Raw genomic sequence first — 54,880 nt, forward strand, 5'->3', positions numbered from 1 at the left:
CACGCCCGAGCGCTACGGCTCGGCGGTGGAAGAGGGCATTCCCCTGGACGAGTACGTGGCCGCCCTGCGGCGCTACGCGTGGCTGATCGTGGCCGCCGTGCTCCTTTCCATGGGCTTCGTCTGGTACAAGCTGCAGCGCCAGGTTCCGCAGTACGCCGCCGCGTCGTCGGTGCGCCTGGTGAACGCCCGCGAAGAGATGGCGGGCGACATCGCCCCCGGGCAGGTGCAGGACGCGCAGGGCTGGTACACCGACCCCATCCTGTCGCAGATCCAGCTGCTGCGCAGCCGCGCGGTCGCCGCCGAGGTGGTCGATTCGCTGGGCCTGCGGCTGAGGCCCACGTCGCCCGGGTTCCCCCGGTCGGCCATCCGGTCGATCCACGTTTCCCCCGGCGCGCCCAGCGGCGACACCGTGTCGTTTACCTTTCGGGCCGACAGGGTGGAGGCGCGGATGCGGGGGCGCGCCGTCGCGGCGGCCTACGGGCAGCCGCTGGACCTGGGCGCCGTTGCCGTCACCTTTGGCGGGCGGCCCGTTGGCGTTCCCACGGCCACGTTCCAGGTGATCAATCACCAGGAAGCCGTCCTGGGCGCCCTCGGCGCGATGAACGTGTCGCAGGTCGAGATGACCAACCACATCACGATCCAGTACGTCGCCGACGATCCCGTCCTGGCGCAGCAGGGAGCCAACGCGTTCGCGGCGGCGTTCCGCGACGTCAGCATGCGGTCCGCGCAGACGCTGTCGCGGCGGCGGCGCCAGTTCGTCGAGGAGCAGCTGCGCCAGACCGACGGGCTGCTCCTGGTGGCGCAGCGCCAGCTCAGCGACTTCCGCCGCGGCGTACGCGCCTTTTCGCCCCGTGAAAAGTTCCGGGTCACGGAGGAGGGGCTGGCCGGGTTCCGCCTGCAGCGCCAGGACCTGCTGAGCGAAAAGCAGATCTACGACCAGATGGCGCGCGGGCTGGCCAGCGGGAGCGGCCGCGAGAGCACCGAGCAGGTCGCCGCCCTGGCCGCCTCGCCCGAGGTGTCGGCCAACGCGGGGATCGCCGCGCTGTACACGACCCTGCTGCGCTACCAGGGCGACCGCGACTCGCTGACCACCGGCCGCTGGTCCCGGGCCGCCAGCAACCCCGACGTGCAGCAGCTGGATTCCCTCATCACCACCTACCGCGGCCGGCTGATGCGCGCCGTCGAGGCCCGCAGCGACGCCCTTGCCGCGCGCATCGCCGTGCTGGACCAGGTGATGTCCGAGGACGCGGCCTCCATCACGGAGCTTCCCGAGGCCGAGGCCGACGAGATGAGGCTGTCGCGCGAGGTGGAGACGCTGCAGAAGCTGGTGGACGACCTGCGGCGCGAGCAGCAGGAGGCACGCATCGACGAGGCGGTGCAGGCGGGGCAGGTGGACATCGTGGACCTGGCCATGGACCCGGGTGCGGTCATCGACCCCGGCACCAAGCGCCGGCTGTTGTTCGCCCTGCTGATCGGCCTGATGCTGGGCGCCGGCGGCGCGCTGGTCCTGGACCGGCTGAACACGGCCATCAGCCGCCGCGAGGACGTGGAGACGGCCATGCGCGCGCCGGTGGTGGCGGTGATCCCCCGCCTGGGCGAGCCGCCGCGCGCGGCCAGCCGCCTGGGCAAGGCCAAGCTGCTGGGGCGCGGCGGCGAGCCGGAGCGCACCGAGCAGCTGGTGGCGGTGAACGACGTTCAGTCCGCCGGCTCGCAGGCGTACCGCAAGCTGCGCACGCACCTGATGTTTGCGCAGCACGGCATGCCCATGCGCACGCTGCTGGTCACCAGCCCCGGGGCGTCGGAGGGCAAGACCACGGTCACGGCCAACCTGGCCGCCACCTTCGCGCAGCAGGGGCTGCGCGTGTGCGTCATCGACGCCGACCTGCGCCGCGCCCGTCTTCACGGCGTGTACGGCCTGCCGCGGGCGCCGGGGCTCACCGAGGTGCTGCTGGGCGAGGTGCCGCTCGACGAGGCGCTGCGCCCCTCCAAGGTCGACAAGCTGCACGTGCTGGCCGCGGGACGGCTGGTTCCCCACGTGTCGGAGCTGCTGGGCGGGCCGGGAATGGGGCGGCTGATGCGCGTGCTGAGCGGGGTGTATGACCTGGTGGTGGTCGACACGCCCCCGGTGCTGGCCGCCGCCGACGCGGAGATTCTGGGCGCCCAGTCCGACGCCCTGCTGATGGTGGTGCGCGCCGGGCAGACGGAGCGCCACAGCGCGCAGCACGCCGCCGAGCAGCTGCGCGCGGTGGGCGCGCGCATCGTGGGCATCGTGCTGAACGACCCCGACCAGAAGATCGGGGGCCACGAGAAGTACGCCTACTACTACGACTCCTACACGGACGAGGTAGAGGCGGACCGGGCGTAAGCGCGATTCGCACAGCAAGACGGGCTGTCCACGCGGGCGGCCCGTTTGCTCATCCAGCTTCCTCGTCGCGCCAGTATCCGGGCTTTCGCCGGTGATGCGCAAAGGCCAGCACGAACACGGTGTCGTCCTCCACCCGGTAGATCACGGAGTAGGGAAAGCGGCGCATCACCAGCTTCCGCTCGCCAATCCAGAATGCGGAACCGATCTCCGGCCGTTCACGGATCCGGTGTGCTGCTGCCTCGAACGCATCAGCCAGGTCGTCGCCAAGCCCTGGTTTCTCCCGGTTGTACCAGGCCGCGGCTTCCTCCAGGTCCTGCAGCGCAGACGCGGATACGGAGAGGTTCACCGTCGGAGGCGCGCCCGGAGCCGGGTCATCGCGTCCTCCAGCGGAATCATCTCCTCGCTGCCCTGCAGGTACGCCTCCCACCTGCGGTGCGCTTCACGACCCCAGGCTTCCTCCACTTCCCCGGTCCATTCCCTGGAGTCCCCACCCGCGTCGTCGAGGACCGAATGCACCAGGTCGGCGAGGACGTCCCGGGGAAGGCTCTTCAGTTCCGATCGCAATTGCTCGAGGGGAATGCTCATCGGGCACCTCTCATTGGGGTTCCTTCGAATGTAAAAGCGAACGGGGCGGGATGCACAGGGGGGACGAAAAATCGGTCCGGCCTGTGGCTCAACGGGGGCGCGCCGATGCCGTCCGGGGCGCGACGGATCCAGGGATCGGGCCCGCGCGTTGAACCGGCGTGCCCCAGAGCGTATATTGGTCGGCCTGCATTCTAACGATCATCAACGAAAGCATCAGCGACGGGAGGTGCCCGATGGCCGGGCATAGCAAGTGGAAGCAGATCAAGCACAAGAAGGCGCTCACCGACAACCGTCGCGCCGCCACCTGGACCAAGAAGATCCGTGAGATCACCGTCGCCGCCAAGGAAGGCGGCGGCGATCCCGCGGGCAACCCGCGGCTGCGCCTGGCCATCGACACGGCCAAGTCGGTGAACATGCCCAACGAGAACATCGAGCGCGCCATCAAGAAGGGCACCGGCGAGCTCGAGGGCGTGAACTACGAGGAGATCACCTACGAGGCGTACGGCCCCGCCGGCGTCGCCATCATGATCGAATCGCTCACCGACAACGGCAACCGCACCGTCGCCGACATCCGCCGCTGGCTCTCGCGCAACGGCGGCAACCTGGGCAGCTCCGGCAGCGTGGCCTGGATGTTCGACCGCCGCGGCCAGATCTCCATCGACGCCGCGAAGCACGACGAGGAGACGGTGATGATGGCGGCGCTGGACGCGGGCGCCCTGGACGTGGAAACCGGCGAGGACGGCCACACGGTTTTTACGGAAGTCGCCGACTTCCACGCCGTGCAGGACGCGCTCCGTGCCGCGGGCATCGAGTGGGAAGACGCCGAGCTGGCGATGGTCCCCAAGACCGAGATCCGCGTCGAGGGCGCCGACGCCGAGCAGCTCGTCAAGCTGCTGGAACTGCTGGAAGAGCTGGACGACGTGCAGAAGGTATACACCAACGCCGACCTGGACGCCGACGCCCTGGCAGGGGTGTGAGCCTGGGCCTTCCCCCGTCCGAGTCCGTGGTGCTGGGGGTGGACCCCGGCACCGCGGTCACGGGATACGGCGTCGTCCGCCGGAGCGCGGACGGCGCCCTTTCGCTGCTGGAATGCGGCGTCGTCCGCACCGACACAAAAGATGACCTCGCGGACCGGCTGCGGGTGATCTTCGAGGGGCTGTCGGAAGTCATCGAACGTACGAAGCCCGCGGTCGTCTCGGTCGAGGGCGTGTTCTACGCCAAGAACGTCCGCACGTCCGTCGTGCTGGGCCACGCCCGCGGCGCCGTGCTGCTGGCCGCCGCGCTCAAGGGGCTGCGCGTGGCCGAGTACCCGCCCGCCGAGGTGAAGGCCGCGGTGGTGGGCGCCGGCCGCGCGACCAAGGACCAGGTGGGGCTGATGGTGCAGCGCCACCTGAAGCTGCGCGAGGTTCCCCGTCCCCACGATGCGGCGGACGGCGTGGCGCTCGCGCTCACGCACTGCTTCCGCGGCTTCGGCCCGCAGCTCAAGGCGCCGATTCCCCTTACGTTCGCGAACCTGCAGAAGCTGGGAGGCCGCCGATGATCTCGCGCATCCGCGGCGAGCTGATCGTCCGCGACCTGGAACGCGTGGAGGTGATGACCTCCGGCGGCGTGGCGTACGAGATCGCCATCCCTACGACCGTGTTCGAGCGCCTGCCGCGCCTGGGCGAGCAGGTGACCATCCGCACCTATCACCTGGTGCGCGAAGACGCGGTGATGCTCTTCGGGTTCCTGGACGACACCGAGAAGACCGTCTTCACGCGGCTTCTGGGCGTGAACATGGTGGGGCCGCGGCTGGCCCTCGGCCTTCTCTCGGCGCTGACGGCGGAGCAGGTGGTGCGCGCCGTACGCGAGCGGAACGCGGCGGCGCTGACGGCGGTGTCGGGCGTCGGCAAGAAGACGGGCGAGCGCATCGTCCTGGAATTGACGGGCAAGCTGGACGACATCGCCTTCGCCTCGTCCGCGCTGGGCCAGCGCGCCCCCGCCGCCGAAGAGGCCCTGCGCGCCCTCACCGCGCTGGGCGTCACCACGGCGGACGCGGACCGCGCGGTCCGGTCGGTGGTGCAGGAAAAGGGCAGCCTCTCCGCGCCGGAGCTGATCCGTGAGGCGCTGGCGCGGCTGAAGTAAAGCCGGGCAGCCCCGATCCCCTTGCGCCCCTTGGCGGAAGGGGATCTTCGCGTAGAACACTCTGGTGCGATCCGAAGAAAAGCCGTACATTGTTGACGGACGGCATTCCACGACCCGGAACCATCGCCCGATGTCCCAGCAGCAACCGCGCTCCGAGATCACCACGCCCGCCGCGCTGACCGACGAGGAAGGCAGCGAGCTCAGCCTGCGCCCGCAGCGCCTGGCCGAGTTCATCGGCCAGGACAAGGTCAAGGAGTCGCTGCAGATCGCCATCGACGCGGCGCTCAGCCGCCGCGAGCCGCTGGACCACGTCCTGTTCTACGGCCCGCCCGGGCTGGGCAAGACCACGCTGGCGCTGCTGATGGCCCGCGAGCTGGGCGTCAACATCAAGATCACCGCCGCCCCGGTGCTCGAAAAGCCGGCGGACCTGGTCCGCGAGCTGACGACGCTGCGCGAGGGCGACATCCTGTTCATCGACGAGATCCACCGCCTGCGTCCCATCATCGAGGAGTTCCTGTATCCCGCGATGGAGGACTGGCGGATCGACGTGCGCCTTTCGGACGGGCCGCATGCGCAGATGATCTCCATGCCCATCGAAAAGTTCACGCTGATCGGCGCCACCACGCGCTACGGCCTGCTCACGCCGCCCATGCGCGCCCGCTTCGGCATCGTGCAGCGGCTACACTACTATCCCGTGCAGCACCTGGCCTTCATCGTGGAGCGCACGGCCGAAATCCTGGGCGTGGGGTGCGAAACGCATGGCGCGATGGAGATCGCGCGGCGCTCGCGGGGCACGCCGCGCGTGGCCAACCGGCTGATGCGACGGGTGCGCGACTACGCCCAGGTGCGCGCGGATGGCGTGATCACCCGCGACGTGGCCGATGCGGCGCTGCTGATGCTGGACGTGGACGAGTTCGGCCTTGACGAGATGGACACGCGGGTGCTGCGCAGCATGATCGAGCAGTTCGGCGGCGGGCCCGTGGGGCTGAACACCCTGGCCGTGGCCATCGGGGAGGACGCCGGGACGCTGGAAGAGGTGTACGAGCCCTTCCTCATCCAGAACGGCTTCCTGATGCGCACGCCGCGCGGGCGGGTGGCGACGGCGCTGGCCTACCGCCGCTTCGGCTACGCCCCGCCGGTGGACGGCGCCGGCGCCAACCTCCCCGGGATGTTCGGCGGGGCGGCGGGACCGGTGCAGCCCAACCTGTTCGACGCGTGACGGAGCGCGCGTTCCGCACGTCGGACTTCGATTTTCACCTTCCGCCGGAGCAGGTGGCCCAGGCCCCGGCGGAGCGGCGCGACGCCAGCCGGCTGCTGGTGGTGGACCGCTCGACCGGCGAGCTGCACCACCGCGTCTTTTCCGACCTGGTCCAATACGTGCCCGCGGGAGACACCCTCGTGCTCAACGAGACGCGGGTCTTTCCCGCGCGCCTGCTGGGGCGCAAGGCTACGGGCGCCGCCGCCGAGGTGCTCCTCCTGCACCCGCACGGGGGCGAGGAAATGGTGTGGACGGCGCTCGTGCGCCCCGGCGCCAAGCTCAAGCCCGGGCGAACGGTGGAGGTGGGCGAGGAGCTTTCGGTGGAGATACTGGACTCCACCCCCGGCGGCGAGCGCATCGTGCGGCTGGTGACGCCGCTGCCCCTGGCCGACGCGCTGGACCGCTACGGCGAGGTGCCGCTGCCGCCCTACGTGGAGCGGAGCGCGACGGAGGCGGACCGCGAGCGCTACCAGACGGTCTACGCGCGCGAGCGGGGCTCCGTCGCCGCGCCCACCGCGGGCCTTCACTTCACCCCCGAGCTGATCGCGGCGTTCCAGGCCAGGGGCGTGCGCATCGCCCGCCTGGTCCTGCACGTCGGCGTAGGCACCTTTCGCCCGGTGGAGGCCGAGGACCCCGCCGAGCACCGCATGCACTCCGAGTGGTACAGCGTGTCGGCCGAGGCGGCGGCGGCCGTCAACGAGACGCGCGCGGCCGGCGGCGCCATCTGGGCCGTCGGCACCACCGTCGTGCGTACGCTGGAGTCCGCGGCCGCGGACGACGGACGGGTGCACGCGGGTGAGGGGTGGACCGACATCTTCATCCGCCCGCCGTACCGCTTCAGGGCCGTTGACCACCTGGTCACCAACTTCCACCTCCCGCGGAGCACGCTGCTGATGCTGGTGTCGGCTTTGGGAGGGTACGAGCTGGTGATGGCGGCGTACCGCGAGGCCGTAGAGCGCGGATACCGGTTCTTTTCCTACGGTGACGCGATGGTCCTCCGGTGACGGCTTCCGGATGGTGGTCGAAAGTGTCCTAAATACCCATAAACAAACCACTTGCGCAACGGCGGACCGGCGATCATCATTCGTCCGGTCCGTTTGCATTTCTGCTCACCCGAGGGACGGGGACCATGAATCCGATGCTCAGGTGGTTCGTCTTCACGATCGCGTTCGGCCTGCTGCCGTTCGGGGTTTCGGTCCTCCTGCAGCTGCTGAGCGGGCGGGCAGCGTTGGTTCCGCACTCGCCGGCTCTGCTCTTCTTCGCGGTGATGATCTGCGCGGCTCAAGTAGGCGCCATCTTCAGTTCCTTCCTGGACGCACAAGGCTCGGACAACCGCGAGATCCTGAGCCCGCTCTTCGGGATTTTCCTTCTTGGTGCCGTCTTCTCGGCGGCAATGTACGGCGTGTACATGCATCATGATCTCAACGATCCTGGCCTGCGGTGGAACACGAGTTGTTCACGTCCTGGCGTGAAAGTGGACGGTTGTTCGCAGTGGCTGATTTTTAGCGTGAACCTGTTTACTTTGTCTGTTTGGGTGGCCGCGTTCGCGGGTGTCCTGGGTACCTGGTCTGAGTGGACAAGGAGCAGAGGATGAGCACGGAAACGTACTACCAGCTAGTCCTGATCGTCGGCTGGAGCGTCCTCGGTGTGATGGGCGCGATCGGCCTGTGGACGGTTTTCCTGGTGATGCGGGAAGATCGTGCGCGGGCGCGGGATGCGACCGTACGCCAGGAGCGGCGCATTGGAGCACCCGACCGGCGGGCGCACGCCGAGACGCGCTGACGGGGCGGAATGCAGGTCGCGCCTTGCCGTGGCCCCCCGCATCCGCCAAACTACCGGCCTGCCGACGCATGCGGGTGACGGCGCGGGTTTGACCAGGGGAGGCGCAGTCTGTTCGAGTTCCAGATCCATGCGACCGAGGGCGCCGCGCGCACGGGCACGCTCACGCTGCCCCACGGGCAGGTGCAGACGCCCGTGTTCATGCCCGTCGGCACGCAGGCGACGGTCAAGACGCTGACGCCCGCCGAGGTGTCGGGGCTGGGGGCACATATCATCCTGGGCAACACCTACCACCTGTACCTGCGCCCCGGGCACGAGCTGGTGCGCGAAATGGGAGGGCTTCACCGCTTCCAGGGGTGGGACGGGCCCATCCTCACGGACTCGGGCGGGTTCCAGGTGTTCTCGCTCTCCGACATCAACACGATCGAGGAAGAGGGAGTCACCTTCCAGAGCCACATCGACGGCTCGCGCCACCTGTTCACCCCCGAGCGGGTGATGGAGATCGAGCGCGCGCTGGGGGCCGACATCATCATGGCCTTCGACCAGTGCCCGCCGGGACAGTCGTCGCGCGAGGTGGCGACGGAGGCGTACGAGCGCACCCTGCGCTGGCTGGAGCGCTGCCGCCGCCGCTTCAGCGAGCTGCCGGGGGAGGACCCGGAAGGCCCGGTGCAGACGCTGTTTCCCATCGTGCAGGGCGGGGTGTACCAAGACCTGCGGCGCGAATCGGCGCGGGCGACGCTGTCGGCGGGAGACTGGCACGGCATCGCCATCGGCGGCCTTTCCGTCGGCGAGCCCAAGCCGAAGATGCACGCGATGCTCGAAGCGGTGCAGCCGGAGCTTCCGCCCGCGCTGCCGCGGTACCTGATGGGCGTGGGCTACCCCGACGACCTGCTGGAGGCCATCGCCCGGGGCGTAGACATGTTCGACTGCGTGGCCCCCACCCGAAACGGGCGCAACGGCGCGGTGTGGATCGCGGGCGAGGGGCAGGCGAACATCAAGCAGCACCGCTTTCGCGCCGACCCGGGGCCGCTGGACCCCGAGTGCGACTGCTACACCTGCCGCACCTACACGCGGGCGTACCTGCGCCACCTGTTCGTGGCGGGCGAGGGGCTGAGCATGCGGCTTCTCTCCATCCACAACCTGCGGTTCCTGGTGCGGCTGGCGGAAACGTCGCGCGAACGGATCGCGGCGGGCGACTTCACCTCGTGGAGCCGCGCCTGGCTGGACCGCTTTCACGCGGGCAAGGCGGCCCGCGCCAGTGCCTGAATCGCGGCACATCAACTCACGGCCGACCGGATCGATGGACATCCTACTTCTCGCGCAGGCTTCGGGGCAGGGGCAGGGCAGCTCGCTGTTGGGGTTCATGCCCATGCTCATCATCATCGTCATCTTCTACATCGTCTTCTTCGTTCCGCAGCGGCGGCAGCTGAAGGCGCACCAGGAGATGGTGAACAGCCTGCAGCGCGGCGACCAGGTGGTCACCGCGGGCGGGCTGATCGGCGAGATCACGGGGATCAAGGACGACCAGGTGCAGGTGAAGAGCGGGCAGTCGACGGTAGTGGTCGAGCGCTCCAAGATCGCCCGGCGCACCGGCCCGGCGACGGCGGGCGCGGAAAAGAAGTAGCATGCCCGTCCTCGAGATCGAGACGCTGGGCGCCGAGGTCCTGCGCCGCCGCGCCGAAGAGGTGCCTGCGCCCGGACCGGAGCTGGATCGCCTGGTGCAGGACATGTTCGAGACCATGTACGACGCCCACGGCATCGGACTGGCGGCGCCTCAGGTGGGCTTGGGGATGCGGCTGATCGTGGTGGACGTGGCCGAGGAAGGCGCCCCGAAGATGGCGCTGATCGACCCGCGGATCGTGGAGTCGGGGGGCGGCACGGAGCGGGTGGAGGAGGGGTGCCTTTCCATCCCCGGCGTCACCGGCTCGGTGGACCGGCCGGCGACGTGCGTGGTCGAGGGGCTGGACACGCAGGGCAACCCGGTGCGCATCGACGCCGACGGGATGATGGCGCGCTGCCTTCAGCACGAGATCGACCACCTGGACGGGGTACTGTTCATCGACCGCCTGTCGCCCATCAAGCGCTCCATGCTGGTGAAGAAGTACCGCAAGCTGGCGAAGCCGTGAAGGTCCTGTTCTGGGGCACGCCGGCCTTTGCGCTTCCCGCGCTGCGCGCCCTGTGCGAAGAGGGCCACGACGTGGTGGGGGTGGTCACGCAGCCGGACCGGCCGGCGGGGCGGGGACGGGCCGTGGCCCTGTCGCCGGTGAAGCAGGAGGCGCTGGAGATGGGCGTGCCCATCCTGCAGCCGGAGCGGGCGCGCGGTGACGAGTTCGTCGCGCAGGTCCGCGCGCTGGGGCCCGACATCTCGGTCGTCGTCGCCTTCGGGCAGATCCTGCGGCCCGAGGTGCTGGAACTGCCACCGCTGGGGTCGGTGAACATCCACGCTTCGCTGCTGCCGGAGCTTCGCGGCGCGGCGCCCATCCAGTGGGCCATCGTTCGAGGCCACGAGTCGTCGGGCGTTTCCATCATGCGCATGGAGGCGGGGCTGGATTCCGGCCCCGTGCTGCTGCAGGTGGAAGAGCCCATCGAGTCCGACGAGTCCGCCAGCGAACTCGCCATGCGCCTGGCCGAGGTGGGCGCCGAGGCGCTGGTGGAGGCGCTGGCGCTGATGGAGGCGGGCGGGCTGGATGCCCTGCCGCAGGACCACGCCCGCGCCACGTACGCGCCCAAGGTGGACCGCGAGGTGGCGCGCCTGGACTGGTCGCGCCCCGCGGACGAGGTGGCGCTGTGGATCCGCGGGATGGACGACGTGCCGGGTGCCTGGAGCCCGCTGGGCGACCGCGGGCCGGTGAAGCTGTTCCGCCCCCAGGTGGTGCCCGAAGCGGCCGGCGCGCCGGGCGAGGTGCTGGAGGCGGACGGGCAGGAGGGCGTGCTGATCGCCTGCGGCAGCGGCGCGGTGCGGGTGCGCGAGGTGCAGCCGCCGGGGAAGCGCCGGATGGGAGCGGGCGAATGGGTGCGCGGCCGCGGCGTGGCTGCGGGCGACCGGTTCGGTGGCGAGGCCTGATTCCCTTCCGCCGCTCCACGTCGTCGCCGACGACGAGGTGGTGGCCCGGACGGACTTCGTGGATTGCGCGCGGCTCATCCTGGCGATGGGGGGGCCCGACATCGTGTTCCACCTTCGCGCGCCGCGCGCGTCCGGGCGCCGCCTGCACGACCTCGCCCGCGTGATCCGTGACGCAGTCGGCCGGCGCGCGGTGCTGCTGGTGAACGACCGGATCGACGTCGCGCTCGCGGCGGCGGATGGCGCGCAGGTGGGTGCACGCGGAGTGCGGGTGCGCGACGCGCGGCGACTGCTGGGTCCGGATCGGCTCCTCGGTGCCTCCGTCCACTCGGCCGCCGAGGCGATCGACTCGGTAGCGGAAGGAGCGGACTTCGTCGTCGCGGGGACGATCTGGCCGACCCCGTCGCACCCGGGACGGGAAGGCGCCGGGCTCGGGCTGATCCGGGAGATCGCGTCATCCGACATTGCCGTGGTCGCGATCGGCGGGGTGACGCCGGAGCGGGCAGCGGAGGCACGCGGGGCGGGGGCGTCCGGGATCGCGGTGATCCGCGGCGTGTGGGACGCGGTGGATCCCGCCGAGGCGGTCCGCGAATACCTGGAGTACTGGAAGGGAACCGATGTCTGACACGCTGGTGGCGGGGGGAATCACGGTGCGGGTGAACGGCGACGAGCGCGCCATTCCCGCGGGGCTGACGGTCGATCGCCTGCTGGAGCACCTGTCGCTGAACCCGCGCATGGTCGTGGTGGAGCGCAACTGCGAGATCCTGCGCCGCGAATTGCTGGCGGAGACGATCGTCCACGAGGGCGATTCTCTGGAGCTGGTCCACTTCGTCGGCGGCGGCTGATCGACCGAAGCGCACACGAATTCTCCCCCTCTCCCGCTTGCGGGAGAGGGGGCCGGGGGGAGAGGGCAGCCGAGGCATGCGCCGGCGCCGATCGAAGCGCCCCGACCTTCGCACTCACGCACTGAAGTCCGATGTCCGAAGCACTGCTCGAAACCCCCACCGCGCTGGACACGCCGCTGGTGATCGCCGATCGCCCGCTGCGCTCGCGGCTGATGCTGGGGACGGGAAAGTACCGCACGAACCCGGAGATGGTGGCCGCCATCGAGGCGTCCGGGACCGAGGTGGTAACGGTCGCCGTCCGCCGCGTGGACCTGGACCGGACGAAGGAGGAAGGCGTTCTCCATCACCTGGATCCCAACGACTACCTGCTGCTTCCCAACACGGCCGGGTGCTACACGGCCGAGGACGCCATCCGCTACGCCCGCCTGGCGCGCGCCGCCGGCTTCACCAACTGGGTGAAGCTGGAAGTGATCGGCGATCAGGAGACGCTGCTGCCTGATGCCGAAGCCACCCTGCGCGCCGCACGGGAGCTGGTGGCAGACGGCTTCGTCGTGCTCGCGTACACGAACGACGACCTGATCACGGCGCTGCGGCTGGAAGACGCGGGATGCGCGGCGGTGATGCCGCTGGCCTCGCCCATCGGCAGCGGGCTGGGGCTGGTGAACCCGTACAACATCCGCACGATCAAGGCGCGCCTGTCGGTGCCGGTGATCGTGGACGCGGGCGTGGGCACGGCGTCGGACGCGGCGGTGACGATGGAGCAGGGCGTGGACGGCATCCTGATGAACACCGCCGTCGCCGAGGCGCGCGACCCCGTGCGCATGGGCCGCGCGATGGCGCTGGCGACGGAGGCGGGGCGCCTGGCGTACCTGGCCGGCCGCATGCCGCGGCGCGAGCGCGCGGTGCCGTCGTCGCCCCTGGCCGGCATGCTGGACTGAACGGAATGGCGGCACAGCCGACGGTCACCCGGCAGGCGGCGCTGGAAGCGCTGGCCCGCGTGCGCGAGGGCGAGCTGGGCGACCGCGCGCTCGACGCGGCCACCGAGGGGCTGGACCCGCGCGACCGGGCGTGGACGCAGGAGCTGGTGTACGGCACCTTTCGGCTGCAGGGGCGGCTGGACCACATCGTCGACACCTTCGCGCGCGACGGGGCGGCCAGCCTGGACCCCACGGTGCTCGACGTGCTGCGCCTGGGCGCGTACCAGCTGCTGGAGATGGGGAGCGTTCCCGCGTACGCCGCCGTCTCCGAGTCGGTGGAGCTGGTGAGGATGGCGGGGGTGCCGCGCGCCTCGGGGTTGGTGAACGGCATCCTGCAGAACCTGCGGCGCCGCCCGGAGATCGTGTACGCGTCGTTCGATGAGGATGCGGCCGGTTTCCTCTGCACCTGGGGTTCGCACCCGCGCTGGCTGGTGGAGCGGTGGATCGAGCGCTGGGGCCCCGAGCAGGCGCGGGTTCTGGTGGAGGCGAACAACCGGCGGCCGGAGCTGTACATCCGGCCGCTGGGCGTCTCGACGGACGAGGCGCGGGCGCGGCTGCGGGCGGCGGAGATCGAATCCACCCCGGTCGACTTCGCGCCCGACTCGCTGCACGTTCCCGTCGCCCCCGTCGCGGAGGTGCTGACCGCGGTGCCCGCGGTGGTGCAGGACCCGGCGGCGGCCCTCGTCGTCCGCTACGCCGACGTCGCGGAGGGCGCCACGGTGCTGGACGTCTGCGCGGCGCCGGGGGGCAAGGCGCTGGGGCTGGCCGAGCGCGCGGGGCGGGTCGTCGCGGCGGACCTGTCGCGCCGGCGGATGCGGCGGGTCACCCAGAACTCCGCCCGCCTGGGGTGGGACGACCGCATCGGCGTGGTGGTGGCGGACGCGCGCCGGCCCCCGTTCCGCGCGGCGGACGCGGTGCTGCTGGACGCGCCCTGCACGGGGACGGGAACGCTGCGCCGGCACCCCGACGGGCGCTGGCGGGTGACGCCGGAAGACCTGGAAGCCCTGGTGCGGCTGCAGGACGAGCTGCTGGCCGCGTCGGCGGAGCTGGTGCGCCCCGGGGGGCTGCTGGTGTATTCCACCTGTTCGCTGGAGCGGGAGGAGAACGAGGTGCGAGTGGAGCAGTTCCTTGGTGCGCGCCCCGGGTGGGCGCTGGAGGCGACGAACGCCGTGGACGGGTCCGTGCTGGATGAGGCCGGGCGCCTGTGCGTGCTGCCCCAGCGCCACGGCGTGGACGGCGCGTTCGCGGCGCGGCTGCGGAGGCCCGCGTGAGCCGCAAGCCTCCGCGCTACTACGCGCGCGTCCGGCCGCCGCCGCGCGGCTGGCACCGCGAAATCCCCGGCCGCGTCCGGCGGTACTTCGACGAGCGGCGCCTGCAGAAATACGTGCTGATCACCGGGCTGTCGATGTTCGTGGTCGGCTACCTGGTGATGACGTTCCTGTTCTTTCCCGGCTTCGGGCGCTCGCCCATCGTCACCGTTCCGGACCTCACCGGGCGCACGGCCGGGCAGGCGGAGCGCGCCGTGGAGCGGCTGGGGCTGGAGATGCTGCGCGGCGGGCAATTGCCCAACCCGCGCGTGGGCCGCGGGCGCGTGCTGATGCAGACGCCCCTGCCCGGCGAAGAGGTGGCGCGCGGCACGCAGGTGCGCATCGTGCTCAGCTCGGGGGCGGAGACGCGCGTCGTGCCCTCCATCAAGGGGCTTTCCCGCGCGGACGCGGTCGGCCTGCTGCAGCGCTACGGCTTTCGCGTGGCCGTCCGCAACGTGCTGCACCGCAGCGAGGAGGGCAGCATCATCGGCCTGCGGCCCGAGGCGGGAAAGCCGGCCTCGCTTCCCGGGCCGGTGGAGCTGCTGATCAGCGCGGGGCCGCCCAGGGTGCTGGTGCCCAGCGTGGTGGGGCTGCTGCAAGGCGACGCCCAGGCGCGGCTGCAGGCGACGTCGCTGAGCGCGGGCCGGGTGGCGTACGATCCGGCGTCCGCCGAGCCGGCGGGAACGGTGATCGCCCAGTCGCCCGCGGCGGGCGACAGCCTGCGGATGGGCAGCTCCGTCCGGCTCACGCTGGCGGGCGAGGATCCCCGCCCGCCGCCGCCGCCGGTCGCCGACACGGTGGCCGTGGATTCCGCCGCGGCGGAGCCCCCGGCGGAGGAGCCCATTCCGGAGCCCGAGCCTGACCCGGACGAGCCTCCGCGGCGATAGGCCGGCGGGGACGAGAGACACTGAACAGCGGGACGACGGCGATACGATGGCGAAGCGGCGGCAGTGGGTGTGGTGGGTGGCGACGCTGGGGGTGCTGGCGGCCCTGCTGGCGGCGGGGTGGAGTGCGCGCCACCGCTTCCTGCCGATGGACGTAGGCACCCGCGCCCCCGACTTCCAGGCGGTGGACCTGCAGGGGCGTGCCGTGTCGCTCTCGTCCCTGCGCGGGCAGGTGGTGCTGGTGAACATCTGGGCCACGTGGTGCGGCCCCTGCCGCGACGAGATGCCGTCGATGGAGCGGCTTCACCGCGAGCTGGGCCCCCGCGGCCTGAAGATCGTGGCCGTCAGCGTCGACAAGGCCCCCACGGGTGCGAAGGAGCTGCAGGCGTTCGGCCGGGAGCTGGGGCTTACGTTCACCGTCTGGCACGACGCGTCCGGCCGCATCCAGCAGACCTACCGGACCACGGGCGTGCCCGAGTCGTTCCTGGTGGGGCGCGACGGGGTGATCGTCCGCAAGGTGATCGGCGCGACGGAGTGGGACCACCCGGCGCAGGCCGACCTCGTGCGCCGACTGCTGGCCGAGGGCCCCGCGTGAAGCGGTCGCTGGCCCGCAGCCTCACCTACAACTGGCGGCTGAAGCTTTCCGCCCTGGCGCTGGCCGTGCTCATCTGGGCGGTGGTCAGCGCCGAGCAGGTCACCAGCCAGTGGATTCCCGTCCGCGTGGACCCCGTGGTGCGCGATCCGGAGTTCGTGGTGACCGCCCCGGCCGAACCTGCCGTCGTGAGCGTGCAGGTCACCGGGCCCGGCCGCGAGCTGTGGGAGCTGGCCATCAACCGGCCCACGCTGGTGCTCTCGGTCCGCGACGTGGGCGAGCGGCGCACCTTCGGGCTGGACCCGTCGATGGTGCGGCTTCCGCAGGGGCTGGCGGTGCGGGTGAGCGACGTGCGGCCCTCCGTCGTCACGCTGGGGCTGGAGCGGCTGACCAGCCGCATGGTGCCCGTCCGCGCGCGCATCGGTGGGCGGTCCACGCAGTACTTCGTGATCGGCGAAGACCTGGTGATCGTTCCCGCCGAAGTGCGGGTGACCGGCCCGGCGGACCGCCTCGCGACCCTGGAGGCGCTGACGACGCGCAGCTTCGACGTGGTGCCCGACGACTCCACCTTCAGCCTCGAGGTGGTGCTCGACACGGCGTCGCTCGACGGGCTGAGCTTCGCCCGCACCCGCGTGCGGGTGAGTGGAACGGCGGACCGGCGCGTGGAGCGTACGGTGGGGCCGATCCGCGTCTCCGTGCCGGACGGGCTGCAGGCGCGGCCCGCCGAGGTGGCGGTCCGTCTTTCCGGGCCCGAACGTGCCCTTCGACGGGTGTTTCCGGGCGAACTGCGCGCCGTGGTCCACCGCGATTCGCTTCCGCCGGACCTTCCCCCGATGGGGGCGGATGCGCGGGTGGTCGTCGAGGGGCTGCCCGCGGGCGTGGCGGCCACGGCCGTTCCGAACCGGGTGCGGGTGCTGCCCCCGGGCGTCGCGCGCTCCACGGCCAATCCTGCGCCCGCGGCACAGGTGCCCCGGTGAGCGAGCCGCTGGTGCTGGCGATCGAGACCAGCTGCGACGAAACCTCCGCGGCCGTGCTGCGTGGCGAACGCGAGCTGCTGGGCCACGTGATCTTCACGCAGGACATCCACACGCTGTACGGCGGCGTGGTGCCGGAGCTCGCCTCGCGCGCCCACCTGCGCACCGTGGACGACGTGGTCGCGGGCGCGCTGCGCGAGGCCGGCGTGGGGCTCGAGGACGTGGACGTCGTCGGCGTGACCGCGGGGCCGGGGCTGATCGGCGCGCTGCTGGTGGGCGTCGCCTGGGGGAAGGCGGCGGCGTGGGCCGCGGGCAAGCCGGTCGTGGGCGTGCACCACATGGAGGGGCACCTGTTCGCCACGCACCTGGAGCACCCGGGCGCCGAGCCGCCGTTCGTGGCCCTCCTGGTCTCCGGCGGCCACACCATGCTGCTGTGGGTGCCCGCCTGGGGCGAGTACAAGCTCCTCGGCGCCACCCGCGACGATGCGGCGGGCGAGGCGTTCGACAAGGCGGCGAAGATCCTGGGGCTGCCGTACCCCGGCGGCCCCTCCATCCAGCGCGCCGCGGCGGAGGGTGACCCCACCCGCCACCCGCTGCCCCGTCCGCTCCTCAACCGCGGTGAGCGCCCGGGAGACCGCGAGTACTACGACATGTCGTTCAGCGGGTTGAAGAACGCCCTGCGGCTGCTGGTGCGCGGCCTGGAAGGGGACGGAAGGCTGGCGGACGAGGTGCCGCACGTGGCCGCCTCGTTCCAGGCCGCGGTGGTGGACGTGCTGGTCGCCAAGACCATGCGTGGCGTACGCGAGATGCGCTGCCCGCGCGTGGTGCTGGGCGGGGGCGTCGCCAACAGCCGCGCGCTTCGCGAGGCGCTGGCACATCGGCTGGGGGAGAAGGGCCAGCTGTACGCGCCCTCGCCGCGGCTTTCCACCGACAACGCCGCCATGATCGCCCGCGCCGCGCTCTTCCGCTGGCGGCGCGGCGAGGTGGGAGGGCTGGAGCTGAACGCCCGCGCGGACCTGCCGTTTCCGGGGCTCACCCGGTGACGGAACCCGCGGTGGCACGGGGAGTGAAGGAAAGCACCGGAGGTTACGGAAGTCACCACGTCACGACAGTCACTCCAGGGCCGGCTTGATCTCGCTTCTTCACGTCTCGGACCTTCACTTCGGCCCGCCGCACCACCCCGAGGTGGCGCGGGCGCTGCACGCGTTCGCGCACCGGCTGCAGGCCGACTGCATCGTGGCGTCGGGCGACTTCACCCAGCGCGCCACCGACGAGCAGTTCGCCGAGGCGCGGGCGTTCCTGAATACGCTGCCCGGCGTTCCGCTGATCGTCACCCCGGGGAACCACGACGTGCCGCTGATGCGGATCGCCGAGCGGGTGCTGGACCCGTATCGCTACTACCGCAGGCACATCCTGCCGGAGCTGGATACCGTCACCGACATCCCGGGGGCGCGCATCGTCGCCATCAACTCCACCGCGCCGCTCAAGGCCACGGTCAACGGCCGCATCCACCAGTGGCAGATCGACTTTGCGCGCGAAGCGTTCCAGGGGGTCGCCGACGAGACGTACCGCATCGTGGTGGCCCATCACAACTTCGCGCCGCCGCCCGACTGGGAGGGCGCCGACGCCATGCCCCAGGCCAGGCGCGCGCTCGACGCGTTCACGGCCATGCGCGTGGACCTGATTTTGGGCGGCCACCTGCACCGGGCCTACATCGGCAACTCGCTCGACGTGTACGCCGGGGCGGACCGCGAGCACGGCATCGTCATCGCGCAGAGCGGCACCACCACCTCGCGGCGCGGGCGCGCGCGCGAGCGGGAAAAGAACTCGCTGAACGTGCTGAAGCTGGATGACAAGCACATCCGCATCACGCACTACATGTACTTCGACGACGCGGGCGACTTTCTGCCCACCAGCCGCCACCTGTTCTACCGCCGCGGCCGGCCGCCGCTGGACGACGAGGGCGAGGTGACCAAGGCGCTGTGGATGGACGACCGCAAGGAGGTGCGCGATGCCGCGGTATGAGCGCCGCCGCCTGTCGCGCGGCGAAGAGATGAAGGCGGTGGGGATGGCGGCCGGCGTGGCGGCGGGCATCGGCGCGGCGGCGTGGTACGTTGCGCGGATCTTCCTGGCGCGCGAGCGGGTGGACGGCGCCTCCGCGCCCTCCCCCGCGCCCCTGCCGGAGGCCGGGGGATGAAGAGGAACCGGGCCGTCCGCCTGTTCACCTGGGGCCTGGGCGGGGTGCTGCTGGGCGTGGCGCTCGCGGTGCTGGTGCTGAACATCGTCGCGCGCACCCAGACCGGGCACGAGTTCGTGCTGCAGCGCACCCTGCGCGCGCTGGGCAAGGGGCTGAACGGTGGCCAGCTGAACGTCGCGCGGATCGACGGCAACCTGTTCGAGGGCGCCAAGCTGTACGGCGTTTCGCTCAAGGACCGGCAGGGCCGCGCCTTCATCCTGGCCGACAGCGCCTACCTGGACTACGACGTCAGGACGCTGCTCTCGCCGCGCATCCACATCACCCGGGCCACGCTGTACGAGCCCGAGGTGTACGTGTTCAAGCTGCCCGGCGACTCGCTGTGGAACTACCAGGCGATCTTCGCCGCCGACCCCACCCGCAGCGATACGACGAAGCGCGTGGAGCGCATCACGCTGCTCGACACGCTGCGGATGATCGACGGCGTTGTGCGCGTGCAGAACGTGTGGAAGCCCGATTCCACCCTTTCCGCCCGCGCCCAGCAGGCCGAGATCGCGGCGGCGCTCTCCGACACCTCCGTGGTCCTGGTGAACCGCGTGGGCGGCGGGTACATCCGCACCATGAACTTCCGGCGGATGAACGGGCGCCTTTCCCGCGTGCGCTTCGCGCCGGGAACGGTCTCCGGCTCGCGCATCCACATCGATTCGCTGCGCACGGAAGCGCAGATCTTCCGGCAGCCGGTGCAGCTGCACCACAGCCAGGGGACCCTCGCGCTGCTGAAGGGGCACATCGAGTTCGACGTCCCCATCGTGCGGCTGCGCAACTCGCTGCTCGCCACCTCGGGGGTGGTTCGCACGGACAGCTTTCCGCGCTGGTTCAACCCCGCCTTGGCGCCCATGTACGACGTGGCGTTCCGCACCGACTCGGTGGACTTCGGCGACCTGCGCTGGCTGTACAAGCGCTTCCCCGAAGACGCGTCGGGCAAACTCTCGCTGCGCATCGAGTCGCGGCCCGGCGGCACCATGTTCCTGGCGCGCAACGCCGACGTGCGCGCCCCGGGCACGCACGTCGTCGGCAGCTTCGGGATGCAGGTGGGCGATACGCTGCGCTTCATGGACGTGGACCTGAAGGCGGAGCCCGTCCGCATCTCCATCATCGAGCGTATGCTGCCGGAGGGCCTGCCGGTGCGGGGCCTGCAATTGGGCGGGGCGGAGATCCGCGGCGCTCCCTGAGATCGTCGTCATCCACGAAACGCAGCGGGCCCGGAGGAAAGATCCTCCGGGCCCGCTCTCGTCGGTGCTCGATTTCCGGCTCAGCCGGCCGCCACCAGCTCGCCCTGCGAGGGTGCGGGCGCCAGCCGGCGCACCACGGTAAGGATGCGGTGCAGGTTGCACGGCTTGGGGAGCAGCGCGCTGAAGCCTTCTTCCAGGACGCGCGCCTCGGGCCACTTCAGGACATCCGCGGTAAGGGCGACCACGGGGATGCCGGAGGTTTCCGGAAGCTCCGCCAGCTCCCGGCGCGCGGCGATGCCGTCCATGCGGGGCATGCGCATGTCCATCAGCACCACGTCGGGCCGGGAGTCGCGCGCCATCCGCACACCCTCGGCGCCGTCGCGGGCCTGGAGCACACGGTAGCCGGCGTGCTGAAGCAGCACGCCGCAGACGGTCTGGTGGTCGGGGTCGTCGTCGACGATGAGGACGGTAACGGGCGGCATGGGCCACTTCCGCGGGCGGGCTTCCGGATGGGGGGCGGAAACAGCAATCTAGTCGCCGTTCCCAAATTGTACAATGTATTTGTAGGGTTGGGTCGTTCCACGCCGTTTTTCGCTGCCGCGGATCAGTCGCCGCCCCGGTTCTTGTCGATGATGGCGGCCAGGATCAGCACGAATGCCAGCAGGCGCACGGAGTACAGCAGCAGCTGCTCACCCGTGGGATCGGTGGTGAGCGCGAGCGCGGCCCGCTGCGCCGCCAACAGCCAGAACGCCGCCGCGAAGATTCCGAACAGGCGGTCGCGTGTGTCGCGCCAGAACCGCAGGAAGTACAGGCCGGCGACGAAGTACCCCATCACCAGCGCGCCCGAGATGAGCTGGCTCACCGCGTCTCCCATACCAGGCCGTAAAGTAGGATGGCGATTCCCGCCAGCGCCGGAAGCGTGCGCCAGACCGAAAGGTCGATGTCGGGCACCACCCGCATGTCGACCAGCAGGATGATGTTGTTCAGGGCGAGCCCCGTGAAGCACAGCCCCGACCACAGCAGCAGCCGCACCCGGTTGCGGGCGTAGCCCCGCAGCAGCAGGACGGCGCAGGCAAGGCTGGTGAGCGCGCAGAGCGCGTAGACGAGTGTCGCCATCGGGTCAGCCCTTCCTGAGCTTGAAGGCGTCGGCGAACGAGCGCACCGGGTCCGGAGGCTGGTTGTAGATCAGGTTGATGACCGCCACGCGGTGCTGGCGGTAGGCGGCGGCCAGCGCACTCACCTCGTCGCGTAGCCGGGGGCTGGACGGATGGTAGCGGTACACGGGCGTCGCGGCGCCGTTGGACCGGGCCAGGCCCAGGCCCACGAGCTGCTCCAGGCGCCGCGTGGCACCGGCGGGCACGGTGTAGATGGAACGCGCGACGTCTTCCGGCGACCAGTCCTGTTCCGGCTGCGAATGGATCAGCAGAAGCGTTTCCAGCAGCTCCGCGGACTCGACGTTGTGTGCGATGAACGCCTTTACGACGTCCGGAATCGCCTCGCTCATCCTCTCCGGCGGTAACGGGAAACGCGGTGGAACGCACCGTGGCGGCGGTCGCTGCAGATGGACGTGAGGCCGCTGCTGCCGCAAACCGCTCGATCACGGGAAGAACGGTGCCATTCGTCGGATGCGGCTCGCCTCGGCTGCCGCGGGGCCCTCACCCGGCCGCGCTGACACGCGTGCCACCCTCTCCCACAAACAGCGTGGCAAACAGCGTGGGAGAGGGGGTACACCCCAGAATCGAGCGCATCAGGCCAGCCGAAGCGCAATCGATTCTCCCCTCTCCGCATGCGCAGCATGCGGGGAGGGGCCGGGGGAGGGGCCCACCCGGAGCATGAGCCACCGCCGGTGGAAGTGCATGTCGGCCCAGCCCATCACTCCTGGCACCGGCACTCCGCCGCACACCGGGCTGGCTCGCTTCCATGGCAAGAAAACCGCCCCTCCCCCGGACGCCGGGGGAGGGGCGGTCTTCCATCCACAATGCAGCGGGACGGTTACTTCTCGTCCGTGTACGTCGGGCGCGGAGGCGTGTCGACGTGCGCCTGGTGGTGCGTGCGCTGCACCACGCTGTGCCGGCGGCCGTACAGGAAGTAGATCGCCAGGCCGATGGCCAGCCACAGGAACAGCCGCTCCCACGCGATGCGCGGCAGCCCCGTCATCAGGTACACGCACGACAGGATGCCCAGGATGGGGAACAGCGGCACGAAGGGCGTCTTGAACGGACGCGGGCGGTTCGGCTCCTTCACGCGCAGGTACCACACGCCCGCGCACACGATGCTGAACGCCAGCAGCGTGCCGATCGACACCAGGTGCCCCAGCTCCGAAACGTCGTAGTAGCCCGCCAGGAACGCGCAGACCAGGCCCACCAGCGCGCTGCTGATGTGCGGCGTGCGGAAGCGCGGGTGCAGGCGGCTGAACACCGGCGGAAGCAGGCCGTCGCGCGACATCGTGTAGAAGATGCGCGGCTGGCTCATCAGCATCACCAGCATCACCGACGAAAGACCGGCGATGGCGCCCACCTTGATCCACGGGGCCAGCCAGGTGTAGCCCGTGGCGTCGATGGCCACCGCGATGGGCTCGCCCACGTTCAGGCGCGGGTACTCCACGATGCCGGTCATGATGCCCGACACCAGGATGTACAGGATGGTGCAGATGATCAGCGAGCCCAGGATGCCGATGGGCATGTCGCGCTGCGGGTTCCGCGCTTCCTGCGCCGTCGTGGACACCGCGTCGAAGCCGATGTAGGCGAAGAAGATCACGCCGCCCGCGGCGATGATGCCGTTGAAGCCGAACGCCCCCGGCCCGGTGCTCTGCGGGATGAACGGCGTCCAGTGGTCCATCGACTGTCCCCAGTGGGTGAGGACGTAGTAGCCGCCCGCCAGGATGAACGCCGCCACCACGGCCAGCTTGATGGCCACCGCGAAGTTGTTGAAGCGCGCCGACTCCTTGATGCCCGTCACCAGCAGCACCGTCACGGCGAAGATGCCGAGCGCCGCGATGATGTTGAAGCCGCCGTTCGCCTGCGGAAGGCTGTCGATGCTCACGCCCTGCGCCGCCAGCGACTGGGTGAGCTCCTCGGTCTTGCGCACCCAGGTGTCGGAGCCCGGGGCCTGCACCAGCTCGCCGGCCGGGTTGGTCAGGTAGGGCGGAAGGATGACGCCCAGGTCCTTGAGGAACGAGTTCACGTACCCCGACCAGCCCGCCGCCACCGTCGCCGCGCCGAACAGGTACTCCAGGATCAGGTCCCACCCGATGATCCACGCGATCAGCTCGCCCAGCGTGGCGTAGCCGTAGGTGTACGCGGAGCCCGCGATGGGGATCATGGACGCGAACTCGGCGTAGCAGAGGCCGGCGAAGACGCAGGCGATGCCGGCGAACACGAACGCCAGCACGATCGCGGGCCCCGCGTGCTGCGCGGCCGCCGTGCCCGTGAGCACGAAGATGCCGGTTCCGATGATGGCGCCGATGCCCAGCGACACCAGGTTCAGCGGGCCGAGCTCGCGTTTCAGGCTGTGCTCGCCTTCGGAAAAGGCGTCCGCCTGCAGCTCGTCGATGTTCTTGCGGGCGAAAAGACTCATGACTGCTCCGGTGTGGGCGGACTCCGGTCCGCCGCGGGGGGTGGAGTGTGATGTACCGCGCCGGGCGGGCGCGTGCTTCCAGCGGCCATGGGCCGCGCTCGGCCGTGTGTAGCTCCGCCCCCTGGGCGGGCGGGGGGTTCTCCCGGAGACGGGGGAATCGCGATCCAGCGTTGATGATGCTGAAGCGCATGAATGTAAGCGGCGTGCGGCTCCGGTCAAGCATTCGTTCGAAGCCCCTCCCAAAATCGTCGCGTTCCGGCGCGGCGCGGACGCGCGCCCGGTGTTGCGTCCGCATTGCGCCTCCGCCCCCGCGCGCGTTAGTGTGCCGCTCCGGGGCGGCCCCGCGCCGCCCGCGAACCCCGCGTGCGCGAGTTCCATGTCAGAGCTGCTGGCCGTTCCCGAGTCCCGCGCCTTTCCCCTGCGCCGGCTGCTGCAGCCGCTGCTGGGCGCCCGCAGCGTGGCGCTTCACACGCACGTGCACGCCGACGGCGACGGGGCCGGCTCGCAGGCGGCGCTGGCGGCGTGGCTGGAGGGGCGGGGCATCCGCTGCACCATCGTGAACCCCACGCCCTTTCCCGACTCGCTGCGCTTCGTGCTTCACCGCCAGGACGTAGTGGCCGACCTGGGCACCCCCGAGGCCGAGGCGGCCCTGGACGAAGCCGACCTGTTCCTGGTGCTCGACACCAGCGAGCCGGAGCGCATCGGCAAGCTGGCGCAGCGCATTCCCCGCGACCGTACGCTGGTGGTGGACCATCACCCCGCGGGGAGCGAGGTGGTGGGCGACGTGGCCGTGCAGGACCCCACCGCCGCCGCCACGGGCGAGATGGTGTACGACATCATCACCCTGTCGGGCGACGCCGTGCCCCAGGCGTCGGCGCTGGGGGCGTACGTGGCGCTGGTCAGCGACACGGGCTCCTTCCGCTTCGGCAACACCACGCCGCGGGTGCTCGCGGTGGCCGGCGAGCTGATGACGTTGGGCATCGACCCCGAGGTGGTGTACCGCCGCCTGTTCGCCACCGCGCCGCGCCGCCGGCTGGAGCTGCTGCGCGAGGCGCTGGCCACCCTGGAAAGCGACGACCGCGTGGGGTGGATGGTGGTGCCGCACGAGGTCACCCGGCGGCTGGGCGTGTCCGGCGAGGACTTCGACGGGCTGATCGAGCACGTTCGCTCCATGGAGGGAACGGAGGTGGCGCTGCTCTTCCGCGAAACCGCCCCCGGCGAAACCAAGATCTCGTTCCGCTCCAACGGCGCCGCCGACGTCAACCGCATCGCGCGCGAGTTCGGCGGGGGCGGGCACGTGAAGGCGGCGGGCGCCAACGTCCACGAAGCCGCCACCACCCTGGTTCCCCGCGTGATCGACGCCGTCCGCCGCGCTCTCCGCGGCTGAACGGCCCACCCTTCCGGCGCTCCGCGAACCGCGCGCGAGCGCCGTCTTCACCCCCTCCGCCACACGCCCATGACCGTACCCTGCCGCCAGTGCAGCACCCCCGTAGATCCCGCCGCCGCCGTCTGCCCCGTCTGCGGCGCGGCCAATCCCGGCCAGCGCCACGGCCCGCCTCCGGGCCCCGCCGCCGCCGCCTCGTACGCCGGCGTGCAGCGGACCGGCCCCGAGCAGGTGGTCATCACGGGTGTCGAGATCCCGTTCGGCAGGATGGTGATGCTGATCCTGAAGGTGATGATCGCGTCCATCCCCGCGTACATCCTCCTGATGATCATTTTCCTGGCGATCTTCGCCGTGCTCGGCGGGATGGCGGCCGCGATGATGCCGGAGCTGTTCAGCGGAGGCGCGGGGGGGATGGAGGGGCTGTAATCCGCCCGCATGATGGCGAAGGGGGCGCATCCGGCTGACCGGATGCGCCCCCTTCGCACTCTCCCCGTCCGGCCGCTAGAAGTCGCGGTACGGGCGGCGCTTGGCGTAGTTGTAGGCGGTGATGGCGGCGATCACGTGGGCCACCCATCCCAACAGCCCGCCCGTTCCCAGCCACAGGCCGGGGGTAAAGACGAACCAGAACAGCGCGCGGAACCATGCGCCGTTGTACAGCTGCCCCAGGCCGGGGATGAAGAAGCTCAGCAGAGCCGCAAAACCGGGATCACGCACGGTATCCTCGCTTTCGTATTCAGGTCGCAGGACACGCCTTCGTCCCGCTCGGATGGAGCATACGGCAGAGCACCGGCGGAAGTTTCAGCACCGTCGGCCGGACCAGGATGGCGGTCCTCAGTCCGCCGGCGCTCCTGCACCATTTCGGTGAAGGCCGATGTTCGCTCCTCACCACAACCGTGCAGGCGGGATGGGCGGCGTTCCGCCGCCGTCGCGCTAAGTGTGGACGTGGAAAGGAGTTGGCCCTGTCCACGCGAATCGTACCGGTGCTTGCATGGAAGGACCGCAATCGAAGCTTCCATCACACACTGGAGTTCACCGACATGCGACGCTCGCTCCTTCTCCTGGCCGTGGCCGCGCTGGGCGCCTGTGACGGCGCCGACACCCCGCTGGCGCCGGACGTCCAGCCCTCGACCCTGCTGGCGGGGGCGACAGACGGCTCCATCCCCGGCCACTACGTCGTACAGCTGAGCTGGGGCGCCAACGCCTCCGTGCTGGCCGCGGAGTACGGCCTCAAGCCCCGCTACGTGTACGAGCACCTGCTGAACGGCTTCGCGGGCGCCATTCCCGACGCGAAGGCGAAGGCGCTGTCGCTGGATCCCCGCGTGTTGAAGATCAGCGTGCAGCGGCAGTACCGGGTGGTGTCGACCACGCAGTCCGGCGCCACGTGGGGGCTGGACCGCATCGACCAGCGCGCGCGGCCCGTGGACGGCAACTATACCTACGACTTCAACGGCGCCGGCGTCACCGCCTACATCATCGACACGGGCATCCGCTTCGACCACGTGGAGTTCGAGGGGCGCGCCGTGCCGGGCTTCGACGCCTACGCCGCCGATCCCACGGACCCGCTGCTGATCGGCGACATGAACAACGACTGCCAGGGCCACGGCACGCACGTGGCCGGCACCGTGGGCGGCAAGACGTACGGCGTGGCCAAGCAGGCGAAGCTGGTGGCGGTGCGCGTGCTGAACTGCGCCGGCTACGGCTCCGACGCCGACGTGATCGCCGGGATGGACTGGGTGGCGGCGAACGCCACGCTCCCCGCCGTGGTCAACATGTCGCTGGGCGACGTGATCCCCACCAGGACCCTGGGCACCAGCGCGCCGATCGACGACGCGGTGCGCGGGATGATTTCGTCGGGCATCACCGTGGTCGTGGCCGCCGGCAACGGCTGGGGCAACGGCACCATCGGCGCCGACGCCTGCATGTTCCCCATCGCCAACGTCGCCGAGGCGATCACCGTGGCCGCCAGCGATGCCGGCGACGCGCGCACCGACTGGACCAACTACGGCGCCTGCGTCGACATCTTCGCCCCGGGCGACGGCATCACGTCGGCGTACAACACCAGCTCCACGGCGACCGACGTGCTGGGCGGCACGTCGATGGCGAGCCCGCATGTGGCCGGCGCCGCCGCCCTGGTGCTGCAGCAGGCCCCCGGCGCCACCCCGCAGCAGGTGCGCGACCTGCTGGTGGCCAGCGCCACGCAGAACGTCGTCACGCCGGTCACGCTGAACAGCGGCCACACCATGAACAGCCACCTGCTGTACAGCCGCGTGACGGTGCCGGTGACGACGACCACCGAGCCGGTGAAGACGAAGCCCTGCACGCCCAGGCGCCAGCGGCAGGGAGAGTGCGTGAGTGCGTGAGTGCGTGAGTGCGTGAGTGCGTGAGTGCGTGAGTGCGTGAGTGCGGAACTCAGTGAATAGCGAGTATCCGCGCGAGTCCGCAGGCTTTTGAACGCGCCGAGGGGCGCCCTCCCACCCGGGAAGGCGCCCCTCGTCGTTTCCGCACTCACGCACTAACGCACTAACGCACTAACGCACTTCCCTCACGCTTCGCCCTCGAGATACGTGTACCCCGCCAGCCCCGCGATGTAATCCGCGATGAACGCGTTCGCCTCGGCGCGGGTGAGATTCTTGGCGTTCGCGATCTTGCGGCGGAAGGTGCTGATCAGGTCCTGCGTGTTGAACTGCACGTAGTTCAGCACCTCGGTGATGGTGTCGCCGTGCACCAGGTCGCCGATCTCGTACCCCGTCTCCGACAGCTTGATGTGCACGGCGTTGGTATCGCCGAACAGGTTGTGCAGGTCGCCCAGGATCTCCTGGTACGCGCCGGTCAGAAAGATCCCCAGCACGTACGGATCGCCGTGGCCGAATGCGTGGAGCTCCAGGCTGGGCTTGGGCTTCCGCCATCCCACGAACTGGTCGATCTTGCCGTCGGAATCGCAGGTCACGTCCTGCAGCGTTCCCCGGCGCGTGGGCTCCTCGTTCAGCCGGTGCACGGGCATGATGGGGAACAGCTGGTCGATGGCCCACGAGTCGGGCAGCGACTGGAAGAGCGAAAAGTTGCAGAAGTAGCGGTCGATGAGCATCCCGTGAAGCTCGGGAAGGATGTCCTCGTACTCCTCGGGGTCCTTGGCCGCCAGCTGCGCCACGCGGTTCATGATGGCCAGCCAGTACCGCTCGCCGATGGCCCGCTCGCGCAGGGTGAGCGTGCCCGAGTTGAAGTGGTTCTGCAGCTGCTCCTTGATGAACGAGGCGTCGTGGTACACCTCGCGCATGCTGCGGCCGTCCAGCTCGCGCAGCACCCCCGCCAGCTCCTGCACCAGCAGGTGGTCGTCTTCCGACACCTCGTCCAGATCTTCGGGGCTCTGCGTTTCCAGGTCGATGACGTTGATCAGCAGCAGCGCGTGGTGCGCCGTGAGCGCGCGGCCGCTTTCCGAGATCACGTGGGGCATGGGCACCTCGTTCTCGCGGCACGCCTCGGCCAGGGCGTAGACGATGTCGTTGGCGTACTCCTGCATGGAGTAGTTCACGCTGGCCGAGGTGGCGGAACGTGAGCCGTCGTAGTCCACGCCCAGCCCGCCGCCCACGTCCACGTACTCCACGTTCACCCCGATCTGGCGCAGCTCCACGTAGTACCGCGCCACCTCCGTCATCCCCAGCTTGATGTTGCGGATGTCCTGGATCTGCGACCCCAGGTGGAAGTGGATGAGCTTCAGCGCGTCGAGCTTCCCCGCTTCGCGCAGCTTGTCGAGCACGCGCATCAGCTGCGAGGCGTTCAGCCCGAACTTGCTGCGCTCGCCGGCCGACTCGCTCCACCGCCCCGAGCCCGTCGCCGAGAGCTTGATGCGCACGCCGGCCATGGGCACCACGCCCATGTCGGCCGCCACGCGCAGGAGCACGTCGACCTCGCCCGGCTTTTCGATGACGATCACCACGCGGTGGCCCAGCTTCTGGCCCATCAGCGCCAGCCGCATGAACTCCTCGTCCTTGTAGCCGTTGCAGACGATCAGGTGGTCCGTGCGCTCGGTGAGCGCCAGCACGGCCTGCAGCTCGGGCTTGCTCCCCACCTCCAGCCCTACGCCGTGCCGCTCGCCGAACGCGACGATCTCCTCGACCACGTGGCGCTGCTGGTTGACCTTGATGGGGTAGACGGTGGTGTAGCCGCCCTGGTAGTCGAAGTCGCGGATGGCCGTGGCGAAGCGCTCGCCCAGGTTCTCGATGCGCGTGCGCAGGATGTCACTGAAGCGCAGCAGCAGCGGCAGCCCGACGCCCTGGGCCTCCAGGTCGGTCGCCAGCTCGTACAGGTCCAGGCCGCGGGCCGGGTCCTTGGTGGGGTGCACGGAAACGTGCCCCTTGTCGTTGATGTCGAAGTAGCCGATTCCCCAGCCTTCCACGTTGTACAGCTCGCGGGAATCTTCGATGCTCCACTTCTTGTCGATCTCTGCCTCCGGGCTCGGGCGCCTGGCCATGGTCGGTTCAGGTGAAAGCGGGGACGCAATTTGGACCCGATGGCCCCCGCGCGAAAGTGGTGCCGCTCTCACCGGAGCGCGCAGCCGCCGCCACCCTGTCGCGCCCGCGGGGCGGCGGATACTTTCCGGCGAGCACACGTCACGAAAAACGCCCGGACCCCAGATCCTTCGATGTACCGCGCACCCGACTTTTCGCAGCCCCGCTTCGCCGGCGCCCCCGACGCCACTTTCGCGCCGGCCCCGGCAGACGGGGTGCTTCCGGAAGGCTTCTTTTCGACGACCAACCTGCCGACGTACGTCCGCCTGAACGGCGAGTGGAAGCTGCCCCGCGACCCGCGCATGGACAGCGCGCTGGTGCTGGACCCCGACGGCGTTCCCCGCGTGCTGGAGGCGCGCTACGTCCGCGCCGGGCAGCAGGTGGCCATGGGGCTGGCCGAGGACGGCAGCGAAGGCATCTTCGTGCACGCCAGCGGGCTGATGGGCGCCGAGGGCGACGTGGGCCCCGAGGGCGAGTTCAAGTTCATGTCGTCGGAGGTCAGCCGCGAAAAGCCCACGGACTACGGCGAGATGGCGCGCATCCTGGTGGACGAGCGCGAGCGCGGCGGGCACTTCATCTGGGTCGTCGGCCCGGCGGTGCTTCACTCGCGCGGCCGCGACACGCTGGCGTGGTTCATCCGCGAGGGGTACGTGGGCGCGCTGTTCGGCGGCAACGCGGTGGCGGTGCACGACATCGAGAGCGCCACCATGGGCACCACGCTGGGGATGAACAACCGCGGCATTCCCATGGAGGGGGGCCACGCCTTCCACATGCGCGCCATCAACCGCGTCCGCGCCGCCGGCTCCATCCCGGCCGCCGTGGAGCAGGGGATCATCCGCGAGGGGGTGATGCACGCCGCGGTGACGTCCAGGGTGCCGTACGTGCTGGCCGGCTCCATCCGCGACGACGGCCCGCTGCCGGACACCATCACCGACGCCATCCGCTGCCAGGAGGTGATGAAGGAGCACACGCGCCGCTGCACGGGGGTCATCATGATCGCCACGGCGCTGCACTCCATCGCCACCGGCAACATGCTGCCGTCGTACGTGTGGAAGGAGGAGACGGGCGAGGTGCGGCCGCTCACGACGATCTGCGTGGACTCGTCGGAGTTCGTGGTCAGCAAGCTCAAGGACCGCGGCACGCACCAGGCCTTCGGCGTGATCACCAACGCACAGGACTTCCTTCACGTCCTTCGCTTTTACGTGGAGCAGGAAGCCGCCGCGCGCGCCCAGGCTCCCGCGGGCGTCGCCTGAGCGCGGCCGCGGGCGGCGCCTCGCCCGGCGCCGTCAACCCGCACCTGGCGGCGGCGCTCACGGCCGTCGCCGGGGCGATCCCCCCGGAGCGGATCGACGGCGTGTGGATCTTTCCCGCGCGCCAGCTGGGGCCGCGCGAGAGCGGGCTGGCGGTGCTCTCCGTCTTCGTGGAGGGCGACGAGGCGCGGAGAACGCGGACCATCTACACCATCGGATACGTGCTGGAGCCACCCGCGCCCCGCGCCCGCCCGGTGCGTGCCGACGAGGTGGCGGAGCAGGGCACGGTGCCGGTGGACCGCGTGGGGCGCATCATCGAAGGCGTGCTGCGGCGCCTGGATGAGCCCGAGATCCCGGGCGTCCGTGAGACGGGGGGCGACGCGGAGAAGTGGAAGGAACTGCTGGCGGAGCTGGGCGGCGTTTCCGGGGCCGGAGAATCGGGCCGATGAGGCCGCGGATCCGGATCGCCGGGGAGACGGACATCGGGGAGATGCACCGTATTCGCCTGGCCGTTCGCGAGAACCGCCTGGCAGCTCCGTCGATGGTCCAGCCCGACGACTACCGCCGGCTGCTGGCGGGGAACGGGCGCGGATGGGTGGCCGAGGCGGAAGGGCGGATCGTGGGGTTTGCGGTCGCGGACGCGGCGCGCGGCAACGTCTGGGCGCTGTTCGTCGCCCCGGAGTTCGAGGGCCGCGGCGCCGGGCGGATGCTGCACGACGCGATGATGGGCTGGTTCTTCGCCTCGGGCGCCGACTCCATCTGGCTGAGCACCGATCCGGGCACCCGGGCGGAGGCGTTCTACCGCGCCGCCGGCTGGCGGCCGGCCGGCGAGTACCACGGCGAGGCGCGCTACGAGATGTCCCGCCAGGACTGGCTCGCGGGCGGTAGAGGAGGCGAGAGCGGCTGAACGCGACGCTGATCGGAACGCGTGGTTTCCCGGTGCGTGCACAGTGCGGCTTGACCGCACTTATCAAGAATGATTATCGTTCCAGGCAGATCGCCCGCGCGACGGCCCGCTCCCGAGGACCATTCATGGCCACGATCGAAAAGAACGCCACGGCCCCGCACCTTCACCTGTTCCGCCGGTACCTGCGCCAGCAGGGGCTGCCGGTGACGCAGCAGCGCGAGGTGGTGGCCGACGTTCTGTTCAGCAGCACCGAGCACCTGTCGGTGGAGGAGATCGAGGCCGAGCTCAAGAAGCGCGGCGAGCGCATCGGCAAGGCGACGATCTACCGGACGATGGAAATCCTGGTGCGCGCCGGGCTGGTGGAGGACCACGACTTCGGCGACGGCTTCAAGCGGTACGAGCACCTGTTCGGCCGCCAGCCCGTGCACGAACACCTGGTGTGCACGCACTGCCGCAAGGTGGTGGAGTTCCGCCGCCGCGAGATCCACCGCATCCAGGACGAGGTGGCGCGCGAGCACGGCTTCATGGCCGTCCGCCACCGGCTGGAGATCTACGGCCTGTGCGCCGACTGCCGCGCCGCGGGCGTGCAGCTGAGCAACGACGGGGTGGCGTGCCCGGCGCTGCGGCTGTGAACGGCAGTGCGTGAGTGCGTGAGTGCGTTAGTGCGTTAGTGCGTTAGTGAGCCGCCCCGTGAGATGATCTCGTGGGGCGGTTTTCGTTGCTATCCGCGCTTGTGCCCGGCGTAGACGAACATGGTGATGCTGTAGAAATACCGATTCGTCGCGCCCATCTCGACGAGTGATCGGTAGAACGACTCGTACCGCTCCGGGGCGAGCATCCCCCGCTTGACCAGGCCGCGGAAGTTCTCGACGGAGGAGTGCCCGTACGTCCCCGGCTCGAAGCGGGTGTTCGTGAGCACGAAAGGGTGCACGGCGCCCTCGAACCCTTCTGACTCCTGGAACGTTCGCCACAGGCGCCTGCCCATCCAGGCGTCCGAGTCTGCCATCCACGCCTGCTTCCAATCACCGAACGTGTGGACGATCTCCCGAATGAGATCCTTGTCGTCGCCATCGATCAATTGCGAGTCCCAGTCCCAGTGCGCGAAGACGACCCTGCCTCCCGGCCCAAGGACGCGGTGCACCTCCGTGAGCAGCCGCTGCTTGTCCGCAATGCACTCCAGCAGGTTCACCGAAAGCACGCGATCGAACTCACCGTCTTCGAACGGCAGCCCAGCCGAGACATCGTGGGCAAAGTACAACTGCCGGGAGTCATCCCCGGCTCGCTGCTGGGCCTCGGTGATGTTCGCCGCCGACGCATCGACCCCCACCAGGCGGGCGTCTTCCCCGGTCAGTTGGGCGATCTGCCGCAGGTCTTCGCCCCGCCCGCAGCCAACGTCGAGGATGGATGAGGCGCCCGCGGGATGCAGCAGGCCCTGGATGAAGTCGCGAACCGGAACCGTGTCGGGCGTCATGTCTTGCGCGGGTGGAATGCTCCGGGCGGGGCACGCGCCAGGAAGATGGCGCGGTTGGCCGCGGGAGGGAAGCGCGCGCCGTGCTTGACGCGGCCCGGCGTGTGCCTTCTTTTCGGCGTCCTGATCCAACGACGACCACCGAGACTGACGGATAGATGAGCGACCAGATTCCCGCCGCGCTCCAGGAGCTTCCCTGGGAGCTGCCCCGCAACTTCCTGGGGCTGGAAGGCGACGCCGCCACGTGGCAGAACGCCGGCGTGGTCATTTTGCCCATCCCCTACGAGAGCACCGTCAGCTACCAGGGCGGCACCAAGCTGGGGCCCGACGCCATCATCCAGGCGTCGCGCTTCATCGAGCTGTACGACCAGGAGCTGGACGGCGAGCCCGGACCCGGCGTGGGCGTGTGCACGCTGCCGGCGCTGCACCTGACCAGCGCCGGGCCCGAGGCGGCCGTCCGCCAGCTGCGCGAGTGCTACGACGCCATCCTCGCCGAGGCGGGGGACAGGCTGGTGATCGGGCTGGGCGGCGAGCACAGCATCACCAGCGCCCCGGTGCTGGCGCATGCGGATCGTTTAGGCGAGGGGCGCCGCCTGTCGATCCTGCAGTTCGACGCGCACGGCGACCTGCGGCTGGAGTACGAGGGCTCGGCGTTTTCGCACGCGGCGGTGATGGCGCAGTGCATCGACCGCGCGGACCTGGTGCAGGTGGGCATCCGCGCCATCACCAGCGAGGAGCGCGCGCTGATCCGCGAGCGCGAGGGCAGCATCACCACCATCTTCGCCGACGAGATGTGGGACAACGACGCGTGGCAGGACCGCGCGTTCGATGCGCTGGGCGACGACGTGTTCATCACCTTCGACGTGGACTACTTCGACCCGTCGCTGATGCCCGCCACCGGCACCCCCGAGCCCGGCGGCCCGCCGTGGTATCCCACGCTGAAGCTGCTTCGCCGCGTGTTCGAGGAAAAGAACGTCGTGGGCGTGGACGTGGTGGAGCTGGCGCCCATGGGCGGCAACTCGGCGCCGGACTTCGTGGTCGCCAAGCTCGTGTACAAGATGATCGCGTACTACAGCCTCTCGAAGCGCCGCGGCTGAAGAACGAGAGATGCAGTTTTCTTTGTGGAAGGAGCGACGATGCCGCGCGAAGTGACGGACGGGGACGGGACCACGTGGAGCCTGGTGGAGGCCTACGCGGGGCTGTCGGAGGATGGCAGGAGCGAGGCGGCGCGGATCGGTGACTCGGAGCGGTTCCGCGTGATCGCCACGCCTACGGGCGGCGCGCAGAGCGTGGAGCTGGAGCTGCCCGCCGGCTGGGCCGACGTCCTGTCCGACGACGACCTTGTGAGGGAGATCGGCGCCGCGGCGGAGTGACAGCCGACGCGCGTCCGAGCTGCCACACCGACAAATTCTTCCGCCACTCTGGCAGCCCTGAAAGGTACGGCGGATGCACTGCGCCGGGCTCGTCGCCGCCTGCTTGACAGCGAGCGGCTGCGGGTTATGTTACCCGGGCTGTTAGCACTCCCCGAGTGCGAGTGCTAACAGAAAGCAATCAACCACATCTACGTTCCACGGAGGGTCACTGATGCCTACCGCGACCGATCTCAAGGTCAAGCCGCTCGCGGACCGCGTCGTCGTCAAGGCGCTCGAAGAGAGCGAGCAGATGCGCGGCGGTCTGTACATTCCGGACACGGCCAAGGAAAAGCCCCAGCAGGGCGAAGTCATGGCCGTTGGGCCGGGACGCGTGGAGGACGGCAAGCGCGTTGAGATGGAGCTGAAGGTGGGTGACAAGGTGCTCTACGGGAAGTACAGCGGCACCGAAGTCACCGTCGAGAACGAGCAGTACCTGATCCTGCGCGAGTCCGACGTCCTCGCGGTGGTCGGCTGAATCGTCCCGGCGACCGCCGCACGTTCTGACTGACTGAAATTTTTCCACCCAGATAAAAGAGGATTCGAACGATGGCTGCCAAGGAGCTGACGTTCAACACCGATGCGCGCGCCTCGCTGAAGCGCGGCATCGACAAGCTGGCCGAGGCGGTGAAGGTCACGCTCGGCCCTAAGGGCCGCAACGTGGTCATCGACCGCAAGTTCGGCTCGCCCCTGATCACCAAGGACGGTGTGACGGTGGCCAAGGAGATCGAGCTGGACGACGCCATCGAGAACATGGGCGCCCAGATGGTCAAGGAGGTCGCCACCAAGACCTCCGACCTCGCCGGCGACGGCACCACCACCGCCACCGTGCTGGCCCAGGCCATCTTCCGCGAGGGCCTGAAGAACGTCACCGCGGGCGCCAACCCCATGTCGCTCAAGCGCGGCATCGACAAGGCCGTCGACGCCGTCATCGCCGAGCTCAAGAGCATCTCGGTGGAGACGGCCGGTAAGAAGGAAATCGCCCAGGTGGGCACCATCTCGGCCAACAGCGACGAGGAGATCGGCAACCTCATCGCCGACGCGATGGAAAAGGTGGGCAAGGACGGCGTGATCACCGTCGAAGAGGCCAAGGGGCTGGAGACCACGCTCGAGACCGTCGAGGGCATGCAGTTCGACCGCGGCTACGTGTCGCCGTACTTCGTGACCGACCCGGACCGCATGGAGGCCGTTCTCGAGGACGCGCTGATCCTGATCCACGACAAGAAGGTCAGCACCATGAAGGACCTTCTGCCCATCCTGGAAAAGGTGGCGCAGATGGGCCGTCCGCTGATGATCATCGCCGAGGACGTGGAGGCCGAGGCCCTGGCCACGCTGGTGGTGAACAAGCTTCGCGGCACCCTGCGCGTGGCGGCCGTCAAGGCGCCGGGCTTCGGTGACCGCCGCAAGGCCATGCTGCAGGACATCGCCATCCTCACGGGCGGCCAGCTGATCACCGAGGAAGTGGGCTTCAAGCTCGAGAACGCGGTGGTGAGCGACCTGGGCCGCGCCAAGCGCGTGGTGATCGACAAGGACAACACCACCATCATCGACGGCGCGGGCGACACGCAGGCCATCCAGGGCCGCATCGCCGAGATCCGCAACGCGATGGACAAGACCACCTCGGACTACGACCGCGAGAAGCTGCAGGAGCGGCTGGCCAAGCTGGCCGGCGGCGTCGCGGTGATCCACGTGGGCGCGGCCACCGAGACGGCCATGAAGGAGAAGAAGGCCCGCGTGGAGGACGCCCTTCACGCCACCCGCGCGGCGGTGGAAGAGGGCATCGTTCCCGGCGGCGGCGTGGCGCTGCTGCGCGCTCAGGCCAGCCTGAAGAAGCTGACGCTGGACGACGCCGACGAGAACATCGGCGTGCGCATCATCGAGCGCGCCCTGGAGGAGCCCATCCGCCAGATCGCCACGAACGCGGGCGTCGAGGGAAGCATCGTCGTGGCGCAGGTGCGCAACAACGAGAGCCCGTCGTACGGCTACAACGCCCGTACCGACGAGTACGAGGACCTGGTGCAGGCCGGCGTGATCGACCCCACCAAGGTGACGCGCACCGCCCTGCAGAACGCCGCGTCCATCGCGGGCCTCCTGCTGACCACCGAGGCCGTGGTCACCGAGAAGCCCGAGCCCAAGGGCAGCGGCGCCCCGGCCATGCCGGGCGGCGGCGGCATGGGCGACATGTACTGAGCCGATCGGGCGAAAGCCTGAACGGGTTCGGTCGGTGAAACGGACCGGCGGAGGGCATCATGCTCTCCGCCGGTTTGTCAGTCACGGCTGGGCCCGATTGTGGCCAGGTGCTGATCGTCCGCCGGTAATCGTTACTCGTACAACATCGAGCCACGTTCGACGAGTCCTCTACGGATTAGCCGGACGCCTCTGCAGTAACCTTCAGAATGGCTCTAGCATATAGTCAATACAACGTCCTTGAACTCTGATAATAAGCAAACGAATTTCGGGAGGTAGCTTTTGCGCCAACAGCCAAGAAAGGCGCTCAACGGTAAGACATTCGCTTGTGTTAGCTAAGGTGTGGAGCTCGGCAGCAAGTTCGCATGGAACTTTGGCCTCGGTGATGAACCGGTTGAGAACGCGCTTTTCATCTTCGTCAACGTGTTCGCACATTGGTGTGATCCATACAAGTTAGAGAAGGCCCCCGCTGCAGGGGGGGTGCGCGACATGTACTGATCTTGCTGCCGGCGTGGGTTTACTTACACCGGGAGTTTCACCGGATAAGCTCACATTCCGTACGCTTTTACGTCGTACGTCAAGGCTGGTCTCCACCGTCTCTTCTCCCGCCGGTACGAGCTCCACGTTCTCGTTCCCATCGGTCGGCACCCTCTCGGGTAGGGCTCATTCCGTCCTACACCCATTTATGACTCCTTGCAACTCGTGACATATCACAGAGCCGCACCGTAAACGTGTTCGGCTGATGGCAATCATGGGCTGGCCCTGCGGCCTCTCCCCCGCTTAGCCTGGTATAGGACGATGTCTCGACATCAAATTTCGCGGAACGGATGCTGAGTTGGTTCGACGCGGCGCCTCAAGACGCTGACAGGCTCGCGTAGTCAGGATTCCGGGCTGTTACCCGCCCGCAACTCGTTAGCAAAATGCGTGAGGTCCTCCCCGCGCTCCTCGGCAAGTTGGGCAAGGACTTCGGGCCAGTTGTTTGGAGGCGGGAATCCTCCGCCCTCACGTCTCCACCGGCTGATCGTCTCGCGACGCACGCCGAAGCGCTCGGCGACAGCGCCGAGGGAGAGCCCGATCCCGACGAGTCGATCCGTTGCCGATACGAAAGTGAGCTTCGCCGCCATCTCCAGCCAAGTCAAAAGGTGTTGACATCAGCCCTCGTGCCAAATATTATTGACATGACGAGGCAAAAGACAAGGGGATTGGCCTCAGACCCGCGAAGATCAGGACGCCAACCCCCTCCCACAGACCACCCGAAAGCCGCCCGCATCGTGTAGAGTAGCCCTGCTCGGCGGCGCGGGTCAAGAGACGGAGGTGCGACATGGAACAGTACAACCCGCCCTCGCCCATGCGGCTCCTGGAGATCCTGACGGACCGGTTCGGCGCGCTGGAGGCGGTGGCCAACTCATCGATCAAGCTGGCCCGGTACGCGCCGGAGGACGAGCTGGCGATGGACCTGCTCGTCGCGGAAGCGGTGCTGGCGTTCGGCACCAGCCTTCGCGAGGCGGGCGACGGGGCGATGCAGTGGGCGCGGGACCGCGGAGCGGCGCCACCGCTGTAGGAAAGCTCCGGCATCGTCCGGGCGAAAGCAAACCGGCGGAGGGCCACGGCTCTCCGCCGGTTCGTTCAGATCCCCCGCCCGCGGGCGTGCGCGGTCAGGGCAGCGCGAGCACGAGGCCTGCCCCGACGCGCGCCGGCACCTGCCAGTCCGATTCTGCCTGCAGGCGCAGGCCCAGGTTGCGAGTGGCGAACAGGTCGACCCCGGCGTGCACGTGCGGCATCCAGGTGCGGCCTCCGTTCGTCCAGTACTCCAGGTTGGCGCCCGCGCCGGCGAACGGCACCACGGCGGCCCCGGCGCGGAAGCGGTACTCCGCGCCACCCGAGAGCATCCACAGGTTGCCGGAGTACGTGCAGGGCGCGTCCATGACGAGGCAGACCAACCTCTGGCTCTCTCCCTGCGCGGCCCCCGCCCAGGCCACCACGGAGCCCCGCACCGGCACGCTCACGCGAAGGCCCTGCGTACGCACCGCCTCCGCCCATCTCCACCCGCCGCCGGGCAGGCTGGCCGTGCGGGAGACGGCGATCTGGATTCCGGGCCCGGCCGGCTGCTGCGCCTGCAGGGGTCCCGCGGCCGCGAGTGCCAGAACGGGCACGGCGTACAGCAGACCAAGAAGATTCATTTGCATCCTCCGGATGGGGTCGTGGAGGGGCTCTCCTGCCGCCTCCAGCCGGATGTCCGCGGTCGCCTCGCGGCAAGTCCGACGAGAACGATAACGTCCGAGCCGGGAAAACGCCCACACCTGGTTCCGGTTCCTCGACAAGCGATGCACGCCCGGAGGACGGAGCGGGCGATGGACCTGCTCGTCGCGGATGCGGTGCTGGAGTTTGGCACCAGCCTTCGCGCGATCAGTGGCTGCTGGGTCGTTCGAAGTGCCAGCTGCCGCGCTTCATCCGGGCCGTCCAGGCGGCCTCGGCCGCGGCCAGGCGCGCGGCATCCGCGGGAGCCCTCAGGTCGCCCAGCCATTCCGACGACCGCTCGCCGTTGATGACGACCATTTCACTTTCCTGGACGTCATCCTCGAACCTGACCAGCTCCCTGAGGACGTCGTAACAGATCGTCCCCGCCCGCACCGGCTCTCCCGCCACGCCATCCTTGACCACTCGCGTGGCAGTCAGGCCCGCGTCATCCAGGCAGTCGACCAGCATCTCGATGCCTGCATCGCCGAACCTGTAGATGGACGCCTTGATCTGGCGATACAGGTCCGCCGAGTCGGCGTCGAAGACCCAGCCCCACATCCCCGTTCCGCGTACGTTTCCCTCCAGGAGCAGGAGGTTGACCTTCAGCGCCACGAGCCGATGCGCGTTTTCGGTTCGCCACTTGTGCTGCCGGACGAGCCAGTCATCGTACCAGGCCAGCGCCGCCTGGCGGGTGAGCGGTGGCCCGGGCGGCTCCTTGTGGTTCGTCCCGATTCGCTCCGTGCGGGGTGCTCGTCGTAGATGACCGTGAGTTGACGCCTCCACCGGCGAAAACCCTGCCGCAGAGTGAGGTGGAACACCTGCCCGAGCACCGGCCCACCGGCGCGCTGGTGGAGGAAGTAGCTAACCGAATCCGCTTCCGGCATCGCCTTCTCGGCGGCACGGGGATCCCGCACCTTTCGCAGGTTGGCCGCGTAGGCGTCCTTCGGCCAGAAAACCCCGACCGCTCCGCGACGTTTCAGCTCGGCCCGCTCGGCCCGCTCGAAGGCGCCGGCCTCATACACCCAGGCGGCGCCCGCATCGCAGAGGATGAGGAAGGTCCAGAGTACACGGCTGAGGGTGATGATGAGGCGGCGCGGGGCACTTCAGGGCCTGGCCGATGCGCGTCCGAGGCCCGGAGAACCGCGCGGTTCTCCGGGCCTCGTCCGTTCGGCGTGCGGTGGATCAGCGCGTCACCTCATCCGCTGCCGCCGCTTCACCCTCCACTGATCGCGGCTCGTCAGCAGTATTGGTCGCCGCACATCATTTCGACGTACACGTAGTGCTCGCTGCTCGTGGCGGAGCCGCCGCCGGTGACGATGACGCGCACGTAGAACGAGGCGCTGCGCGGCGCCACGCTGCGGGTGTACGAGGCGCTGTTGGTGCCCACGTTGCTCCACGTGCCGGAGTACTCCGGCCGGTACTGCCACTGGTACGTGTACGGCTTGGTGCCGCCCGTGGCCCTGGCGCTGAACGTGACCGACTGGGTGGTGGTGGGCGCCAGGTACGTGGGCCCGCTCACGCTCACCACCGGCGGCGAGGGCGGAGGCGGCGGGGGCGGGGTGGAGGCGTCGTCCAGGCGCGTGTACAGGAGCAGGTTCGACGTGCCCGGGTTCACCCCCGAGAGCCGGCCCTGCGACGCATGCCCCACCAGGGCGTTGCGAACGGTGGCCGGGGCGGCCAGCGGGTTCCCCTGCAGGTACAGCGCGGCCGCGCCCGCCACGTGCGGCCCCGCCATCGACGTGCCGCTGAGGGTGTTGGTGCCCCCCGACAGCCAGGTGGAGGTGATTCCGTCGCCCGGCGCGAACAGGTCTACGCAGCTGCCCCAGTTGCTGAACCACGCCTGGTGGTCCAGCGAGCTGCTGGCGCCCACCGTCACGGCCGCGCCTACGCGGGCCGGGGAGTAGTAGCAGGCATCGTTCGCGTCGTTGCCGGCGGACACCACGGTGGTGACCCCGGCCGCGATCAGGTTGTTCACGGCGTCGTCCACCGACTGCTCGGACCAGCCGCCGAGTGACATGTTCACCACGGCGGGCTTCACGTGGTTCAGGCGCACCCAGTCCAGGCCGGCGATGATCCCGCTCCACGCGCCCGTGCCGTTGCAGGCCAGCACGCGCACGCCGATCAGCGTGGCCGACTTGGCCACGCCGTACGTGGTGGAGCCCACCGTTCCCGCCACGTGGGTGCCGTGGCCATGGCAATCCTGCCCGTTGCCGCCGAGGGCGTCGTAACCCACCGACGCGCGCCCGCCGAAGTTGCCGTGCGCGGTCTGGATTCCGGTATCCAGCACGTACACCCGCACCCCCGACCCGGTGGCCGCGTAGGTGTACGTGCCGTTCAGGGGACGGTCGCGCTGGTCCACGCGGTCCAGCCCCCAGCTGCCCGCCTGCGCCACGGTGACCACCCGGTCCTGCTCCACGTACGCGACCCGCGGGTTGCGGCGAAGCGCGTCGGCGGCCGCGTCGGGGAGTGTGGCCGCGAAGCCCTTGATGACGTGCTGGTAGGTGTAGTGCACCGTCGCCCCGTGCGCGTCGGCCAGCTGCCGCGCCAGCCCGGGCGCGTCGGCGACGTCGTTCTCGAAGACCACGATGTAGCGGCCGGGGATCGCGTCCCCCGCCCGCGAGGCCCGCGACTCCTGCGGTGCCGCGGGTGCCGCCGATGGCGCGTCGGGCGCGCTGGGCACGTCGGCGCACGCGGCCAGTCCGGCGGTGAGCAGCATGGCTGCAGCGAAGTGCCTGCCGCGGATGAGCATGTCCTGCATCCTCCCGTGCACTCCGGGTGAGGTACGCTCCCGCCCCCATCCCGGAGTTGCACACGGGGGCGGGCGGATGCGGCCGGGCGGCCGCATCATCGTTGTCCGGTACCGCGAAAACACCCCTGCCGGCTCGCGAGCCACTGCGTCACATTAAGTCCTCAAATGTGAAATCATCCTAAAACCACCATCTCTGGAACGCAAGGGGTCTTTCGGAGCGCACGCGTGCGGATCCCGGCGGGCACCGTCGGGGAATGACCGAGTTTCGGCAGGCATTGGCAGCGAGAGCTTGCTATTCTGACGGAAAGCAGTAGCATTCAGTCCGGGTCATCACCCACCGGCGGAGTTCTCCCTCCGCCACTCGTTCGTCCCACCATCCCCAATCCGCAGGAGATTCACATGAAAGCCAGCGCCATTCCAACGCACGAAGCCGACTTCCGGACCAACGGAAAGGACTCGGACGGCAAGAAGTTCACGCTGTCACCCAACCAGGTCGCCATTCCGGGCACCAGCGAAACGCTCCAGGTGGTCTCGTGCAAGCCGGCCAGCGGCGACGAGAGCTTCTTCTACAAGGAAGCACCCGCCAAGAAGCGCATCGTGGTGCACTACACCGCCGGGTACCTGAAGGGCGACATCGCCGCGCTCACCAAGCCCAACAACCACGTGTCGACCCCGTTCGTGGTGGCGCGGGACGGCACCATCTACAACCTGTTCTCGTCCAGGTACTGGTCGTACCACCTGGGGCCGGGCGCGCAGGGCGGCAATTCGCCGATGAGCCAGAGCGGCGTGGGCATCGAGCTGTCGAACGTCGGCTACCTGAAGCCCAGCGGCGGCAACCTGGTCACGTACATGGGCGCCAACGACGTGTACTGCACGGCGGCCGAGACGCAGCACTACACCAAGCTGGCCCAGCCGTACCGCGGCTACACCCACTACGCCACGTTCACGCCGGCGCAGTACGCCAGCCTGGCCAAGCTGCTGCGCTACCTGAGCGGCACGTACGACATCCCCCTCAAGTTCATCCCCGAGCCGGCGCGCTACGACGTCTACAAGGACGTCGCCAACTTCTCGGGCATCACCACGCACGTGAACTACCAGCCGCAGTCGTACGGCAAGTGGGACATCGGCCCGGCGTTCGACTGGCAGGGGCTGATCTCGGCCCTGGCGAAGGCGTCGACGGTGCCGGTGACGGGCACCACGATTCCCACGCCCACCCCGGCCGGCTGAGGGCGGCGAGTCCTCAGCGCCGGCCGCCTCGAGGGCTGAACGACTCGTAGATGACAAACAGGACCGGCGGAGGGCATCACGCTCTCCGCCGGTCCTTCGTGTCTCCCATCCCGCGGGAAAACTCCAGGCGCTCCGTTCAGCGCGGGCCGGTGTCAGGCCATGCGCAGCCAGCGGATCAGCTCGCCCATCGAGGGCTTCTTGCCGGTGCTCAGGATGCCCACGCGGTAGATCTTCCCCGCGATCCACACCACCCCCAGCATTCCCAGCACCAGCAGCCCGATGGCCGCGGCGATTTCCCACGCGGGAACGTCCGTGGCCACGGCGCGCATGGGCATCACCACGGGCGAGGTGAAGGGGATCAGCGACAGGGTGCGCGCGATGGTGCCCAGCGGGTCCGTCATCACGGGGACGATGAACACCATGGGGATGAACAGCGGCAGCATCAGCGGAAAGGTGAGCTGCTGCGCCTCCTGCTCGCTGGTTACGGAGGCGCCGGCCGCCGCGTACATCGCCGCGTACAGGATGAACCCGAAGGTGAAGAACACCAGCAGGATCGCCACCACCGACGGCTGCAGCTTCACCGCCGAGAACGCCGCCGCGCTGATGCCGAAGCGGCGCTCCAGGAACCCCGCCTGCGACGCGAGCAGCGCCCCGAACGCCACCCAGATGCCGATCTGGAAGAGCACCACCGAGGCCAGCCCCAGCACCTTGCCCGCCATCAGGTGCATGGGCTTCACCGAGCTGACGATCACCTCCACGATGCGGTTGTTCTTTTCCTCCAGCACGCTGCGCATGGCGTTCTGGCCGTACAGCGTGATCAGCTGCACGAACAGGAACAGGATCACGTAGCTGGCGATCAGCGTGGCCATCAGGTTGCCGCGCTCCTGCCCGTCGCCGGTGATGCGCGCCGCCTGCACGTCCACGTCGCGCACCAGCTCGGCCACCTGCGCGGGGGTCATTCCGCTGCCGGCCAGGCGCACCTGCTGCACGGCCGCGGTGACGGCACCCTCGATGTCCTGGACCACCTGCAGCTTGGTGACGTCGCGGGCGCGGTAGGCCACCTGGCTCGTCTTCAGCACGTCCGCCCCGATCACCACGTACCCGTCGATCTCCTTCTTCTCCACGCGGCCGTTCAGCGAGGCGCGCTGCGCGTCCATGGGGCCGGGAACGCGCTCCACGGTGTAGCGGATGGCCTCCTTGCCGGGCCTGGGCGCCTGCAGGGCGGCCGCCACGCGCTCGCCGATCCCCGCGGGCGACTGGTCCACCAGCACCAGCGTGCGCTCGCCCCCGCCGCTCTTGATCAGCGCCGGGAGAAAGACCAGCGCCAGCATGAACACGGGGAAGAGCACGGTTCCCACCACGAACGACTTGGTCCGCACGCGCTCGTTGAACTCGCGGCGGATGATGATCATCACGTTACGCATGGGCCACCTCGGGGCTGCGGCGCGGACGGGCGGCGTCGCCCACCTTGCTGACGAAGATCTCGTGGAGCGACGGCTGCACGTGCTCGAAGCGCGACAGCGGCACGTCGAGCCCGTTGGCCGCCGCCACCAGCTCGCGCGGGCTGGCCGACGCGCGCAGCTGGGCCACCCACCCGTCGCGCGCGCGCTCCACGTTCTCGAATCCCGGCCAAGTGGCCATGAAGCGGTCGGCCGTTTCCGACGGCTCGTCGAACGCCACGGCGTAGCGGTTTCCGCGATGGGCGCGGCGCACGTCGCGAAGGTTGCCGTCCAGCACCTTTTCGCCCCCGGCGATGATGCAGACGTGCTCGCACATCTGCTCGGCCTGCTCCATGTTGTGCGTGCTGAAGATCACCGTGCGCCCCTCGTCGCGCGCCTGCAGGATGGTGTCGCGCAGCACCTCCTGGTTCACCGGGTCCAGCCCGGAGTGCGGCTCGTCCAGAATCAGCAGGTCGGGCGCGTGCACCACGGTGGTGACGAACTGCACCTTCTGCTGCATCCCCTTCGACAGCGTCTCGACCTTGGCGTTGCGCCAGTCGCCCAGCCCCATCCGCTCCAGCCACCGCGCGCCCTCGGACCGCGCCCGGGCCGCCGGAACGCCCTTGAGCTCGGCGAAGAAGGTGATGACGTCGATCACCGACATCTTGCGGTACAGGCCGCGCTCTTCTGGGAGGTAGCCCACGCGGTGAAGGACGCTGCGGTCCACCTGGGGATCGGCGCCCAGGAGCGCGATGCGCCCGGAATCGCGGATGATGATGTTCATCACCATCCGCAGCGTGGTGGACTTGCCGGCCCCGTTGGGGCCCAGGATGCCGTAGATGGTGCCCTGCGGCACCGCCAGGCTCAGGTTCTTGACCGCGGCATGGCCGGCGTAGCTCTTGGAGACGCCGTCCAGGAGGAGTGCGTGTGACATTCGGGCCGGAGAAAGGGAGGATCGAGCCGTCCGGGGGGAGGAACGGCGTGGTCGCGCGCGCCACTCTACGGGGCACGGCGCATGAAGGTTTCACGACGGAAGGTGACCGGCGAGTGTGGAACGGTAACGGGGCGCCGCCCGCCGGACAAGCCGCCGCGGGTTGAGCGGCCGCGCGGGGCGGGGTAGATTGCACGGCTCGTGAAGGAACGACCGACCAGGAACCCGCCGGGGAACACCATGCCGGAGACGCCGCTGAAGGAACAGCTCCGTACCGACCTCAACCAGGCGCGCCGCGACCGCGACAAGCTGCGCACCACGGTGCTGTCCACCTTCCTCTCCGAAATCCGCAACAAGGAGATCGACCTGGGCCGCGAGGCCGCGGACGACGACGTGCGCGGCCTGCTGACCACCGCCATCAAGCGCCGCCGCGAGGCCGCCGAGCAGTTCCGCGCCGGGGCCCGCGCCGAGCTGGCGGAGAAGGAAGACCAGGAAGCCGCGCAGCTGCAGGCGTACCTTCCCCCCGCGCTGGGCGACGACGAGGTGCGCGCGATGATCCGCGAGGCGATGGACGCCGGCGCGGCGGACCTGGGCGGCATCATGAAGGCCGTCACCCCGCGGGTGAAGGGCCGCTTCGAGGGCAAGGAGCTCAACCGCCTGGCCCGCGAGTCGCTGTCCTGAAGACAGCAGTTTCACGCAGAGGACGCAGAGAAAACGGAGAGGACGCAGAGAAACGAACCGTCGTTCCTCTGCGTCCTCTCTTTCAACCCCTGCGTCCTCTGCGTGAAACGTTGGTTTGTAGGGGAACGAGCGCCTCAGCCCAGCAGGTCGTCCACCGTGTCGAGGACGGAGCCGCGTGCCATGTTGGCCGACTCGTAGGCGTGGATGCGCAGCAGCGTGTCGCGGTCCAGGTCGGCCTCGCTCAGCCAGTCGACCAGGGTGTCACGGTCCATTCCGTCGTAGCCCAGCACCGGCTCCTCCGTTTCCAGCGACGTCGGCAGGCGATCGTCGTCGTCACCGCCGGAGGTGGCGGGCCGCAGCCAGCGCTGCGTGCGCGAGTCGCGGAACGCGGCCACCACCACGCCCACCGCCGCCAGCCCCAGCAGAATTCTCAGCAGTCTCATCGCCGTTACGGGTAAGGGTTCGCGGCGCGGGTTGAGCAAAAGCCCGGCCAGGCAAGCGGCCTAGTTGGGCTGCTCCTCGGCCGGGCGCACGCGGATGCGCTGGGCCAGCGAGTGCGAGATCACCGCCCGCTCGCCGTTGACGGAAAGCGACACGGGCCCTTCGAACGGTGACTTCTCCACCACCTGCACCTGCGCCCCCGGCTTCAGGTTCAGCGAGCCCAGGTAGCGCAGCTGCTCGGGCTCCTGCACCTGCACCTCGAGCACGCGGCGCGTGTCGCCCGGGGCCAGGTCGCCCAAGGCGGCGTAGGGGTTCAGGTCCACCTCGCCGGTCGCGCTGGGGATGGCCGCGCCATGGGGGTCGCGCTCGGGCTCGCCCAGCAGGCGCGCCAGCCGCTCGATCAGCTCGTCGCTGGCCGCGTGCTCCAGCCGCTCGGCCTCGTCGTGCACGCGGTCCCACTCGTATCCCAGCTTTTCCACCAGGAACAGCTCCAGCACGCGGTGGCGGCGGATGATCCGGAGCGCCGCCATCTCCCCCGCGGCCGTCAGCCGGACACCGTAGTACGGCTCGTGGCGAAGCAGCTGGTGCTCGGCCAATCGCTTGATCATGGCCGTCACGGCCGCCGGGGTCAGCCCCAGCCGCTCGGCGATGCGCGAGGTGGCGACGGGCGATTCCGTCTGCTGGAGCATCCACACGGCCTTGAGGTAGTCCTCGACGACCGGCGTGTACGTCGGTTCGCTGTGCATGGCCCGTAGGTTAGGGCCGCGCGCGCCGGTGTCAAGAACGACGAGCGCCGTGTCGTCCATCCCCGGGGCCAGCCCCGCCGCGCCAATCCCTTGCGCCGCGCTGGCGTGGACAGCAACATTGGCAGGCCCCTCCGCGCCGCCCCCCTCCGCCGCGCCCGCATGCCCGCCCCCCCGGATCTCCCGCACGAACCGCCTTTCGGCGCCGCGCCCGACGCCGCCGCCACCCTGGCCGGCGCGGACGACCTGTTCCGCGTGATGGTGGAGCAGTCGCTCGTGGGCCTGTACGTGATCCAGGACGGACTTCTCCGCTACGGAAACCCGCGGCTCTCGGCCATCTTCGGCTTTCCCCCCGGCTGGCTCGACACGCCGCGCCCGTTCCTGGACCTGGTGGCCGAGGAAGACCGCGACCTGGTGGCCGACAACATCCGCCGTCGGCTGGGTGGCGAGGTCGAGGCCATGCACTACCGCTTCCGTGGCCGGCGCCACGACGGGTCGCTGCTGTACCTGGAGGTGCACGGCAGGCGCACGGAGCTGGACGGCCGCCCCGCGGTGCTGGGTGTGGGCATCGACATCACCCGCCGCGTGCACGCCGAGCGCGAGCGCGAGCAGGCCATCACGGCGCGCGACCGCTTCTACGCCATGATCAGCCACGAGCTGCGCACGCCGGTTAGCGCGGTGATGCTGTACAACGACCTTCTCCTGTCCGGCGTCTACGATCCCCTGACGGATGGCCAGCGCGAGGCGGTGGACCGCTCGCAGCACGCCGCCCGCCACCTGCTGGACCTGATCAACGACCTGCTGGACCTGGCCAAGCTCGAGGCCGGCAAGCTGGAAACGCGCGTGGAAGACGTCGAGGCCGCCGAGGTGGTGGAGGGCGCCGTCTCCGTCGTCCGGCCGCTGGCGCTGGAGCACGGGTGCGAGCTGTCGGTGACCTTCGACGAGCGGCCCCTGCCGGTGACCGGCGATGCGCGCCGCGTGCGGCAGATCCTGCTGAACCTGCTTGCCAACGCCGTCAAGTTCGGCTCCGGGCATCCCGTTGCGGTGCACGGGGGACGCTGCGAGGGCGGCGTTTTCGTCGAGGTGACGGACCAGGGTGACGGCATTCCCCCCGCCGACCTGGAGCGCATCTTCGACGACTTCGTGCAGCTGGGCGATCCCGGCGTGGGCACGGGTCTGGGACTGCCCCTGGCCCGGCGCCTGGCCGAGATGCAGGGCGGCTCGCTGCGGGTGGCCTCCACCGCGGGGCGGGGAAGCACCTTTCGCCTGGAGCTTCCCGCCGCGGTACCGCCGATGGCCCCATCGGCCGGCTTTTCCTCCTCGTCGTCTTCGGCTATTCTTCGGTAGACGGATCCGCGGGGGCTACGGCCAACGGCCCCGGCGCGTTATCTTTGACGGTTCCGCGCGCCCGAGCCGTACGACCCGCAGCCGAATGAATCCGCACGCCCTGAACGTCCTGGAATACCGCGAGGCGCTGCACCTCGTCGCCCGCTTCGCTTCGTCCGGTCTCGGCGCCGACGCGGTGCGCGCGCTTTCGCCCAGCGCCGACCCGGGATGGATCGCCCCCGAGCTGGCGCGGGTGGAGGAGATGCGCGCGTTCCTGCGCGGCGACTCCGGGTGGTCGGTGCCCGCCATTCCCGACGTGGTCGAGCCGCTCCGCCGCATGCGGGTCGAGGGATCGGTGCTGGACGGGCCCCACCTGCGCGACGTGGGCGTGCTGCTGGCCTCGTCGCGCACCACGCGGCGCGCGGTGCTGCAGCAGCAGGGCTCGCTGCCGTACCTGTCGCTGATCGCGGGCGGGCTGGCCGAGGCCGAAAAGGACGAGGCCGAGATCGCGCGGACGCTGGACGACGCGGGGCTGGTGCGCGACGAAGCCTCGCCCGCGCTGTACCGCCTGCGGCGCGAGCTGAAGAGCGCCCGCGGCCGCCTCGTGGAGCGGCTGGCCTCGTACATGGCGTCGCTGCCGCCGCACCTGCAGGTGCAGGACTCGTCGGTGACGGTGCGCGAGGGCCGCTACGTGATCCCGGTGCGCCGCGAGGGGCGGGGCGAGGTGGGCGGCATCGTGCACGACGAGTCGGCGACGGGCGCCACGCTGTTCGTGGAGCCGCCCGTAGCCGTGGAGATGATGAACCGGCTGCGTGAGCTGGAGGCCCAGGAGGCGCGCGAGGTCACGCGCATCCTCCGCGAGCTGACGGCCCGGCTGCGGCCGCTGCAGCCCGCGCTGATGGCATCGCTGGACGCGCTGGTGTCGCTGGACTCCCTGTACGCGCGCGCCCGCTACGCGCTGCGGGTGGACGGCCGCGCCCCGGCGCTGCTGGAGCCGGGGACGGAGGAGTACGAGGTGGTGCGCGGCTACCATCCCATCCTCCTGGCGCGAGGCGACGACGTGGTTCCGTTCGACCTGCGGATGGACCGGGGCGAGCGCACCCTGCTGATCTCCGGCCCCAACACCGGCGGCAAGACGGTGCTGCTGAAGGCCATCGGCCTGGTTTCGCTGCTGGCGCAGAGCGGCGTCATCCCCCCCGTGGCCAGGGGAACGCGGCTTCCCGTGTTCCGCGACGTGTACGCCGACATCGGCGACGAGCAGAGCATCGAGGCGTCGCTTTCCACCTTTTCGGCGCACCTGAAGAACCTGCGCGAGGTGCTGGAGGGCGCGGGGTGGGAGTCGCTGGTGCTGACCGACGAAATCGGCAGCGGCACCGACCCGCAGGAGGGCGCCGCCCTGGCCCGCGCGGTGCTGGTGGAGCTGACGCGCCGGGCGTGCTTCACCGTCGCCACCACGCACCTGGGACAGCTGAAGCTGCTGGCGGCCGAGGAGCCGGGGATCATCAACGCCTCTCTGCAGTTCGACGCCGAGCGGCTGCAGCCCACCTACCGGCTGCTGAAGGGCATCCCGGGCCGCTCGTACGGGCTGGCGATCGCGCGGCGGCTGGGGCTGGAGCCGCGCCTGCTGGAAGACGCCGAGGCCACGCTTCCGCAGGGCGAGCGCGACGTCGCCCGGCTGCTGCTGGACCTGGAAGCGAAGGAGCAGCGCTTCGCTGACCAGACCGCCGCGCTGGAGCGCAGCCTGGCCGAGACGGCGGCACTACGCGAGCAGATGGAGGCGCGCGAGCGCGACCTGAAGCAGCGCGAGCGCGACGCCGAGCGCCGGGCCCGCCAGCAGGCGCGCGACCTGTTGCTGCAGGCGCGCGCCGAGGTCGAGGCCGCCATCCGCGACGTGCGCGCGGCGGGCGACGCGGAGAAGCTGGACGAGGCCGCCCGCGCCGCGCGCCGGAAGGTGGAGGAGGCGGCGCTCCGGCAGCGGGAAAAGACGCCGGCCGAGCGGCGCGCGGCCAAGGCCGGAACCTCGAAGCAGCAGGACACCGAAGTCGAGCTGGAGGCCGGGGTCCGGGTGCGGATCGAATCGCTGGGCCGCACGGGGGTGATCGTGGACGTGCGCGACGGCAAGGCGATGGTGGAGGCCGGCGTGATGCGCCTGCTCCTGCCGCGCGAGGACCTGACGCCGCTTCCCGCGGGCGACCAGGGCGCGGCGCAGCCGAAGGCCCGGCCGTCCGGCGGATACATCAACACCGCCGCGGCGGACGCGCGCCCGGAGGTGGACCTGAGGGGGATGCGGCCCGACGAGGTGGAGACGGTGCTCGGGCGCGCGCTGGACAACGCGCTGCTGGCGGGGCTGCCGACGTTCCGCATCATCCACGGCAAGGGCACGGGCGTGCTGCGCGCCCACGTCCGCGAGCTGCTGAAGGCAGACCGCCGGATCTCAGTCGCCCGGCCGGGCGAGCTGTTCGAGGGCGGGACGGGTGTGACGGTGGTGGAGTTCGCGTAGGCCGCTGTGGCAGCCGGATGAGGGTTGGCCCTCCGCCCGTGCGCACCTGTCATCCCGAGGCCCAAGCGCACTGTACTCGCAGGCACGGCGAGCCTCGCGGGCCGAAGGATCCAGCGGCGGACACGTACAAGCCTGGGCGCGGCAGCGGTCACGGAAGCGTGGGCCTCGGCTGCCGTGAGGCCCTCACCCGGCCGCGCTGATACGCGTGCCACCCTCTCCCGCAAGCGGGAGAGGGTGTACACAGCAGGGCTGGATGCGTCGGGCCAGGCCCGGTGCTCGGGCCGGCGCCCCCCATCCCCAGCCCTTCCCCCGCAAACTGCCGCGGGGGAAGGGAGCTAGTTGAGCGCGCGGGGCCAGCCGGAGCGCAATCGAATTCTCCTCTCCCTCATGGGGTTTATGGGGGAGAGGCCGGGAGAGGGGGGCGGCCGCAGCGTGCGCCGGCGCACTTCGAAGCGCGGTTCAGGTCTCCCCCTCCCCTGCGCAGCGGGGGACGGGCCGGGGGGAGGGGGCTCCCGCGGCATGCCGCGGCGTTGGTCTCGCACTCACGCACTCACGCACTCACGCACCAAGAACCTTGCCCATCCCCGACCACCTCGTCGAAGACATCCGGCAGCGGGCCGACATCGTGGAGATCCTCTCGGAGCACACGCGCCTCAGGCGCACCGGGAAGACCTACCGCGGGCCGTGCCCGTTGCACGGAGGCGAGGGGCCCAACTTCTCCGTCGACCCGGCGAAGGGGTTCTACAAGTGCTTCACCTGCGGCGAGGGCGGCACCGTCTACTCGTTCCTCATGAAGCACCTCGGGATGACGTATCCCGAGTCCATCCGCTGGGTGGCGGAACGGGTGGGGGTGGAGATCCCCGACGAACGCGAGGAGCGCCGCGCCCAGGCCGAAGACCCCAACCGGCTGCTGTACGAGATCAACGGCTTCGCCGCCAAGTGGTTCCGCGACCAGCTCGCCTCGCCCGACGGCGCCGAGGCGCGCGACTACCTGAAGCGGCGCGGCATCACCCCCGAAAGCATCGAGCGCTTCGGGCTGGGCTGGGCACCCGAGTCGTTCGACGCGCTGGGCACGGCGGCGCTGAAGGCCGGCTACCACGGCGCCGACCTGCTCTCGCTCGGCCTGCTGAAGGAGCCCAAGAAGGCCGGGCGCGACCCGTACGACGCCTTCCGCGGCCGCGTGATTTTTCCCATCGAGGACCTGGGCGGGCGCGTCCTGGGGTTCGGCGGGCGCGTGCTGCAGCAGGTAGAGGCGCACATCCCCAAGTACCTCAACTCGCCCGAGTCGGAGATCTACCACAAGGGAAGCACGCTCTACGGCCTGAACTGGAGCCGCGGCTCCATCCGCAAGGAAGAGGTGGCGCTGGTCGTGGAAGGGTACATGGACTACGTGTCGCTGGCCGCGCACGGCGTCACCCACGCCGTCGCGCCCTTGGGCACGGCCATGACCGAGGAGCAGGCGGCGCTGGTCAAGCAGTACGCGCCCCGCGCCATCCTGCTGTACGACAGCGACAAGGCGGGGCTCAAGGCCACCTTCCGCAACGGCGACCAGCTGCTGCGCGCCGGCGTCGAGGTGCTGGTGGCCACCCTTCCCGAGGGCGAAGACCCCGACTCCCTGGTGCGCGCCCAGGGCGCCGACGCGCTCCGCCGCTACCTGGACGACGCGGTCGACGTGCTGGAGCGCAAGCTCCTGCTGCTGGACCGCAAGAACTTCTTCGGCAGCATCAAGGGAACGCGCCGGGCCATCGACCTGCTCCTGCCTACCGTCCGCGCCACCCGCGACGAGGTGCTGCGCGGCGTGTACCTGAAGCGTATCTCCGACCGCACCGGCGTTCCGGTCGACGCGCTGACCCGGGAAGCGGCCGAGGTGGTCGACGCGCCCACGCGCCGCGAAATGCGCAGCCAGCAGCGGCAGGACCCGCCACCGCCGCGCCGGGACGACGGCTGGGGTGACGGGCGGGGTGAGGAGCGGGGAGAGGGCCGCCGCGACCGGCAGCAGTGGCACGGACCGTCTCGTGGGGGGGAGCGGCAGGGGGGCCGGTGGAACGCCGACCGCCCGCTGCCCACCCCCGCGCTGCGGCTGCGTATGGGCGCCGAGCGCAACCTGCTGATGATGATGTTCCACTCCGAGCGCTGGGTGGAAGAGTGCGCCAAGTTCGTGGGGCCCGACGACTTCCAGGACCCCGACTACCGCCGCCTCTTCCGCGTGCTGATCGAAACCGAGGGCCGCCGCGACCCCGAAGGGCGCTGGCTGCTGGAGTTTCCCGAGGAGCTGGCGGGCGACGTGGAGACGGTGCGCGGCGACGCCGAGCACTACGACTGGAGCGGCGCGCCCGTGTTCTTCGCCGAGAACATGGACCGCATCCTCGCCCGCCCGCTGGAGCGCGACGCCCGCGAGATCAAGCATCGCGCGCAGTCCGGCGGCGAGGCAGACCCCGACATGCTGGCCGAGCTCCAGCAGCGGCTCCTTCTCAAGCGCGAGAACCGCAACCTGAAGGTGCGCCCGGGGATCCTCGATCCCGACGATCCCATCCTGCGCCGCGACCGCGAGCGCCGCTGAGCACGCCATCATCCACCGGCCGTTCCGAATGCCCGATCCGCGCGACCTGACCGAGATCGACACCCCCGCGCCCCTGGTGGACGTGGACCAGATGCACGCCAACCTGCTCCGGGCGGCGGAGTACTGCCGCGCGCACGGCCTGGCGTGGCGTCCCCACGCCAAGACCCACAAGAGCCCGTCGCTCGCCGCCGCGCAGGTGAGGGCCGGCGCGGTGGGCGTCACCGTCGCCACACCACGCGAGGCGGAGGTCATGGCGCAGGCGGTGGACGACATCCTGCTCGCGTATCCCCCCATCGGCGCGCCCAAGCTGCGGCGGCTGATGTCCCTCCCGGAGCGCGTGCGCCTGACCGTGGGGCTGGACTCGGCGGAGGCGCTGCGCGGGCTGTCCGACGCGGCGCGCGAGGCGGGGCGTACCGTCGGCGTGCTGGTGGAGGTGGATGCGGGGATGGGCCGCGTGGGGCTGCAGACCCCCAACGAGGCCGTCGCGCTGGCGCGGGCGGTGGCGGACGCGCCCGGGATCGAGTACCGCGGCCTGATGTTCTATCCCGGCCACGTCCGCGGCAACGTCGGCGGGCAGGACGAGGCCATCCGCGCGCTGTCCGACCGCGTATCTTCGTTCGTCGACGCGCTCTCCGCGGCGGGGCTTGCGGCGAAGGTCGTCAGCGGGGGATCGACTCCCACGTTCTGGAGATCGCACGAGGTGCACGGGCTCACCGAGGTGCGGCCGGGCACCAACATCTTCAACGACCGCACGACCTCGGAGATCGGCGCCTGCGGCTGGGACGAGTGCGCCTACTCGGTGCTGGCGACCGTCGTCTCCACCGCCGTGCCGGGGCAGGCCGTGGTGGACGCGGGCTCCAAGGCGCTGGCGAAGGAGGAGATCCGCGCCGAGACGGTGGGCTTCGGCGCGCTGCTGGACCGCCCCGAGGTGCTGGTGAAGGCGGTTTCCGAAGAGCACGGCCTGCTGGACCTGTCGCGCACCGGCTGGCGCCCGCGCGTGGGCGACCGCGTCCGCATCGTCCCCAACCACGTGTGCGTGTCGATGAACCTGCACGAGCGCGTCTACGGGGTTCGCGGCGAGCAGGTGGTGGACACGTGGAACGTGGCGGCGCGCGGCCGCTGACCGAAAAGCAGGACAAGCGGACGACCCGGATCGCCATCCCGCGTTCATGCGGAAGTAGA

59 protein-coding genes (1 of these 59 running past the window's edge) are annotated in these 54,880 nt (G+C 70.1%); 41 read left to right on the forward strand and 18 right to left on the reverse strand.

What is annotated here, in order from left to right; all coding sequences use genetic code 11:
• Positions 1 to 2,365, forward strand: the 3' portion of a protein-coding gene (locus VGB24_RS05890) for a polysaccharide biosynthesis tyrosine autokinase (RefSeq protein ID WP_331072036.1). The gene continues 80 nt to the left of window position 1, outside the view; the window shows 2,365 of its 2,445 coding nt (coding positions 81-2,445); its start codon lies beyond the left edge, outside the window; the stop codon is at positions 2,363 to 2,365.
• A gap of 49 nt (positions 2,366 to 2,414) precedes the next feature.
• Here the strand turns inward: VGB24_RS05890 and VGB24_RS05895 are convergent, their stop codons facing one another.
• The gene (locus VGB24_RS05895; RefSeq protein ID WP_331072037.1) at positions 2,415 to 2,711 is read right to left on the reverse strand and encodes a type II toxin-antitoxin system RelE/ParE family toxin; all 297 of its coding nucleotides are present in this window, start codon (positions 2,709 to 2,711) and stop codon (positions 2,415 to 2,417) included.
• A complete protein-coding gene (locus VGB24_RS05900) occupies positions 2,708 to 2,950 on the reverse strand; it encodes an addiction module protein (protein WP_331072038.1) in 243 nt (80 codons plus the stop codon). Before VGB24_RS05900 ends, VGB24_RS05895 begins: the two co-directional genes overlap by 4 nt.
• A gap of 233 nt (positions 2,951 to 3,183) precedes the next feature.
• On the opposite strand from VGB24_RS05900, the gene VGB24_RS05905 reads away from it, so the two are divergent.
• The 22 genes from VGB24_RS05905 (at position 3,184) to VGB24_RS06010 (ending at position 20,177) form a co-directional block, all read left to right on the forward strand.
• Positions 3,184 to 3,927: a YebC/PmpR family DNA-binding transcriptional regulator gene (locus tag VGB24_RS05905; RefSeq protein ID WP_331072039.1), complete on the forward strand. Its 744-nt coding sequence runs from the start codon at positions 3,184 to 3,186 to the stop codon at positions 3,925 to 3,927.
• Positions 3,924 to 4,490: a crossover junction endodeoxyribonuclease RuvC gene (gene ruvC / locus VGB24_RS05910; protein WP_331072040.1), complete on the forward strand. Its 567-nt coding sequence runs from the start codon at positions 3,924 to 3,926 to the stop codon at positions 4,488 to 4,490. The genes VGB24_RS05905 and ruvC overlap by 4 nt, the downstream gene beginning before the upstream one ends.
• The gene (gene ruvA, locus VGB24_RS05915; RefSeq protein WP_331072041.1) at positions 4,487 to 5,074 is read left to right on the forward strand and encodes a Holliday junction branch migration protein RuvA; all 588 of its coding nucleotides are present in this window, start codon (positions 4,487 to 4,489) and stop codon (positions 5,072 to 5,074) included. Before ruvC ends, ruvA begins: the two co-directional genes overlap by 4 nt.
• Positions 5,075 to 5,204: 130 nt before the next feature.
• Positions 5,205 to 6,293: a Holliday junction branch migration DNA helicase RuvB gene (gene ruvB, locus VGB24_RS05920; protein ID WP_331072042.1), complete on the forward strand. Its 1,089-nt coding sequence runs from the start codon at positions 5,205 to 5,207 to the stop codon at positions 6,291 to 6,293.
• Positions 6,290 to 7,336 (forward strand): tRNA preQ1(34) S-adenosylmethionine ribosyltransferase-isomerase QueA, encoded by a 1,047-nt coding sequence (queA, locus tag VGB24_RS05925; RefSeq protein ID WP_331072043.1) that lies wholly within the window; start codon positions 6,290 to 6,292, stop codon positions 7,334 to 7,336. Before ruvB ends, queA begins: the two co-directional genes overlap by 4 nt.
• Before the next feature lie 125 nt (positions 7,337 to 7,461).
• Entirely contained in the window at positions 7,462 to 7,926 is a 465-nt protein-coding gene (locus tag VGB24_RS05930; RefSeq protein ID WP_331072044.1) for a hypothetical protein, read from the forward strand.
• Positions 7,923 to 8,114: a hypothetical protein gene (locus VGB24_RS05935; protein WP_331072045.1), complete on the forward strand. Its 192-nt coding sequence runs from the start codon at positions 7,923 to 7,925 to the stop codon at positions 8,112 to 8,114. Before VGB24_RS05930 ends, VGB24_RS05935 begins: the two co-directional genes overlap by 4 nt.
• 108 nt (positions 8,115 to 8,222) lie before the next feature.
• Positions 8,223 to 9,377: a tRNA guanosine(34) transglycosylase Tgt gene (gene tgt / locus VGB24_RS05940; RefSeq protein WP_349263896.1), complete on the forward strand. Its 1,155-nt coding sequence runs from the start codon at positions 8,223 to 8,225 to the stop codon at positions 9,375 to 9,377.
• 34 nt (positions 9,378 to 9,411) lie between these two features.
• A complete protein-coding gene (gene yajC / locus VGB24_RS05945) occupies positions 9,412 to 9,735 on the forward strand; it encodes a preprotein translocase subunit YajC (RefSeq protein ID WP_331072046.1) in 324 nt (107 codons plus the stop codon).
• A 1-nt stretch (position 9,736) separates the two neighbouring features.
• Positions 9,737 to 10,237, forward strand: coding sequence for a peptide deformylase (gene def, locus VGB24_RS05950; protein WP_331072047.1), 501 nt, complete (start codon positions 9,737 to 9,739; stop codon positions 10,235 to 10,237).
• Entirely contained in the window at positions 10,234 to 11,175 is a 942-nt protein-coding gene (gene fmt, locus VGB24_RS05955; RefSeq protein WP_331072048.1) for a methionyl-tRNA formyltransferase, read from the forward strand. The genes def and fmt overlap by 4 nt, the downstream gene beginning before the upstream one ends.
• Positions 11,162 to 11,797, forward strand: coding sequence for a thiamine phosphate synthase (locus VGB24_RS05960; RefSeq protein ID WP_331072049.1), 636 nt, complete (start codon positions 11,162 to 11,164; stop codon positions 11,795 to 11,797). Before fmt ends, VGB24_RS05960 begins: the two co-directional genes overlap by 14 nt.
• Positions 11,790 to 12,017 (forward strand): sulfur carrier protein ThiS, encoded by a 228-nt coding sequence (gene thiS / locus VGB24_RS05965; RefSeq protein ID WP_331072050.1) that lies wholly within the window; start codon positions 11,790 to 11,792, stop codon positions 12,015 to 12,017. The genes VGB24_RS05960 and thiS overlap by 8 nt, the downstream gene beginning before the upstream one ends.
• A gap of 131 nt (positions 12,018 to 12,148) precedes the next feature.
• Positions 12,149 to 12,955, forward strand: a complete 807-nt coding sequence (locus VGB24_RS05970) for a thiazole synthase (protein ID WP_331072051.1) — start codon at positions 12,149 to 12,151, stop codon at positions 12,953 to 12,955.
• A 5-nt stretch (positions 12,956 to 12,960) separates the two neighbouring features.
• Entirely contained in the window at positions 12,961 to 14,265 is a 1,305-nt protein-coding gene (rsmB, locus tag VGB24_RS05975; RefSeq protein ID WP_331072052.1) for a 16S rRNA (cytosine(967)-C(5))-methyltransferase RsmB, read from the forward strand.
• Positions 14,262 to 15,188, forward strand: a complete 927-nt coding sequence (locus VGB24_RS05980; RefSeq protein WP_331072053.1) for a PASTA domain-containing protein — start codon at positions 14,262 to 14,264, stop codon at positions 15,186 to 15,188. Before rsmB ends, VGB24_RS05980 begins: the two co-directional genes overlap by 4 nt.
• Positions 15,189 to 15,234: 46 nt before the next feature.
• Positions 15,235 to 15,780 (forward strand): TlpA disulfide reductase family protein, encoded by a 546-nt coding sequence (locus VGB24_RS05985; protein WP_331072054.1) that lies wholly within the window; start codon positions 15,235 to 15,237, stop codon positions 15,778 to 15,780.
• Entirely contained in the window at positions 15,777 to 16,754 is a 978-nt protein-coding gene (locus VGB24_RS05990) for a hypothetical protein (RefSeq protein ID WP_331072055.1), read from the forward strand. Before VGB24_RS05985 ends, VGB24_RS05990 begins: the two co-directional genes overlap by 4 nt.
• Entirely contained in the window at positions 16,751 to 17,794 is a 1,044-nt protein-coding gene (gene tsaD, locus VGB24_RS05995; RefSeq protein ID WP_331072056.1) for a tRNA (adenosine(37)-N6)-threonylcarbamoyltransferase complex transferase subunit TsaD, read from the forward strand. The genes VGB24_RS05990 and tsaD overlap by 4 nt, the downstream gene beginning before the upstream one ends.
• 85 nt (positions 17,795 to 17,879) lie before the next feature.
• On the forward strand, positions 17,880 to 18,776 hold the full coding sequence (locus VGB24_RS06000) for a metallophosphoesterase family protein (RefSeq protein ID WP_331072057.1): 897 nt from the start codon (positions 17,880 to 17,882) through the stop codon (positions 18,774 to 18,776).
• A complete protein-coding gene (locus VGB24_RS06005) occupies positions 18,763 to 18,948 on the forward strand; it encodes a hypothetical protein (RefSeq protein WP_331072058.1) in 186 nt (61 codons plus the stop codon). Before VGB24_RS06000 ends, VGB24_RS06005 begins: the two co-directional genes overlap by 14 nt.
• On the forward strand, positions 18,945 to 20,177 hold the full coding sequence (locus VGB24_RS06010; protein WP_331072059.1) for a hypothetical protein: 1,233 nt from the start codon (positions 18,945 to 18,947) through the stop codon (positions 20,175 to 20,177). The genes VGB24_RS06005 and VGB24_RS06010 overlap by 4 nt, the downstream gene beginning before the upstream one ends.
• A gap of 80 nt (positions 20,178 to 20,257) precedes the next feature.
• Here VGB24_RS06010 and VGB24_RS06015 read toward each other — a convergent pair whose 3' ends face one another.
• The 5 genes from VGB24_RS06015 to VGB24_RS06035 form a co-directional block, all read right to left on the reverse strand.
• A complete protein-coding gene (locus VGB24_RS06015) occupies positions 20,258 to 20,659 on the reverse strand; it encodes a response regulator (protein WP_331072060.1) in 402 nt (133 codons plus the stop codon).
• A gap of 122 nt (positions 20,660 to 20,781) precedes the next feature.
• Positions 20,782 to 21,039 (reverse strand): DUF5985 family protein, encoded by a 258-nt coding sequence (locus VGB24_RS06020; protein ID WP_331072061.1) that lies wholly within the window; start codon positions 21,037 to 21,039, stop codon positions 20,782 to 20,784.
• Positions 21,036 to 21,293 carry a DUF5985 family protein gene (locus tag VGB24_RS06025; protein ID WP_331072062.1) on the reverse strand — a complete coding sequence of 86 codons (258 nt, stop codon included), beginning with the start codon at positions 21,291 to 21,293 and terminating at the stop codon, positions 21,036 to 21,038. Before VGB24_RS06025 ends, VGB24_RS06020 begins: the two co-directional genes overlap by 4 nt.
• A gap of 4 nt (positions 21,294 to 21,297) precedes the next feature.
• A complete protein-coding gene (locus tag VGB24_RS06030) occupies positions 21,298 to 21,681 on the reverse strand; it encodes a hypothetical protein (RefSeq protein ID WP_331072063.1) in 384 nt (127 codons plus the stop codon).
• Between the two features lie 488 nt (positions 21,682 to 22,169).
• On the reverse strand, positions 22,170 to 23,753 hold the full coding sequence (locus VGB24_RS06035) for an amino acid permease (protein ID WP_331072064.1): 1,584 nt from the start codon (positions 23,751 to 23,753) through the stop codon (positions 22,170 to 22,172).
• A gap of 376 nt (positions 23,754 to 24,129) precedes the next feature.
• Between VGB24_RS06035 and VGB24_RS06040 the strand changes: the two genes are divergently transcribed.
• Both VGB24_RS06040 and VGB24_RS06045 read left to right on the forward strand, forming a co-directional pair.
• A complete protein-coding gene (locus tag VGB24_RS06040) occupies positions 24,130 to 25,140 on the forward strand; it encodes a bifunctional oligoribonuclease/PAP phosphatase NrnA (protein WP_331072065.1) in 1,011 nt (336 codons plus the stop codon).
• A 69-nt stretch (positions 25,141 to 25,209) separates the two neighbouring features.
• Positions 25,210 to 25,563: a hypothetical protein gene (locus VGB24_RS06045; RefSeq protein WP_331072066.1), complete on the forward strand. Its 354-nt coding sequence runs from the start codon at positions 25,210 to 25,212 to the stop codon at positions 25,561 to 25,563.
• Positions 25,564 to 25,638: 75 nt separating this feature from the next.
• On the opposite strand, the gene VGB24_RS06050 is transcribed toward VGB24_RS06045, so the two are convergent.
• Positions 25,639 to 25,851: a hypothetical protein gene (locus VGB24_RS06050; protein ID WP_331025447.1), complete on the reverse strand. Its 213-nt coding sequence runs from the start codon at positions 25,849 to 25,851 to the stop codon at positions 25,639 to 25,641.
• A gap of 323 nt (positions 25,852 to 26,174) precedes the next feature.
• On the opposite strand from VGB24_RS06050, the gene VGB24_RS06055 reads away from it, so the two are divergent.
• Positions 26,175 to 27,497: a S8 family peptidase gene (locus VGB24_RS06055; protein WP_331072067.1), complete on the forward strand. Its 1,323-nt coding sequence runs from the start codon at positions 26,175 to 26,177 to the stop codon at positions 27,495 to 27,497.
• Between the two features lie 182 nt (positions 27,498 to 27,679).
• On the opposite strand, the gene speA is transcribed toward VGB24_RS06055, so the two are convergent.
• Entirely contained in the window at positions 27,680 to 29,605 is a 1,926-nt protein-coding gene (gene speA / locus VGB24_RS06060; RefSeq protein WP_331072068.1) for a biosynthetic arginine decarboxylase, read from the reverse strand.
• A gap of 171 nt (positions 29,606 to 29,776) precedes the next feature.
• Between speA and VGB24_RS06065 the strand changes: the two genes are divergently transcribed.
• From VGB24_RS06065 to VGB24_RS06080, 4 genes are all read left to right on the forward strand, one after another.
• On the forward strand, positions 29,777 to 30,895 hold the full coding sequence (locus tag VGB24_RS06065; protein ID WP_331072069.1) for a hypothetical protein: 1,119 nt from the start codon (positions 29,777 to 29,779) through the stop codon (positions 30,893 to 30,895).
• A 101-nt stretch (positions 30,896 to 30,996) separates the two neighbouring features.
• Positions 30,997 to 31,341 (forward strand): hypothetical protein, encoded by a 345-nt coding sequence (locus tag VGB24_RS06070; protein WP_331072070.1) that lies wholly within the window; start codon positions 30,997 to 30,999, stop codon positions 31,339 to 31,341.
• Entirely contained in the window at positions 31,338 to 31,799 is a 462-nt protein-coding gene (locus tag VGB24_RS06075) for a GNAT family N-acetyltransferase (protein WP_331072071.1), read from the forward strand. Before VGB24_RS06070 ends, VGB24_RS06075 begins: the two co-directional genes overlap by 4 nt.
• Before the next feature lie 125 nt (positions 31,800 to 31,924).
• Entirely contained in the window at positions 31,925 to 32,431 is a 507-nt protein-coding gene (locus VGB24_RS06080) for a Fur family transcriptional regulator (RefSeq protein ID WP_331025453.1), read from the forward strand.
• 89 nt (positions 32,432 to 32,520) lie between these two features.
• On the opposite strand, the gene VGB24_RS06085 is transcribed toward VGB24_RS06080, so the two are convergent.
• Positions 32,521 to 33,270: a methyltransferase domain-containing protein gene (locus VGB24_RS06085; RefSeq protein WP_331072072.1), complete on the reverse strand. Its 750-nt coding sequence runs from the start codon at positions 33,268 to 33,270 to the stop codon at positions 32,521 to 32,523.
• Positions 33,271 to 33,425: 155 nt separating this feature from the next.
• Between VGB24_RS06085 and speB the strand changes: the two genes are divergently transcribed.
• The 4 genes from speB (at position 33,426) to groL (ending at position 36,866) form a co-directional block, all read left to right on the forward strand.
• Positions 33,426 to 34,364, forward strand: a complete 939-nt coding sequence (gene speB / locus VGB24_RS06090) for an agmatinase (RefSeq protein ID WP_331072073.1) — start codon at positions 33,426 to 33,428, stop codon at positions 34,362 to 34,364.
• Positions 34,365 to 34,403: 39 nt separating this feature from the next.
• The gene (locus VGB24_RS06095; RefSeq protein ID WP_331072074.1) at positions 34,404 to 34,640 is read left to right on the forward strand and encodes a hypothetical protein; all 237 of its coding nucleotides are present in this window, start codon (positions 34,404 to 34,406) and stop codon (positions 34,638 to 34,640) included.
• Positions 34,641 to 34,851: 211 nt separating this feature from the next.
• Positions 34,852 to 35,154 (forward strand): co-chaperone GroES, encoded by a 303-nt coding sequence (gene groES, locus VGB24_RS06100; RefSeq protein ID WP_331025456.1) that lies wholly within the window; start codon positions 34,852 to 34,854, stop codon positions 35,152 to 35,154.
• Between the two features lie 71 nt (positions 35,155 to 35,225).
• The gene (groL, locus tag VGB24_RS06105) at positions 35,226 to 36,866 is read left to right on the forward strand and encodes a chaperonin GroEL (protein WP_331072075.1); all 1,641 of its coding nucleotides are present in this window, start codon (positions 35,226 to 35,228) and stop codon (positions 36,864 to 36,866) included.
• Positions 36,867 to 37,741: 875 nt separating this feature from the next.
• Here groL and VGB24_RS06110 read toward each other — a convergent pair.
• Positions 37,742 to 37,987 carry a hypothetical protein gene (locus VGB24_RS06110; RefSeq protein ID WP_331072076.1) on the reverse strand — a complete coding sequence of 82 codons (246 nt, stop codon included), beginning with the start codon at positions 37,985 to 37,987 and terminating at the stop codon, positions 37,742 to 37,744.
• Positions 37,988 to 38,184: 197 nt separating this feature from the next.
• On the opposite strand from VGB24_RS06110, the gene VGB24_RS06115 reads away from it, so the two are divergent.
• Positions 38,185 to 38,424: a hypothetical protein gene (locus tag VGB24_RS06115; protein ID WP_331072077.1), complete on the forward strand. Its 240-nt coding sequence runs from the start codon at positions 38,185 to 38,187 to the stop codon at positions 38,422 to 38,424.
• A gap of 94 nt (positions 38,425 to 38,518) precedes the next feature.
• Here the strand turns inward: VGB24_RS06115 and VGB24_RS06120 are convergent, their stop codons facing one another.
• The 3 genes from VGB24_RS06120 to VGB24_RS06130 all read right to left on the reverse strand — a co-directional run bounded on the left by VGB24_RS06120 (position 38,519) and on the right by VGB24_RS06130 (position 41,859).
• A complete protein-coding gene (locus VGB24_RS06120; protein WP_331072078.1) occupies positions 38,519 to 39,043 on the reverse strand; it encodes a hypothetical protein in 525 nt (174 codons plus the stop codon).
• A 226-nt stretch (positions 39,044 to 39,269) separates the two neighbouring features.
• Entirely contained in the window at positions 39,270 to 39,713 is a 444-nt protein-coding gene (locus VGB24_RS06125) for a hypothetical protein (protein ID WP_331072079.1), read from the reverse strand.
• Positions 39,714 to 40,338: 625 nt separating this feature from the next.
• Complete coding sequence (locus VGB24_RS06130) at positions 40,339 to 41,859, reverse strand: S8 family peptidase (protein WP_331072080.1); 1,521 nt, start codon at positions 41,857 to 41,859, stop codon at positions 40,339 to 40,341.
• 390 nt (positions 41,860 to 42,249) lie between these two features.
• Here VGB24_RS06130 and VGB24_RS06135 point away from each other — a divergent pair, with 390 nt between their 5' ends.
• Entirely contained in the window at positions 42,250 to 43,077 is an 828-nt protein-coding gene (locus tag VGB24_RS06135; RefSeq protein ID WP_331072081.1) for an N-acetylmuramoyl-L-alanine amidase, read from the forward strand.
• A gap of 152 nt (positions 43,078 to 43,229) precedes the next feature.
• Here the strand turns inward: VGB24_RS06135 and VGB24_RS06140 are convergent, their stop codons facing one another.
• Positions 43,230 to 44,501 carry an ABC transporter permease gene (locus tag VGB24_RS06140; protein ID WP_331072082.1) on the reverse strand — a complete coding sequence of 424 codons (1,272 nt, stop codon included), beginning with the start codon at positions 44,499 to 44,501 and terminating at the stop codon, positions 43,230 to 43,232.
• Positions 44,494 to 45,450 carry an ABC transporter ATP-binding protein gene (locus VGB24_RS06145; RefSeq protein WP_331072083.1) on the reverse strand — a complete coding sequence of 319 codons (957 nt, stop codon included), beginning with the start codon at positions 45,448 to 45,450 and terminating at the stop codon, positions 44,494 to 44,496. The genes VGB24_RS06140 and VGB24_RS06145 overlap by 8 nt, the downstream gene beginning before the upstream one ends.
• 237 nt (positions 45,451 to 45,687) lie before the next feature.
• Between VGB24_RS06145 and VGB24_RS06150 the strand changes: the two genes are divergently transcribed.
• Positions 45,688 to 46,128, forward strand: coding sequence for a GatB/YqeY domain-containing protein (locus tag VGB24_RS06150; RefSeq protein WP_331072084.1), 441 nt, complete (start codon positions 45,688 to 45,690; stop codon positions 46,126 to 46,128).
• A 134-nt stretch (positions 46,129 to 46,262) separates the two neighbouring features.
• Here the strand turns inward: VGB24_RS06150 and VGB24_RS06155 are convergent, their stop codons facing one another.
• On the reverse strand, positions 46,263 to 46,571 hold the full coding sequence (locus VGB24_RS06155) for a hypothetical protein (protein ID WP_331072085.1): 309 nt from the start codon (positions 46,569 to 46,571) through the stop codon (positions 46,263 to 46,265).
• Positions 46,572 to 46,631: 60 nt separating this feature from the next.
• Entirely contained in the window at positions 46,632 to 47,315 is a 684-nt protein-coding gene (locus VGB24_RS06160) for a metal-dependent transcriptional regulator (RefSeq protein ID WP_331025470.1), read from the reverse strand.
• A 159-nt stretch (positions 47,316 to 47,474) separates the two neighbouring features.
• Between VGB24_RS06160 and VGB24_RS06165 the strand changes: the two genes are divergently transcribed.
• The 4 genes from VGB24_RS06165 (at position 47,475) to VGB24_RS06180 (ending at position 54,821) form a co-directional block, all read left to right on the forward strand.
• Positions 47,475 to 48,659, forward strand: coding sequence for a PAS domain-containing sensor histidine kinase (locus tag VGB24_RS06165; protein ID WP_331072086.1), 1,185 nt, complete (start codon positions 47,475 to 47,477; stop codon positions 48,657 to 48,659).
• A gap of 85 nt (positions 48,660 to 48,744) precedes the next feature.
• On the forward strand, positions 48,745 to 51,138 hold the full coding sequence (locus VGB24_RS06170; protein ID WP_331072087.1) for an endonuclease MutS2: 2,394 nt from the start codon (positions 48,745 to 48,747) through the stop codon (positions 51,136 to 51,138).
• Positions 51,139 to 51,712: 574 nt separating this feature from the next.
• Positions 51,713 to 53,698: a DNA primase gene (gene dnaG, locus VGB24_RS06175; RefSeq protein ID WP_331072088.1), complete on the forward strand. Its 1,986-nt coding sequence runs from the start codon at positions 51,713 to 51,715 to the stop codon at positions 53,696 to 53,698.
• 28 nt (positions 53,699 to 53,726) lie between these two features.
• Positions 53,727 to 54,821: a D-TA family PLP-dependent enzyme gene (locus VGB24_RS06180; protein ID WP_331072089.1), complete on the forward strand. Its 1,095-nt coding sequence runs from the start codon at positions 53,727 to 53,729 to the stop codon at positions 54,819 to 54,821.
• Positions 54,822 to 54,880: the final 59 nt, after the last annotated feature.

Source organism: Longimicrobium sp., assembly GCF_036399935.1.
Taxonomy (GTDB): Bacteria; Gemmatimonadota; Gemmatimonadetes; order Longimicrobiales; family Longimicrobiaceae; genus Longimicrobium.

Coding starts and splice junctions, on each gene's coding strand:
- VGB24_RS05900 (WP_331072038.1), bottom strand. CDS start 2,950: ATGAGCATTCCCCTCGAGCAATTGCGATCGGAACTGAAGAGCCTTCCC.
- VGB24_RS05905 (WP_331072039.1), top strand. CDS start 3,184: ATGGCCGGGCATAGCAAGTGGAAGCAGATCAAGCACAAGAAGGCGCTC.
- ruvA (WP_331072041.1), top strand. CDS start 4,487: ATGATCTCGCGCATCCGCGGCGAGCTGATCGTCCGCGACCTGGAACGC.
- ruvB (WP_331072042.1), top strand. CDS start 5,205: ATGTCCCAGCAGCAACCGCGCTCCGAGATCACCACGCCCGCCGCGCTG.
- VGB24_RS05930 (WP_331072044.1), top strand. CDS start 7,462: ATGAATCCGATGCTCAGGTGGTTCGTCTTCACGATCGCGTTCGGCCTG.
- VGB24_RS05935 (WP_331072045.1), top strand. CDS start 7,923: ATGAGCACGGAAACGTACTACCAGCTAGTCCTGATCGTCGGCTGGAGC.
- yajC (WP_331072046.1), top strand. CDS start 9,412: ATGGACATCCTACTTCTCGCGCAGGCTTCGGGGCAGGGGCAGGGCAGC.
- def (WP_331072047.1), top strand. CDS start 9,737: ATGCCCGTCCTCGAGATCGAGACGCTGGGCGCCGAGGTCCTGCGCCGC.
- thiS (WP_331072050.1), top strand. CDS start 11,790: ATGTCTGACACGCTGGTGGCGGGGGGAATCACGGTGCGGGTGAACGGC.
- VGB24_RS05970 (WP_331072051.1), top strand. CDS start 12,149: ATGTCCGAAGCACTGCTCGAAACCCCCACCGCGCTGGACACGCCGCTG.
- rsmB (WP_331072052.1), top strand. CDS start 12,961: ATGGCGGCACAGCCGACGGTCACCCGGCAGGCGGCGCTGGAAGCGCTG.
- VGB24_RS05985 (WP_331072054.1), top strand. CDS start 15,235: ATGGCGAAGCGGCGGCAGTGGGTGTGGTGGGTGGCGACGCTGGGGGTG.
- VGB24_RS06005 (WP_331072058.1), top strand. CDS start 18,763: ATGCCGCGGTATGAGCGCCGCCGCCTGTCGCGCGGCGAAGAGATGAAG.
- VGB24_RS06010 (WP_331072059.1), top strand. CDS start 18,945: ATGAAGAGGAACCGGGCCGTCCGCCTGTTCACCTGGGGCCTGGGCGGG.
- VGB24_RS06015 (WP_331072060.1), bottom strand. CDS start 20,659: ATGCCGCCCGTTACCGTCCTCATCGTCGACGACGACCCCGACCACCAG.
- VGB24_RS06025 (WP_331072062.1), bottom strand. CDS start 21,293: ATGGCGACACTCGTCTACGCGCTCTGCGCGCTCACCAGCCTTGCCTGC.
- VGB24_RS06030 (WP_331072063.1), bottom strand. CDS start 21,681: ATGAGCGAGGCGATTCCGGACGTCGTAAAGGCGTTCATCGCACACAAC.
- VGB24_RS06035 (WP_331072064.1), bottom strand. CDS start 23,753: ATGAGTCTTTTCGCCCGCAAGAACATCGACGAGCTGCAGGCGGACGCC.
- VGB24_RS06040 (WP_331072065.1), top strand. CDS start 24,130: ATGTCAGAGCTGCTGGCCGTTCCCGAGTCCCGCGCCTTTCCCCTGCGC.
- VGB24_RS06045 (WP_331072066.1), top strand. CDS start 25,210: ATGACCGTACCCTGCCGCCAGTGCAGCACCCCCGTAGATCCCGCCGCC.
- VGB24_RS06055 (WP_331072067.1), top strand. CDS start 26,175: ATGCGACGCTCGCTCCTTCTCCTGGCCGTGGCCGCGCTGGGCGCCTGT.
- speA (WP_331072068.1), bottom strand. CDS start 29,605: ATGGCCAGGCGCCCGAGCCCGGAGGCAGAGATCGACAAGAAGTGGAGC.
- VGB24_RS06065 (WP_331072069.1), top strand. CDS start 29,777: ATGTACCGCGCACCCGACTTTTCGCAGCCCCGCTTCGCCGGCGCCCCC.
- VGB24_RS06075 (WP_331072071.1), top strand. CDS start 31,338: ATGAGGCCGCGGATCCGGATCGCCGGGGAGACGGACATCGGGGAGATG.
- VGB24_RS06080 (WP_331025453.1), top strand. CDS start 31,925: ATGGCCACGATCGAAAAGAACGCCACGGCCCCGCACCTTCACCTGTTC.
- VGB24_RS06085 (WP_331072072.1), bottom strand. CDS start 33,270: ATGACGCCCGACACGGTTCCGGTTCGCGACTTCATCCAGGGCCTGCTG.
- speB (WP_331072073.1), top strand. CDS start 33,426: ATGAGCGACCAGATTCCCGCCGCGCTCCAGGAGCTTCCCTGGGAGCTG.
- VGB24_RS06095 (WP_331072074.1), top strand. CDS start 34,404: ATGCCGCGCGAAGTGACGGACGGGGACGGGACCACGTGGAGCCTGGTG.
- groES (WP_331025456.1), top strand. CDS start 34,852: ATGCCTACCGCGACCGATCTCAAGGTCAAGCCGCTCGCGGACCGCGTC.
- groL (WP_331072075.1), top strand. CDS start 35,226: ATGGCTGCCAAGGAGCTGACGTTCAACACCGATGCGCGCGCCTCGCTG.
- VGB24_RS06110 (WP_331072076.1), bottom strand. CDS start 37,987: ATGGCGGCGAAGCTCACTTTCGTATCGGCAACGGATCGACTCGTCGGG.
- VGB24_RS06115 (WP_331072077.1), top strand. CDS start 38,185: ATGGAACAGTACAACCCGCCCTCGCCCATGCGGCTCCTGGAGATCCTG.
- VGB24_RS06120 (WP_331072078.1), bottom strand. CDS start 39,043: ATGAATCTTCTTGGTCTGCTGTACGCCGTGCCCGTTCTGGCACTCGCG.
- VGB24_RS06130 (WP_331072080.1), bottom strand. CDS start 41,859: ATGCAGGACATGCTCATCCGCGGCAGGCACTTCGCTGCAGCCATGCTG.
- VGB24_RS06135 (WP_331072081.1), top strand. CDS start 42,250: ATGAAAGCCAGCGCCATTCCAACGCACGAAGCCGACTTCCGGACCAAC.
- VGB24_RS06140 (WP_331072082.1), bottom strand. CDS start 44,501: ATGCGTAACGTGATGATCATCATCCGCCGCGAGTTCAACGAGCGCGTG.
- VGB24_RS06145 (WP_331072083.1), bottom strand. CDS start 45,450: ATGTCACACGCACTCCTCCTGGACGGCGTCTCCAAGAGCTACGCCGGC.
- VGB24_RS06150 (WP_331072084.1), top strand. CDS start 45,688: ATGCCGGAGACGCCGCTGAAGGAACAGCTCCGTACCGACCTCAACCAG.
- VGB24_RS06155 (WP_331072085.1), bottom strand. CDS start 46,571: ATGAGACTGCTGAGAATTCTGCTGGGGCTGGCGGCGGTGGGCGTGGTG.
- VGB24_RS06160 (WP_331025470.1), bottom strand. CDS start 47,315: ATGCACAGCGAACCGACGTACACGCCGGTCGTCGAGGACTACCTCAAG.
- VGB24_RS06165 (WP_331072086.1), top strand. CDS start 47,475: ATGCCCGCCCCCCCGGATCTCCCGCACGAACCGCCTTTCGGCGCCGCG.
- VGB24_RS06170 (WP_331072087.1), top strand. CDS start 48,745: ATGAATCCGCACGCCCTGAACGTCCTGGAATACCGCGAGGCGCTGCAC.
- VGB24_RS06180 (WP_331072089.1), top strand. CDS start 53,727: ATGCCCGATCCGCGCGACCTGACCGAGATCGACACCCCCGCGCCCCTG.